We start from the raw sequence: 55,415 nt of genomic DNA, 5'->3' as shown, positions 1-55,415 counted from the left end.
CATCTCAGGAATGCTGGAGGTGTCAAAATCGCCCGAGGTAGATTGTGCATTTGCCGCACCCGGCAGGGCCACATCCACCATCCCCGCGTCACGCCCCATCTGGCTGGTGAATGCCCAGCCGCCCAGGCCCGCTACGGCAAAGCCGCCAAGGATCAGGTTTCTTCTTTGCATGTCTCGTTCCTTTGCTGCTGTTCAGCTTTTTGTCTTGTTCAATACATTTTCGCCCAACTGGGCAAGAGCGGCCCGCAGGCCATCATCTGCAACAGGTTCGGCCGCTGCGACCGCCTGCTGGCGTATTTCCGGGTCAGCGGCCTGCGCGGCGGCCTTGGATTTGTGACCAAACTGGGCTTGCCCTTCGGCAAACCCTCGGGCGGCTGTCTGGGTGACGCGCACACGGGCAATGGCGTTATAGCCGTAAACCGCATTTACCTTTGCCCGCAGCTGATCCTTTTGCATCTCCAGCATGGGCGCATTGGCCCCATTGGTCAGCAACGTCAGCGTGGCCCCCACGCTGCCCCGGCCATAGGTCACCTCAACTGGCTGGGAAATGGCCGCAATCTCTTCGCCGACCACTTCTGTCCATTGGGTCAACAGACGCGATTGCGCAAAGCCACGGCTTTCAGAGGCTCGGCGGATCTGGCCCGACAGCAAGCTGTCTGTCCGTTTGAACCCTTTTGTGCTGGTCCGCCGCTGCGGCATCGCTATCTTCCCCTCTGACCAGTCCTTAACATAGAGACTTGCCCCCATATCACCAGCCTGTGATCACTGATGGAGCCATAAATATTGCGTGAACAAACCATGACAGCGCCGATGCCCGACACCCTGCTGTCGTGGTATGACATTCATGCCCGCCAAATGCCCTGGCGTGTTGGCCCTGCGGCGCGCAAAGCAGGCCAGCGCCCCGATCCCTACCGGATCTGGATGAGCGAGATCATGTTGCAACAAACCACCGTGGCCACCGTGCGCGATTATTTTGAGCGCTTCGTCACCCGATGGCCAAGCGTGCATGATCTGGCCGCTGCGGCGGACGCAGATGTGATGGGCGAATGGGCGGGCCTTGGCTATTACGCGCGGGCCCGCAACCTACTGAAATGCGCCCGCGTCGTTGTCGCGGATCATGGCGGGCAGTTCCCGGATGATCATGCGGCGCTTCTGAAATTGCCCGGCATCGGCCCCTATACGGCAGCGGCTGTCGCCTCCATCGCGTTTGACCAGCAGCAGACGGTGCTGGATGGGAACGTCGAACGTGTGATGGCGCGGCTTTATGACATCCACACCCCCCTGCCCACCGCCAAGCCCGAGCTGATGCTCAAAGCCCAAGGGCTGACACCTGCCCAGCGGCCCGGCGACTATGCCCAGGCGGTGATGGACCTTGGGGCCACGATCTGCACGCCAAAATCCCCCGCCTGCGGCATCTGCCCGTGGCGCGATCCCTGTCAGGCCCGCCAGGTTGGCACGCAAAGCGAACTGCCCAAGAAGTTGCCGAAAAAAGCCAAACCCATCCGCCACGGCACGGTCTATCTGGCGCGCCGCAGCGATGGGGCCTGGCTGTTGGAAACGCGTCCTGAAAAGGGGCTGCTGGGCGGTATGCTGGGCTGGCCCGGTTCCGATTGGATCGACACCGCCCTGGACCGCCCGGAAGGTGCGCCACCAATCGCCGCCACTTGGCGCGCCCTGCCCGGTGACGTGCGCCACACGTTCACACATTTTCACCTGATCCTGACGGTTATGGTGGCAGACATCGCAGAAAACGGCACGCCAAGCCGGGGCGATTTCATGCCCAAATCAGCGTTCCGCCCCTCTGATCTGCCCACTGTCATGCGCAAGGCCTTTGATCTTTGGCAAGCGGGCTGAAGTTCACCCCTCCTTTCTCAATTTCACCAACCTATCAGGCCATGACCCGCGCGGGCCGCTACCGCGACACGGCCCTTTTTGCCGCAGGTATTTCAGTTCCGATTTACCAATTCCTGTTCTAGTCTGTCCCCATCTCAAGCCTCTGAGGTGCCGTTATGTCGATGCAATCCACCATCCCCCGAACCGAGCTTTCGCGGCTCAGCCGGGCGCTCCCCTTCTGGCTGTCGCTGGGTTTGATCCCGCTGGCCTGGTTTGTCGCACTCACCGGTGGGTGGAGCCTTATTATTCTGCCCTTTGCCACCTGGTTTCTGTTTACCATCCTAGATGCCGCGATTGGTCTGAACACTGAAAACGCGGATCTTGAGGCAACGGAGGATGATCTTTACTGGTACCGCCTTGTCACCCTTCTGTGGGTGCCTGCGCAGTTTTTCACCCTCTTTGGCCTGTTGTGGTACGTCCCGCAGGCCGCGCACCTAAGCAGCTGGGAAAGTATTATTCTGTTCTTTGGGGTCGGCGTCATCACGGGCACCATCGGCATCAACTACAGCCACGAATTGATGCACCAGAAAAACAAGCTGGAGCGTTGGTGCGCAGACATCCTGCTGGCGATGGTGCTTTATTCGCATTTCCGCTCCGAACATCTGCTGGTGCATCACCGCTATGTCGCCACCCCCGCCGATCCGGTGACGGCGCGCTATAATGAGGGGTTTCACCGCTACTACCCGCGCGTGCTGATCCAATGTCTGCGCTCTGCCTTTCGGGCGGAGGCAACGATGTTGGCCCGAAAAGATCTGTCTTGGACCCACATCAGCAATCCGTTTTTCCGCTATTGGGCGTTGCAGGGGGGCTTTTTGCTCTTGGCCTACCTCTTGGGCGGCTGGGCGGGCGTTGGGCTCTTTGTCATGCAGGCTGGCACGGCCATCTGGCAGTTGGAGCTGGTGAACTACATCGAACACTACGGGCTGACCCGCAAACATCTGGGGGGCGGCAAATACGAACATGTCAAACCGCACCATTCCTGGAATGCCGCGCACCGCGCGTCAAACTGGCTGCTGATCAATCTTCAGCGCCACTCAGACCATCATTTCAAGCCCGACCGCCGGTTCCCCGTCTTGCAAAACTACGGCCCCGATGAGGCCCCGCAGCTGCCTTATGGCTACCCTGTCATGACACTGCTGGCGATGATCCCCCCGCTTTGGCGGCGGTACATGAACCCCAAGGTGCGGGACTGGCGCGCGCGCTATTATCCCGAGATTACCGATTGGAGCGAATACAACGCCCGCGCCCTGCCGATGCCGCGTTAAGTCACCCATTGTTAAATCTTCTCTGGCATCTCCTTTTGCGACAAACAAAGGGGGCCAGATGCACGCGCAGAGCATGACAGAACACCGGGCACCGACTTGCCTGATTGTCGAAGACAGCACTTTTGATCAGCAAAAACTCACCCGCGTGATGCGCAAATCGCGCCATGTGATGCATCTTGAGGTTACCGCAACCCTCAAAGAAGCCCGCAAGGCGCTGGCCCGGGATAAGGCCGCACTGATCCTGCTGGACAACAATCTGCCCGATGGGTTGGGGGCCGATTTCGCGCTGGAATTGGCACGTGATCCCACCCTGGCCGACATCCCCGTTATCATGATCAGCGATTGGCCCTCTCCCTTCATGTGGGAAAAAGCGGCGTCCGCCGGGGTTGTTTACGTTCTGAACAAAACCGAATTCGACGGGCGCTATGTTCACGCCGCTTTGACCAGAAAACCGCGCCGCGCCTGATTTACAGCACGGGATCACCCGCTTACGCTGATCCCCATGCATCCCATCCGAACCCTTGCGGCGGCACTGCTTTTCTGCGCCCTCCCTTTGATGGGCGGTGCCGAAGAGCGTGAGGTAGATCTTGAGCTGGTCCTGATGGTCGATGTGTCCCGCTCCATGTCCCCGGCGGAGCTTGAACTGCAGCGCAAAGGCTATGCTGAGGCGCTGGTATCAGAGGAGGTCTATCAGGCGATCCGGCGTGGGCTGCTGCAGAACATTGCGCTTACGTATGTGGAATGGGCTGGCAGCCAAGAGGTGATTGTGGACTGGCAAGTGATTGAGAGCCGCGAGGATCTACAAACCTTTGCCCGCCAGCTGACCGTGCGATTTGATCCGGGCCTGCGGCGGACCTCAATCTCAAACGCGCTTGAATTCGGTGCCAGCCGGTTTGACGCCAACGCCTTGCGTGGCCTGCGCCGGGTCATCGACATCTCAGGCGACGGTCCCAACAACCTCGGCCCCCGCGTCACAGACGCCCGCGACAGGGTGCTGGCGCAGGGGATCACCATCAACGGCCTGCCTTTGATGACCGATGACGGGGCCTTTTCGCTGTTCTACCTGCCGGATCTTGATGTCTACTACACCACCTGCGTGATCGGCGGCGCGGGATCATTCGTGATCCCGGTGCATGACTGGCCAGTCTTTGCAGACGCCGTGCGCCGCAAACTGGTGCTGGAAATCGCGGACCTGGCCCCAAAACCCCAGCTGATCAAAGCCACCACGCGCGATCCCAAAGACTGCGAAGTTGGTGAGAAAATCTGGCGGGATTTTCAAAACAGCCCCTACGCGCTGCCCTGAACCCTCGGCATGAAACGCTCACAAGTCCCTGCGGGAAGGGCAACACTTTACCAAAGGCTACGTCATGTCCCCAATTGAGGCCGCAACAACATCATAGTCATAGGTGGTCAGTTCAAGCCGGTTCTGGTCTGGATCAACAAAGTAGAGCGACCAGGAAATCTCATGATCCTGCACTTGCTCCGGCGTTACCACCTTGCCAAACCTGTTTCGAAGGCCGCGCGTCTCTAGTCCTTCAAGAAAGGCCAAAAACGCAGCCCCGCCTACGCGAAACGCAACCGTCGCATCGCGCGACGTGGCAGCGCCGCTGCCCGCAAAAAGCGACAGCGTTGGTGCGCCATTTGCTGCGGCCAGAATCAGCGGCCCCTGCGGGTGTGTCGCCCAGCGCGCAAAGTCCGCATGGGGTTTCAGGCCCAGCACATCCGCGTACCAAACTGCAGCCTTTTGGCGGTCCGTGACCTCCACATGAACATGGTCCAATCCCTCAACCTGCATGGCACACCCTCCCTTTTCGGGCCCATCATAACAAAAAAGGCCCCGCCAAAAAGGCGGGGCAAAGGTAAGTGCCCTTATAGGCAACCTTCATCTGGAAGGCCGCAGGCACCGGCGGTGTTCGTAAATCTCAGTGTTCAGTTGCGCATCTCTGCGCGGATCTGTTGGCGCAGCACGTCAATCGGCACGCGCTGTCCTTCGCGGGCAAAGCACCAATAGGTCCAGCCATTGCAGCTTGGTGCCTTTTCATAGGCCGCACCCACCTGGTGGATAGACCCTTTGACGTCATTGCCAATCAGCGTGCCATCGGCACGGACCTTGGCCTTGTGACGTCCGTTCATGGAATACAGCTCTTCGCCAGGGCGCAGCATCCCGCGTTCAACCAGCTGGCCAAAGGGCACCCGTGGTTCTGCGCGTTTTGATGTCGTAGTCTGCAGCGCTTCGCTATCAAACTTGCGCACCTTGGCGATCCGCTTGGTCGCCACCTGGCGGTAAGCGGCCTCACGTTCAATCCCGATGAAATCACGGCCCAGCATCTTGGCCACGGCCCCTGTGGTGCCTGTGCCAAAGAACGGATCCAGGATCACATCACCGGGATTGGTGGAGCCCACCAGCACGCGGTGCAACAGGCTTTCGGGTTTTTGCGTCGGATGCGCCTTGTCGCCGTTGGCGTCTTTCAGACGCTCATGGCCGGTGCAGATCGGCAGCACCCAATCGCTGCGCATCTGAATGCCTTCGTTCAAGGCCTTCAGCGCTTCGTAATTGAAGGTATATTTGCTGCCCTCAGATTTGCCCGCCCAGATCATCGTCTCATGGGCATTGGTAAAGCGTTTGCCACGGAAGTTCGGCATCGGGTTCGACTTGCGCCAGACCACGTCATTCAGGATCCAGAACCCAGCGTCCTGCAGCGCGGCCCCCACCCGAAAAATGTTGTGATAGCTGCCAATCACCCAAATCGCGCCATCCTTTTTCAACAGCCGTCGCGCCGCCTTAAGCCAGGCCTTGGTGAAATCGTCATAGGCACGAAAGCTGGAGAACTGGTCCCACTCGTCATCCACCGCATCCACGCGGGAATTGTCGGGCCGCATCAGATCGCCGCGCAGCTGCAGGTTATAGGGCGGATCGGCAAAAATCAGATCCACACTTTCCGCCGGCAGCGCATTCATCGCGTCGATGCAATCGCCATCAATAATCGTGTTCAAAGGAAGCGCCGCAACGCTCTTCGTTTTCGTTTTCATTTATCTGCCTCTGTCCCCGGTGCTTGTGCACTCGTTGGTTGAGATCAGGATGAGTCAAAGGCGATTCGCGGTCAATTTCTTTTTTGAATCAATCTGTTAAGAAAAAACCTTGTCACAACATATTGTGGACGGGCTTGAACGAACGTCTATGGTGTGGGGTCGGACCAAGATTTCGGAGCGCTTCGATGTGGCTTTTTGATCCATATCCCATGTTGGTCTCCCAGCCGTATCCGGGGTGCTGTTGCGCCAAGGACAACATGACATAATCTCGACAGATTTTGGCCATAATTGAGGCCGCCGCAATGCTCTGCGACCGCCCATCGCCCTTCACAATTGTCTGCGCGGGCAGCACCAAATCGCGCGGCACCATATTGCCATCGATCAAGGCGTAATCAGCAGGCTGTTCCAGCCCCTCCAGCGCCCGCACCATCGCAATATGGCTGGCGCGCAGGATGTTGTGGTGGTCAATCTCTTCGACGCTGGCATGGGCGATGCTCACATCCGCCACCTCCAGGATTTCAGCGTAAAGCGCCTCGCGCTTGCGCTTGGTCAGCTTCTTGGAATCGTTCAACCCCTCAGGGATGCGCGCCGGATCCAACACCACCGCCGCCGCGGTCACCGGCCCCGCAAGCGGACCGCGCCCTACCTCATCCACACCTGCGATGCGCTGATACCCCTGGGCCTTCGCGGCCTGCTCAAAACTAAAATCCGGTCCCATGCCCCCACCTGCCCCCAATCCCCCAAAGGCGCAAACAAAAAAGGGAGAGGATGCCCGAACATCCTCTCCAGTTCTCCAGGCGGGACGGCCTGGATCCGGCGCGGGCGTTACCCCCGCGCCAAACGGTACCCCCAGTCGCGCAAACAGCGCGCCTCATACCCCCGCCGGGTGCCTTTGTGCGTGTGGAAGGTGTAGTTGCAGACCTGCGGCAGGCGGTGCGCAAATTCAAAGTTCCGGTTCAAACAGCGCTGCCCGAAATAGCGCACCCGCCCATCGCGACTTTGCATGCTGCGCAAACACTGCTGCGGCAGCAGCTTGCGGTTCACCCGATTGGGCATCGGGCGCGGCGCAGGATGATAAACGGGCGGGTTATACCCCTGCCCCACATGCTTGTGCCCCTGGTGGCCGTGCCCCTTTTGTTTAGGCACCCCATGCACCTGCGCGGGTTTGTGTTTTTTGTCTTTGCGGTTCTCATGCACAATGGCCCCCACAACAGCCAATCCCAAAATGGCTGCCAAAGCACGCTCAGCTTTGAAATTCTCGGCAGCGGCGGGCACGGCACCAATCGCAGTCAAGGCGATGGAGGCTGCGGCAACAGTGGCAATAAACTTGCGGTACATAGGTGATCCTTTCCATAAGCGGCGCAGGGGCCGCGGTGTGATGGGATCAACCTGGGGCTTGCCGCGTCAGACAGGCAATAACGGCCCCCTGCTATCGGATAACAGGTGCGCCACGCACCGCTGGATATTGAATAACGCCGCCCCAAAGCGCATCACTATGGCTATGAAACACACATCCCCCCTTATCGCCGCGGCGCTCACGCTGGCCCTGGCCGCACCGGGCCAGGCCGCAGGCTGTTATGCTGATTACAAAGCCAAACAGGATGATCCCTTGCGGCTGCATTACGGCGTGGCCCAGATCAACGGCGCCTGTGACCGGGCCACTGCGGCCGCTGAGCTGGCCCCCGCCTGGCGGCGGAAGGCTGGACCCTTCTCAACATCGTCTCCGTCTTCTCCGAAGAGGGCCTCAATGCAAGGAAAGACAGTGCCGGACAAAACTACCTCCGCTTCTGAGATGCGCCGCTTTGTGGGCTTTGGCATCGCCGCCATCCTGGCGCTGTTGATCACCGGCGCCATTGTCCTCTTTTGGGTCTTGCCAGATGCAAACCTCTTTAACGCGCAAGTCGAACGCATCTTTATCGAAAACGATGATCTGACCTCGGGGGCAGAAATCAAACTGCTGGAAATCCTCGCGCAATCCGGCACCGCCTTTTCGGACACGCTGACCAGCTACCGCATGGTGATCTTTGTCCTTCTGGTCTTCGCCGCCGCCATGCTGATCGCCGCCCTGGTCTTTTTGGTCATGCTCATCACCTTCAACCGGCGCATGGCCCAAATCGAACGCGCCGGCATTCAGGTGAATTCCCTGCTGATCAGCCGCGAAGAAAATACCGTCTACCTCAACAACCTCGGTTTCAAACTCACCGATGCGGCGATGGAAACCATGTCCGTGCTGGCAGAGGCCCGCATGGATGACGACGTGCTCTCCGGCTCTGAAATCGAAGGCGTCATTTCAGGGCGTACCGCTGCCGATTGTGATGAGGCCGCCGGGGCCACCCGCATCAAACGTCTGCGCGACACCCTGGGCAATCAGATCGTCTCGGAACTTCTGGTCAAAAACATCGCCCGCCGCGGCTACATGCTGGCCATCGACAAAGACGTCATCAAAGTGATCTGACCGGGGCGCGCGCCCACCGATGCGCTTCATCTTTCCCACTACACCTCCGGGGGGTCGACCTCTGGTCGACGGGGCAGAGCCCCCCTATAAAAGACTCCTCCCTCATTGCCCCAGAAAACAATCCCTGCCGCAAAAAGACGCCCCCGCCCCCACTTTCCCCGTTAACAGAGCGCCCTCAGCCCCTACATTTGCTTCATGAACAGACGCAGCTTCACCGCCCTCCTGGCCTCCCTGCCCCTTACTTATTCGTTAACAGGCAGGCTAAGTGCCGCCGTGGCTTCACAATCGGCCTCTGTCCCCGCGGGGACATATGCTTGGGCACAGCTCATCGCCCGCGCGCAAAACCGCTGCAGCCCAGCCATGCTCGCCCGGCAGTTGCACCTCTCCCCCGATGCCGCAACAGCGCTCTTTAACGAAATGCTGCGCGACGGCGTGCTGCGCGCACCGGGTGCGGCAGGCATCGCCCAGGCCGCCCGCCCTTTGCAGACCACCGGGGCAGAGGTCTCTGGCCTGCGCCCGCATCTCTCCCGCCTGCGCCAGCTGTTGCACAAAGACCCCTCCACCCCTCTGGTCAAAACGCCCGAGCCCCGTCTAGGGTGCGACGACGTGCAGCCCGAGGAGAATGCAGATGCCCGCGAAACCGAATCCCTTCAAGAAAGCCCTCAAGAACGGTGAAACCGTCTTTGGCTGCTGGCTCGGCATGGCCGATACGTTCTCAGCTGAGCTGATGGGCACGGCCGGTTTTGACTGGCTCCTGATTGACGGCGAACACGCGCCAAATGATCTGCGCTCCACCCGCGCGCACCTCCAGGTACTTGAAGCCTCCGACAGCCACGCCGCCGTGCGCGTCCCCATCGGAGAGACCTATATCCTCAAACAAATCCTGGACGCTGGTGCCCAAACCGTCCTGGTGCCGATGGTAGAGACCGCAGATCACGCCCGCCAGCTGGTCCGCGATGTCACCTTCCCACCCCACGGGGACCGCGGCGTGGGCTATTCTCTCACCCGATCCTCCCGTTTCTCAGAAATCACAGATTACGGCACCACCGCCGACGCAGAGATCTGCCTGCTGATCCAAGTTGAGAACCGCGCAGGCATCGCCAATCTCGATGAAATCCTCGCCGTGGAAGGCGTCGACGGCGTCTTTGTCGGCCCCGCGGATCTCGCCGCAGATTTAGGCCACATGGGAAATTCACTGCATCCCGAGGTGCAAGAGGTCATCATGGACGCCCTCACCCGCATCCGCGCCGCTGGCAAAGCGCCCGGCATTCTTTCAACAAACGACGATATGACCAACGCCGCGCTTGCTGCGGGGGCACAGTTTGTGGCTGTCGGCACAGACGTCATGCTCTTGGCCAATGGCGCGCGGGCTTTGGCAGCAAAATGGCGCGGCAACACCTAAGGTCAGGACGCATTCCCCTTTTAGGGTCTGCCAGCGGTCAGGCCCTAAACGGTCCGCCCTTTCATGCGCGACGCAGCCAACGTGTAACCACCCGCCGCCCCGTCGACAAAATGCACATGATCGTCGGACTGAATTGAAGGTACGATGCAGGTCATCATCGCCGCGTCCTGGGCGGCGGTGCCATAGCGGATCAGGCCTGCTTGCGCGGCCTCGGCCAAGGCCTCTTCGATCTGCGCTTGGGTCGCCGCGTCACAATCCAGCGTCATCTTCAAACCGTCATCCAGCTTGCGGAAATCAGCGTTCTCACCCACCACCCTCGCGTAGCGCCGGGCGTTGAACCCGCCCAAGGTTATGCCCCACCAGATCAAGATCTTGGCCACCAACGCCTCAAAGAGCACCTTGCGCCGCGCCCGGCCCAACGGCCCACCGCCGCGTTGCGCATGCGCCTCCAGGGTGGCCCCAGCAGGCGGCCAATCCGTACCCGGCCCCTGCGGCGGCACAGGGTGCCCGCCCCGCTCCAGCTTTTGCGCCAAGCTCACAACACGGTCATAGACCGCCCAGACATCCCGCTCCGGCACGCCCGGCTCAGGTGCCATCAACACGGATAAAATCACCCCATTGCGCGCAGGCAAGGCCGACCAACGACACGACAACCCGGTCAGATCCGGCACTGCCCCCTCAGGCGCGGGCGCAATACCGTAAGCCCCCGCCTTCATCTGCGCCTCTGCCCAATTCAGCGCACCACCATCAAACATGGCGTAATCCGCATGCTCTGATGCCTGATAGCGCGCGATGCGCAATTCGGTCCCGGCGCTGCGGGCTTCCTCTACCGGCACCAGGGCCACGCGCAGGGTGATGCTAAATTCCGCCTGCGCCCAACGCGCAACCCGCGCCAGTGCCTCTCGTACCACCTGCGCCTGCTGGGGCGGAATGGCAAATCCTGCCCCGTCGCCGCCAAAGACAAAGGGAAACGCCGCCCCGCTGAGTGCATTCATCACCGCTGATATCACCGCCGCCCCGGTCATGTTCACGGTCTTGTACTGTCCCGCCGCCACCAACTCGGTTGAGTTTACGATGTCTGAAACCCCGATCAGCCAACCTGCGGGGACGGGCGTGAACTGCTCTGCCCGGGTCAGCGCCTCAAAGGCCCGCACCCGTGGCAAGGCCTCATAAAATGGGTCGGTTTCAGCCATGCCCCCTCCTGACGTTACGGGTGATCCTGACACAGGCCCCATCTGCATACCAGCGATCTGCACCGCAGGCCTTTCCTCGGACAGGTAAGCGGTGTAAGGGGCGCGCACACCCCCATATATACGGAGTAAATGAGATGGGTTATCGCGTCGCCGTCGTGGGCGCCACTGGCAATGTGGGCCGCGAAATGCTGAACATCCTGGCCGAGCGCCAGTTCCCCACGGATGAGGTTGTGGCCCTGGCCAGCCGTCGTTCCCTGGGCACGGAGGTCAGCTTTGGGGAAACGACGCTCAAATGCAAAGACCTTGATACGTTTGATTTTACCGGATGGGACATGGCACTCTTTGCCGTGGGTTCCGAGGCGACAGAGAAATACGCACCCGCCGCGGCCAAGGCCGGCTGCGTGGTGATCGATAACTCATCGCTCTACCGCTATGACCCTGAGATCCCGCTCATTGTGCCAGAGGTGAACCCAGAGGCCATTCACGGCTATAAAAACAAGAACATCATCGCCAACCCCAACTGCTCCACCGCGCAGATGGTGGTGGCGCTCAAGCCGTTGCACGACCGCGCCAAAATCAGGCGCGTGGTGGTCTCAACCTACCAGTCGGTGTCGGGTGCGGGCAAAGACGGCATTGATGAGCTGTGGGATCAGACCAAGTCGATCTACAACCCCACCGATGACAAGCCTGCCAAGAAATTCACCAAGCAGATCGCCTTCAACGTGATCCCGCATATCGACAAGTTCATGGAAGACGGTTCCACCAAGGAAGAGTGGAAGATGGTCGCGGAGACGAAAAAGATCGTCGACACCGCCATCAAAGTCACGGCCACTTGCGTGCGCGTGCCGGTCTTTGTGGGCCACTCAGAAGCTATAAACATCGAATTTGAGGATTTCCTGGATGAGGACGAGGCCCGCGACATCCTGCGCGAAGCCCCAGGCGTCATGGTGATCGACAAACGCGAAGACGGCGGCTACGTCACGCCAGTGGAATGTGTCGGCGATTTCGCCACATTCATCAGCCGCATCCGCCAGGACAGCACAATCGACAATGGCCTGAACCTGTGGTGCGTCTCTGACAACCTGCGCAAAGGTGCTGCCCTGAACGCCGTCCAGATTGCTGAGCTTTTGGGCCGCGAAGTCCTGCAAAAAGGCTGAGCCTCCCCCGAACCGATCCCAAAGGCCACGCCAATTGCGCGTGGCCTTTTGCCGTCCAGATCCTTTGGTTTCGGAGCCGCCCTTGCTTGAACTTGCACCGGGCTGAGGGGCACGCGGTTGCCAGGTGGAATCGCGGAGGCTCCCAGCTTGCTGGGAAACCGCAATTGCACTTGGGAAGCGCGCGCGCCTCTGCCAGGAAAAGGTCATGCAAGGGCGGGTTTGAAACCTTTTGGTTTTGGTGAGCCCGCAGCGCGGCACCGTTACCTCATCCCTCCCGGTCGATGACGTCCACATCAATGCCCATATCCTCGGCACCCTTCGGGGCCTTGCACCGGTCTGCCCCATGGGGGTGGCCGGGCATCGGGCCGCCAAACCGCTTGACCAAAGCGCGGTAGCGAAAGCCAACGGTCGCCGTGTTGCACAGGTGGCGTCCCTGCGGGACCGTGTAGACCCCGGTGCCCCGCCCCATGGGGCGCAACGTGTATCCAGCCGCATCCAACTGGGACAACAGCGCATCCCAACTCTCAGCTTTGGCAAAGATCGGCGTTAATGCCCGCTGCAAGCGTCCTTTGCGCGTGCTGTCCAATGGTGCGCTGTCGGCAGTGGGGCGCAATCCTAACGCGCCATGGGGGTGGCCGGGCATAGCACATTCGAACCGCTCCACAAGCGTGCGGTAGGCAAAGCCCAGCTCTGACCCTTTGCAAATCCGTGTCCCACAAGCGCGTTTGTGCAAAGCAACCCCGCCGCCCGCGGGGCGCAGATCGTATCCGTGACGCTTTAACCGCAGGGCCAGGTCATCCCAGCCATCCGCGTCGGCCATGTCTGACGCGAGGAGCGCTTGCAAAGCGGCGAGGAGCGTTGCGTCAACGCGCTCAGGGGCTTTGGGGTTCAAACGGCGGCTCACTTCACGCGCCAACAGCACACGCACCAGATGCCCAACGGTCACATCCTCGTGGTGCGCCACACGGGCGGCATCACGCAACAGGGTCTGGGGCAAGCGCAGGGTCACGGTTTCCATGACCCTAACGCTCAACTCGAATCAGTTAATGCCGGGTTAAAACCGCTCAGCGCGCAGCACTTCACAATCCACCACGCTGACCACGCCAATGTGGCGTTCCACCACGGCAAAGGCACCGTCCAGCAGATCATCTAATTTGTCTGGCTGGATAATACACACCACCTGCACCATGCCGGACGCGCGGCTGACCTGACCCGACCGAGTCCAGGGGCCTGACCGCCCGGAGCCACCAAAAACCGGCAGAATGGTATAGCCGGTCACGCCAGCATCGGTCAGCGCATCGGTCAACCGGGACTGCATCACAGCCTCAATGGTGATCTCAACACGTTTTGCTTTATGGGTTTGCATAGGGTTAGCCTCCGCTCACCAATTGCGCCAGCGCCACGTAAAGCGGGATGCCCAGCGTCAGGTTGAAAGGGAATGTCACGCCCAGCGAAAGCGTGAGGTACAAGGATGGGTTTGCCTCAGGCAGGGCCACCCGCATCGCAGCGGGCACAGCGATATAGGATGCAGACGCCGACAGGACCATCATCAAGGCCACACCGCCTGCCGACAGCCCCAACAGCGCGCCGAAGGTCAGGCCAAGGACTGACCCGATCAGGGGCATCAGGACCCCAAAGGCCAAAACGCCGGGCCGCAAGATCTTGCCCCCTTCGCGCAGGCCGCGCCCTGCGACCAGTCCCATGTCTAACAGGAACAGGCACAGCACCCCTTGAAACGGAGCCACGATAAAGCTGGAGATTTGCGCCAGCCCTTCTTCGCCCGTGGCCCAGCCAATAAAGAACGATCCCACCAGCAGGACAATGGAGCCATTGAGCATAATCTCACGCATTAGCGCACTGTCCATCTGACGCTCGCCCCCGCTGCCGCGTGCGACAAGCCAGAGTGCCGACAGGATCGCCGGGGCCTCCATCGCGGCGGCCACCGCGACCATATACCCCTCAGAAGCAATGCCCTGACTTTCCAAAACCGATGTCGCCGCCACAAAGGTCACGATCGAAATCGAGCCATAGTGCGCGGCAACCGCCGCGGCATCCAACGTGTCCAGGCGGGTCATCACCTTCAGCAGTGCAAATGCGATCAGCGGCAGCGCAAAGGACAACAAGATGCCCGCCAGCAGGGCCAGACCCAAGGTGCCATCAATGCCATGCGCCGCCACGCTGACGCCGCCCTTAAAGCCAATGGCAAAAAGCAGATAGATCGACATGCCCTTGGCGACGGCTTCGGGAATGCTCAGATCTGAGCGCGCAAAGGCGGCTGCGACCCCCAAAACAAAGGAAAGGATAATCGGCGAGATGAGGTTTTGCGCAGCAAGCGCAAGCAGTTGATCCATGTCGTATCCTGGTTGGCGTTTGCAGACTCCGTTGGGGCCTTGTAGTGGCCTGCCCGCCAAGTGCCAATGGGGGTCAGCGTTTCAGATGCAACCTTGGCCGCATGAAAGCCGGTGTTTCAGCGCGTTTTGCCACCGCATTCCCCATCCTATCACGTCTTTTGGTTTGGTGCGGGCGGGGGCCGGTAGATCAGTTTTACCTCTCTTTCGACGGAAAACGCACTTTGCCTTCAACTTTTTCATCATGCCTCCGGCGCATGTTCGCGTACAGCCGTGGGGGCAGTGAGAAGGGTGCGTGCAGATGCAAGTGAGGCATATTGAACCGATGGAAAGCGTGCGGGTGGATCATACCCGCCTGTCTGCGCTTTATGCGCAGTTGGGTCAGACCGGAGCCGAAGATGTGGTCTGCCGCGCGCTTGAGGAATTGGCGCTGCGTTTTGCCCAATGTGAGGCGCTGTACCGCTCTGGCGATATGGTTGGGCTGCGCAAAAGCACCAGATCTTTGGTGGCGATTGCAGATCAGGTTGGCATGTCCGCACTCAGCAAGGTGGCGCAGGATGTCACGGACGTGGTTGACCAAGGCGACCGGGTTGCTGTCGCGGCCACGTTGTCGCGGCTTTTGCGGGTCGGAGAACGCTCTTTGACCGTGGTGTGGGACATTCAAGACTTCGCTGAATAAGCGCTGCCCATTGCAGGTGGCGTTCAAAGGCGTAGGCTGGGCCAAACACTCCCAACGTTAAAGGCCACCCATGTCCCCCTGCTTTGCGTCTCAGACTGACGATACGATCCCCCTTCACGTCATTGCAGAGGATGCTTTGAGCGATTGGCTGGCAGATCAGCCAGCCGCCACGGTTGCCTGGGTCAAAGCGCAGGGGTTCACCGGGGGCTTGGGGCAGGCCATTGCCCTGCCGGACGCAGGTGGTGGCCTGGCCGCTGTGGCCATGGGCTATGGATCGGTCAAAAGCCGGGCGCGGGGGCGGTTCCATTTGGCCGCAGGGATCGGAAAACTGCCCAAGGGCACCTATCGCCTGGCGGGCGGACTGCCGGTGGCAGAGGTTGAGACGGAGTGTCTGGGCTGGCTCTTGTCCAGCTACCGTTTCACGCGGTATCGCAACCAATCCGAACCGCTTGCGCGTCTGATCGCCCCTGAGGGGATCGACGCAACCCGAGTTGAAGCGCTTGCGACCGGAGAGGCGTTGACCCGCGATCTGATCAACACGCCTGCTTCAGACATGGGCCCCCCTGATCTTGAAGCGGCAGCGCGGGAACTGGCAGAGGCGCAGGGCGCATCCATTGAGGTCATCACGGGCGAAGACCTGTTGGCCCAGAACTTACCCATGATCCACACGGTTGGCCGCGCCGCTGACCGGGCACCGCGCCTGATCGACATGCGCTGGGGCACCAGCGGGCCTGCGCTGACGTTGGTGGGTAAGGGCGTGTGTTTTGATACCGGTGGGCTGAACCTGAAACCCGGTGCGTCGATGGCTTTGATGAAAAAGGACATGGGCGGTGCGGCGGCTGTTCTGGGCCTGGCGCATATGATCATGGCCACGGCACAGCCTTTGCGCCTGCGGGTGCTGATCCCGGCGGTGGAAAACAGCGTGTCGTCCAACGCGTTCCGGCCCGGCGACATCCTGACCTCCCGCAAGGGGCTAACGGTTGAGATCAACAACACCGATGCCGAGGGGCGGTTGGTGCTGGCAGATGCGCTGGCCCTGGCGGATGAGGAAAAGCCCGATCAGATCATCTCAATGGCCACGCTGACGGGTGCTGCGCGTGTGGCGGTTGGGCCGGACCTGGCCCCCTATTACAGTGATGACCCCGCTTTTGTCTCAGCGCTTGAGCACGCTGCAGCGCATCACGCGGACCCGGTGTGGCGGATGCCCTTTCATGCGGCCTATGAACAGATGATTGAGCCAGGGATTGCCGATCTGGACAATGCGCCGAAGGGCGGGTTTGCGGGCAGCATCACCGCAGCACTGTTCCTGCGGCGATTTGTGACCGAAAGCGCCTATGCCCATTTTGACATCTACGGCTGGCAACCTGCAGATGCGCCTGCCCGCCCCAAAGGTGGCGTGGGCCAAGGCACGCGGGCGCTTTATGCAGCACTTGGACCTTTGTTACAGCTGTGAGCGATCCACGCCTAACCATCGACCCGGCGCACAACACCCGGTCAGACCCCGCGCAAGTGGTGGTGCCTGTGGTGGATTTATGCCGCAGCCCAGGCGGGCCACGGGACCGACAGCTGATTTTTGGGGAAGAGGTCACGGTGCATGGGGATGACGGGCCCTGGCGCTATGTGCAGGCCGCAAAGGATGGCTATTGCGGGTTTGTCCGCGCCGATGCGCTGGGGATGATTTCAACAGCGACGCATGTTGTCACGGCACCGGCAACACACGCTTATACAGACGCAAACTTTAAGTCTGCCGATCTGATGAGCCTGAGCTTTGGCAGCATGGTGACCAGCACCGGCGAGGAGGAAGCGTTTGCCCAAACGGGTCACGGATTTGTCCCGCTGACGCATCTGCGGCCCAAAGGACACCGGTTTGATGATCCCGCGGCGGTGGCCACGCTGTTTTTGGGCACCCCTTATCTGTGGGGCGGCAACAGTCGCTGGGGCATTGATTGTTCCGGCTTGGTACAAGCGGCGATGGTGGCCTGTGGCCTGCCCTGCCCCGGTGACAGCGACATGCAAGAAAGCTTAGGGCGGGCCGCGACAGGCTCCTACCAGCGCAATGATCTGCTGTTCTGGAAAGGGCATGTGGCGCTGGTGCTGGATGCACAGACGCTCATCCACGCCAATGCCCACGCGATGGCCACAGTGACAGAGCCGATCACGGGCGCGATTGAAAGAGATCGCCGCGCAAGGGGATGGGCCGGTCACGGCGCACCGGCGGATGGTGTGAACGTGCTGGGATAGATCCGCGTTAGAAAACCGCAGGGGCTGGCCACATCTTTGATCAGGCGCTGCTGGGTTACTCCACCGCGCGGATCAGTTTGCGTTCAAGCACGCGCAACACGGATTTGAGATCTTGGCCCCGGCGCAAAATCTGACCGTCCGCTCCAACCACAGCATACATGCCCTGTTTGTTGCGCAGCTTGGGGCGCTTTTCGATGCGATAAAGCGGAAATTCTGCCGTGCGTCGGAACACGGAGAATATTGCCACATCCTTCAGACATGAGATGCCGTAATCGCGCCACTCGCCCGCGGCGACCATCCGGCCATAAAGCGATAAGATCACCGACAATTCAGTGCGGTGAAAGGCCACCTGTTCTGGCGGACGCTCAAACGGAGTGACTTGGGGGGGGATGTGCACGGTCATGACCTACAGTTGCGCCCTTCTGAGACCAAATCAAGGGCCTTGGTGATCGACGGTTGAAAGCGTTACAAAATAATGCCACGGTCCGTATTTATGAAACACAAAGACCGGTTCACATGACACCCCAGGCCCGCGCAGAAAAATGTGCTCAGATCATGTTTGCGGCGGATGTCGCAACGCCCGGGCTGGGCATGTCGCTTGCCAGCATTGCCCCTGGGCAGTCGGTGATGACGATGCCCGTGCGCGCGGACATGCTGAACGGGCACGGGATCTGTCATGGCGGTTTTATCTTTACGCTGGCCGATAGCGCCTTTGCTTTTGCCTGCAACAGTTACAACCAAAACACCGTCGCCCAACAGAACCAGATCACTTACGTCAGCCCCGGAAAGCCCTACGAGCTGCTTACCGCAACCGCAACAGAGGTGTCGCGCACCGGGCGGTCGGGCGTTTACGACGTCACCGTCACAGGAGAGGATGGCCGGGTGGTGGCCCTCTTTCGGGGGTTGTCGCGGACCATTCAGGGCCGGCATTTTGAGGAGGAGACCCCAGCATCATGAAAGACCTGACACCGAACCGGGCGGATTTGGATGCCATTGAAATAGCCAGCCGGGATGAGATTTCAGCGCTGCAATTGGAGCGGATGAAATGGTCCTTGCGCCATGCCTATGACAATGTGCCGTTCTACAAGCAAAGCTTTGATGCGGCGGGGGTCCATCCCGACGATTTGCACGACCTGAGCGATCTGGCGAAATTCCCCTTCACGGTCAAAACCGACCTGCGCGACAATTATCCCTTCAAGATGTTTGCCGTCCCCCAGTCGAAAGTGGCCCGCATCCACGCCTCATCCGGGACCACGGGCAAACCGACGGTTGTTGGCTATACCCAAAAGGATTTGGAGCATTGGGGCACCGTGATGGCCCGCTCCTTGCGCGCGGCGGGACTGCGCCCCGGTGACATGCTGCACAACGCCTATGGCTACGGGCTGTTTACCGGCGGACTGGGGGTGCATCTGGGGGCCGATGCGCTGGGGCTTGCAACCTATCCGATCTCAGGCGGGATGACACCGCGCCAGGTGCAACTGATTGAGGACTTCAAACCCAAAGGCATTACGGTCACCCCGTCTTATGCCCTGTCCGTTTTGGATGAATTTGCGGCGCAAGGTCTGGACCCGCGCGCCTCCTCGCTTGAGGTAGGCATCTTCGGTGCCGAACCCTGGACCAACGCAATGCGCCAGGAAATTGAACAGGCCTTTGATATGCATGCCGTCGATATCTATGGCCTGAGTGAGGTGATGGGCCCCGGTGTGTCGATGGAATGTGTTGAGACCAAAGACGGGCTGCACATCTGGGAGGATCATTTCTATCCCGAAATCATCAACCCCGAAACCGGCGAACCTGTGGCCGAGGGCGAACAGGGTGAGCTGGTCTTTACCTCACTGACCAAAGAAGCTTTCCCGATCATCCGCTACCGCACCCGCGATCTGACGCGCCTGTTGCCAGGCACTGCGCGCAGCATGCGGCGGATGCAAAAGGTCACAGGACGCAGCGATGATATGATCATTCTGCGCGGTGTGAACGTCTTCCCCACACAGATCGAAGAGGCTTTGATGGCCACCGATGGGTTGGCACCACATTTTCAGATTGAGCTGTCGCGTCCTGACAGAATGGATCAGATGCGGGTGCTTTGTGAAGCGGCTGATGCCAGCTTAACCACAGAGGCCCGCGCGGCGGCAGCTGCGGCCTTGGCCGGGCAAATCAAACAGACCATCGGGATCAGTGTCGCGGTGGATGTGGCAGATGTGGGCGGCGTGGCCCGCTCCGAAGGCAAAGCCGTGCGGATCCTGGACAAACGGCCAAAGGGTTAACACCCCCTTGAGCCTTGGCGCCCTTTGCGACGTTGCTTTTGAGTTTTATTGGAAAGATGAAGCACGGGCCGTCCCGCTTCATCTTTCTTCTATAACTCAAAAGCGACAGATCCCCCAACGCCCCCGCTGCGTTCTATCCGCAGGTAATCGCGCCGATGGTACCGCTGTCGTCAATTTGCACGTTCACCCGCTCTTCGCGGTGGTCCATCGTGACGGCATCGGTGATGTGAAACACGCGCTTGGGCTGCGGGACAACATCTGCTGCTGATGGCGGTTGCCCCAAGAGATGGCTGTACGCACTGGCATTGCAGGTGTCTGGCCCTGGGGTAAGAACCGGGGGCAGTGGGGCCGCGCATCCAGCCGCGAAGACAGGCAGCGCGCAGATCAGAAACCGGCGTGTCATTCAGCGGGAACCGGCGAAGGCACGCCGTAGCGGGCCATGAAAGTGTCAACAGCACCTTCGACCACGCGGTCGATTTCAGCCTCTGAGACAGATTTGCTGACACCAAAGATCAAGCGCGCCCAGATGTCAGCTTTGCAAAGCTCACCAAATTGATCCGCTGCAAGAATGTAATCTTTGATGCGCAATTCGCCCCGGCCTGCGGCCTCTTGGAAATATTGGGCCATCTCTGCGCGCATCACCGCGGGGCCAGAGTTGTAAAACTGTTGGCCGATTTCGGGGAAACGGTCAGATTCTGCCACACACATGCGAAAGATCTGCATCCCGAAAGTGGAGGTGATGAAGCGCAAGAACCTGTGGCCAACATCGTTCAGAACAACCTCTGGCGGGGCGGACATATCAATGCTTTCTATGGCTTCCTGAGATTGCCTGCTGCATTCGCCATTGGCCACCTCTAAAAACAGCAGCCGTTTATCCGGGAAATAGCTATAGAGCGTCGCCTTGGAGACCCCAGCCGCGCGGGCGATGTCATCCACGCTGGCCCCTTCAAAGCCGTCCGCCATAAAAACCTCACGTGCGCCTTGCAGCACCTGGTCAAATTTGCGGCCACGGCGGACCTGAGAGGCGATGTGAGACATGCGGGCTCCGAACTGAGACCCCCTAAATATAAACCGTTTCGTTTAGTTCCAAGCTAAAATGAGCGATGACCTTGCGCAAAGGGTGCTGGGCTTGCCCCCATGGCTGTTGCTGGATAGGTCTGGGGTATGCTGCCGATCTTTCTGAAAACACTGCCCTTCTTTGCCCTGATTGGCCTGGGCTATTGGGCTGGGCGCAGCCGGTTCTTCAGCGCCGAGGCCACGGCCTATCTGACAAAGTTCGTCTTTTATTTCGCCCTTTCCGCGATGCTGTTTCGTTTTTCAGCCAACTTGTCCTTGGCCGAGGTTTGGGACACGCGGCTGGTGGTGGCCTATCTTTGGGGCACGGCATTTGTTTACGGGATCGCCACGCTGGTGGGGTTTCTGCGCGGGCTTGATGTGCCCACCACTGCGATTGAGGCGCAATGCGCCGTTATTGGCAATGCAGGTTTTCTGGGGGTGCCGATGCTGGCCCTGCTGCTGGGCGAGGCCGCGATTGCCCCGGTGCTGATGGCGCTTGCGGTGGATCTGATCATTTTCTCCAGCCTCATCGTGATCTTGATCACCGTGGCACGGGATGGGCAGGCCAGTTGGGGGGTGTTCCGCTCCATCGGTTTGGGGCTGGTTAAAAACCCCATGATCGTCGCCATTACCGGCGGCTTTATTTGGTCAGGCCTGGGCATTCCAATTCCTGGACCGATGAATGAATTCCTCGCTATCCTGGGGGGTGCCGCAACGCCCGGTGCGCTTTTTGCCATTGGCGCGTCCCTGGCGCTGACCCAGCCTGAGCGGCTGGAGGTGGCAGGCTGGCTGACCTTTTGCAAACTTGTGCTGCATCCGCTTTTTGTCGCTTTTGCTGCGCTTTATCTCTTCAGCGTTGAGCCGTTCAGCGCCGGTGTGATCATCGCGGTTGCGGCCCTGCCGGTGGCGGGCAATGTCTATATGCTGGCCCAGCACTACAACGTCGCCGCCGCCCGGGCATCGACGGCGATCCTGATCTCCACCGCGATCAGCATTGTCACAGTCAGCCTTGTGGTCGGCTGGGTTTCAGCGTTCTAATCCGCGCTAAGCGCACGCGCAGAATCGAAAGGACTTCTTCATGCAGACAGTATCTGAAAACGCCTGTTTCGGCGGCACACAAGGGGTCTACACCCACAGCTCTGCCGTCTGCCAATGCGAGATGACTTTTGCCGTCTTCCTGCCAGAGGAGGCCAAGGATGGGCCGGTGCCGGTGCTGTGGTATCTGTCCGGCCTGACCTGCACCCATGAAAACGCCATGACCAAAGCCGGGGCGCAGGCCTGGGCCGCTGAACAGGGCATCGCCGTGGTTTTCCCTGACACCTCGCCGCGCGGCGAAGATGTCGCGGATGATGAGGCCTATGACCTGGGCAAGGGTGCCGGGTTTTACGTGAATGCCACCCAAGATCCCTGGGCCCCGCATTTCCAGATGTGGGATTACATCGCCGATGAACTGCCTGCCCTTCTGGCACAGGAATTCCCCCTCGACACGGAACGGCAAGGCATCACCGGGCATTCCATGGGTGGGCACGGCGCGCTCACGCTTGCGATGAACCTGCCGGGGCGCTTTCGCTCGGTCTCAGCCTTTGCGCCCATTACCAACCCCACGGGCAGTGATTGGGGCCGCAAACAGCTGACCGCCTATCTGGGCGAGGATACCAGCGCCTGGGCCAAACATGACGCAAGCCTGTTGATGGCAGAGACCGGTTTTGACGGCCCGGTGTTGATCGACCAGGGGGATCAGATCAGTTCCTTGATCTGCTGAAACCCGAGGCGTTGGCCGCCGCCATTGCCACCAAACGGCAAAACGCGACCTTCCGCATGCAGCCCGGTTATGACCACAGCTATTTCTTCGTCTCCACCTTCATGGAAGACCACATCGCCTTCCATGCAGAAGCGCTCTACGCTTGACCGCGCTTTATATTGATGCGGATGCTTGCCCGGTAAAGGCTGAGGCGGAACGCGTGGCCACGCGCCACCGGGTGCAGATGTATGTCGTTTCCAACGGCGGGCTGCGCCCGTCGCAAAATCCGCTGGTCGAGACTGTGATCGTACCTGATGGACCGGACGTGGCTGACATGTGGATCGCAGAACGCGCAGGCGCGGGCGATGTTGTGGTGACCGGTGACATCCCCCTGGCCGCAAAATGCGTCGAGGCAGGCGCGCGGGTTCTCAAACACAACGGTGAGGCGCTGACCGGGGCCAACATCGGCAACGTGCTGGCCACCCGCGATCTGATGGCCGATTTGCGCGCCGCTGACCCGTTTCGCCAAGGCGGCGGCAAAGCCTTTGGCAAAGCCGACAGATCCCGCTTTCTGGATGCGTTGGAACGCGAACTCAGAGCCGCAAGGAGAGGATAGATGCAAGGCGTTCAAATCATCCCGTTTGAAAAGGGTGAGGCCCTCCTGGACTGGATCGGCCTGACCGATGCGCTGGCCGCAGGACATGCCCTGCCCAAGGCCGAGATCGGCGATACTTTTCTCTACCGCGGCGATGATACGCTGCTCAGCCGGGCCGCCTGGATCGACGGGCTGGGGATTGCGGTTAAATCGGCCACCGTGTTTCCGGGCAATCCGGCAGGGGGCCACCCCATGATCAACGGCGGGCTGAACCTTTATGATGACGCGCAGGGCACGCTGAGCGCGATTGTGGATTTCCACCTGGTGACGAAATGGAAAACGGCCGGGGACAGCCTGCTTGCCGCACGCCGCTTGGCCCGCCCGGACAGCCAGGACATCCTGATCGTGGGCGCAGGCAATCAGGGCCGTGCGCTTTATGCCGCCTATCGCGCGGCCTTCCCTGAGGCGCGCTTTACCGTCTGGAACCGCACCCACGCAAATGCAGAGCGGATGGCATCGGAGGTACCCGGACTTCACATCGCCGAGGATTTGGCCAGCGCCGTCACAGCCGCTGACATCATCACCAGTGCCACCATGTCCACAGATCCGCTGATCATGGGCGACTGGCTGCGCCCTGGCCAACATGTGGACCTGATCGGTGCCTACCGTCCTGACATGCGCGAGGTGGACGATACCGCCCTGACCCGCGCGCGCGTCTTTGTCGACAGCTTCGACACCACAATTGGCCACATCGGAGAGCTCAAGATCCCGCTAGAGGCCCACACGATAGGGCGCGATCACATCGTGGCGGATTACTACGATTTAGAGAAGTTCACACGCACCTCAGACGATGACATCACGCTTTTCAAAAACGGCGGCGGTGCGCATCTTGATCTGATGACCGCGCGCTACATCCTGGACCGCTGGACCGCCTGAAACCCGCCCTCTGGGCTGGAGCCGCCTTCGCTTGAGCTTTGACAGGTCAGGTTTCACGCCACGGTGCAAGATAAATCGCGGAGGGACCCAGCTTGCTGGGAGACCGTTATTTGTCTTGCAGCGGGGGGTGACACCTGACAGGGCAGAGATCAATCGAAGGCGGATGCAGCCCCTCTGGGATGGTGAGCCTGAAGCCCTCCCCCTCTCAGCCCAAAACAGCGCTTGCGATATCAGGCTGTTCGCAACCCCTCCAGGCGGCGTTCCCTGATCGGCAGATGGACAATGGCGCTAAAGGCGCCAACTGCCACCCCGATCCACCAAACGGCATCATAGCTGCCATAAAGATCATAAAGCGCACCGCCCAGCCAAACGCCGACAAAGCTGCCCAGCTGGTGGCTGAAAAACACGATGCCATAAAGCGTGCCCATATAGCGCAGCCCGTAGATATGCGCGACCAGACCCGTGGTCAGCGGCACCGTTGCCAGCCAAAGCGACCCCATCGCGAGGGAGAATAAGATCACCGTTGTCGGGGTCATCGGGAAAAAGATGAAGAGCCCCGCCACCAAGGCGCGGGCGGTATAGATACCCGCCAGCACGTATTTCTTGGCATAGCGCTTGCCCGCCCACCCCGCGGCAAGCGTGCCTGCGATATTGGCCAAACCAATAAGAGAGATCGCGATGGCCCCCAAAGCCGATGTCGTCGTGATGCCCAGCCCGTGCAGCATGCCACCGGGTTCAATCGGGCCACAAACCTCGGTCACGAAGGCGGGGAAATGCGCCGTGATAAACCCCAGTTGATACCCGCAAGAGAAAAAGCCCAGAAAGATCAACGTATAGGATGGGTCTTTGAAGGCTTTGACCAGGATCTCGCCCAGGCTTTCGTCCAGCTCTGCCTTACTGGCCATCACCGGGGCCCGCATCAGCGGAAGTGTCAGGATCAGCGCCAGGATGGCGCCGGCAAAAACCAAGAAGGTGCTTTGCCAGGTTAAAAACCCCAACATCCATTCCGCAACCGGTGCGCCAAATACCTGACCTGCGCTGCCTGCGGCGGTGGCAATCGCCAGCGACATGGAGCGGTTTTCATCAGACGCGGCACGGCCCACCACCGCCAGAATGACGCCAAAGCCCGTGCCCGCAATGCCAAAACCCACCAGCCAGGCATAGGCCTGATGCTCCAACGGGGTGACGGAATTTGCCGTCAACACCAACCCCACAGCATAGATGATCGCGCCCATGACGATGGCGCGCCGGTCCCCGATCTTTTCGGCGATGGCCCCAAAGATCGGCTGGCCGATGCCCCAAGCCAGGTTCTGAATGGCGATGGCCAGGGAAAACTCCGTGCGCAGCCAGCCAAATTCCTCTGCCACCGGGATCTGGAACACCCCAAAAGAGGCGCGCACAGCAAAGCTGACCATGATGATAAAACAGCCCACAAGCAGAACGGGCGTAAAAAGCGGTGCGCGGGTTTGCATTGTGGGGCCTTCCATGACGTTGGCGGCAGATTAGGGCCTGATTTCTCAGCGTCAAATCATGCTTTGTGACCGCACGCTTAGGAATATTGATGCCCCCACCGCGCCAAGTTTTGGACGGGGTGCAACGCGCCGTTCCCATCGGCCAATTTCTGCGGTACTCACGCCTTATGCAAAGCCTGCGCGCGACATATGATGCCCTGATTTCTGACGGTTCTTTGCAACCCGATCCCGCACAAGAGGCGGTGCTGCCAGAGTTCGACCGCATCCGCGACGCGCTGCTGGTGCCGGTCAAAAAAGGGTTCTTTCGCAAAGCGCCTGAGCCGCCCAGGGGCCTCTATCTTTGGGGCGGCGTGGGGCGGGGCAAGTCCATGTTGATGGATATGTTTGTTGAAAGCCTTGGCGATATCCCCGCCCGGCGCGTGCATTTTCATGCCTTCATGCAAGAAATCCACACCGCCATGCACGAGGTGCGTAAAACCGGTGTGGACGATGCCATTGCCCCCGTGGCGGCTGAGGTTGCGGCATCCGTCCGCCTGCTTGCGTTTGATGAGATGCAGATCACCGATATCACCGATGCGATGATCGTGGGGCGGCTGTTTGAGGGGCTTTTTGCGGCAGGTGTTGTGGTGGTGACAACCTCCAACCGCATCCCGGATGACCTTTATAAAGACGGGCTGAACCGCAACCTCTTTGTGCCATTCATCGAATTGATCAAGGCCAAGATGGTGGTTCATGAATTGACCAGCCCTACCGACTACCGGCAGGATCGCCTGGCAGGCTCGCCGGTGTATTTCACCCCGGTGAACGGCGACAGTCGCGCCGCGATGGATGCGATTTGGCAAGACCTGGCAGGCGGGCCCGGCACGCCCTTGGTGTTGCGGGTCAAAGGACGCGATGTTGAGATCCCGCAGTTTCACAACGGCATGGGGCGCGCGAAATTTCACGCACTATGCGGGCAACCGTTGGGGGCGGCGGATTACCTGGCGCTGGCTGAGGCGGTGCGTGTGCTGTTGCTGGATGACATCCCGCAATTGGGGCGCAGCAATTTCAACGAAGCCAAACGGTTCGTGACATTGATCGACGCGCTTTATGAGGCGCGGGTGCGGCTGATTTGCTCTGCCGCCGCCGCGCCAGAGATGCTGTATGTTGAGGGTGAGGGCACCTTCGAGTTTGAGCGCACCGCGTCGCGCCTCAGAGAGATGCAGGCCGACGGCTGGGGCGATTGACCCGCGCGCGGTAGCGCGTCCCGGATCGGTCGCAGGTCCGCGATGGACGCAAAACGGACAGACCTGTTAAAGCTGATCTACAAAGAGTCGTTTGAAATCAGAGGCTTTGGACAATTCGCTGCGCTTCAGGCCTGTGCATTTCTACCCTAATCCGCAGCCAGCTGGATGCCTGTACCGTCGCGCGTCACCTCGGGGTGATAGGGTGCGTCCGCCATATAGAGCGACCACAAACCGCCCAGGATAATCACCATCCCGATGCCTACAAAAAGCACCGTGGTTAGGGCAGTGTTATCTGCCCGTTTGGAGGGTTGTGCAGTGTCTTTGGCCCGCTGTGTCATCATGCTCATCCTCGCCAGGTTTTCAGTTTTTTCGCGGTCAGACCGCACCTGAATTGGAGCCAGAATACACTAACAGTTGATTAAAATGCAGAGGGTTCGCGGTAAAATTTATCCGTTCTCTCGCAGGATGGCCCCCGCAAGGTAGAGTGACCCGCAAATCAACACTCTAGCTTGTGGCGCGTCTGCCACAATCGCGGCCAGAGCAGCCTCAACAGAGGCTGCCTCATGCGCCAAAAAACCGACGCTGCGCGCCGCTTCAGCCGTTTCCTGGGCTGAAAGCGTGGCCGCCTCACCGGGGATGGAGACGGCGTGCAAACTGTCCGCGTGCTTTGCCAAATGGCCCAGATAGCCCGTCACATCCTTGGTCTTGAGCATCCCGCATATCAAATGCGTGGGCCGCGCGCCTTGGCTGGCCAGGACAGACGCAAGGGCCGCCCCTGCTGCTTCATTGTGCCCGCCATCAAGCCACAGCTCAGCCTGAGGGGCCGAGGCGACCAAGGGACCGCTGCGCAGCTGTTGCATCCGCGCGGGCCATTCAGCCGCTGTGACCGCCGCTTCGCAAGCAGCGTCCCCAAATCCAAGCGCGCGCAAACCGGCGATGGCGGCACCCGCGTTCATCACCTGATGCGCACCCAGCAAATTCGGGCGGGGCAAATCCAAAAGGCCGGTTTCATCTTGATAGATCAGCCGCCCGCCTTCTTGGCTGACGTGCCACTGCTGACCGTAGACCGAGAGGGGCGCATGTTCACGCGCTGCTTTGGCCTCAATCACCTCAAGTGCGACGTCCTCTTGCGGGCCGACGATGCAGGGCACGCGCCGTTTGATGATGCCCGCCTTTTCGCCCGCAATCTCTGGCAACGTGTCGCCCAGGAATTGCTGATGATCAATAGAGACCGGCGTGATGATGCTGAGCACGGGGTTATCCATGACATTTGTGGCATCAAGCCTGCCGCCCAATCCGACCTCTAGCAGCGTGTAATCGGCCGGTGTTCGGGCAAAGGCCAAGAGCGCGGCAGCGGTCGTAATCTCAAAATACGTGATGTTTTCGCCTTTGTTGGCGGCATAGCATTCATCCAGAACCGCGGTCAGCGCATCTTCTGTGATGAGCGTGCCAGCAAGGCGGATGCGTTCATGAAAGCGCGCCAGGTGCGGCGACGTGTAGGCATGCACGGATTTGCCTGCGCCTTCCAGGCCTGCGCGGATCATGGCCTGAGTTGAACCTTTGCCGTTGGTGCCAGCGATGTGGATTACCGGGGGCAAATCGTTCTGTGGATTGCCCAAAGCATTCAGCAAGCGGAACATGCGGTCCAAGGTCAGGTCAATGATCTTGGGGTGCAGCGCCATCATCCGTTCAAGGATGAGGTCAGAGGTCTGATCGGTCATTTCTCAGGGCCGACGTTGGCCTCAGCCTCTGAGGCGGGGGGCGTTTCAGCCTCAGCCGCATCATCCGACGGAGGGGGCAGATCGCCGCGAACAGCCGGAGGCAGACCCAAAAGCATGCGGGTGATGTCAATCAGCTCATCCCGCATCTTGGTGCGCGGGGTCACACGGTCCAACATGCCGTGATCCAGCAGATACTCTGCCCGCTGGAATCCTTCGGGCAGTTTTTCGCGGATGGTCTGTTCAATCACGCGCGGACCGGCAAAACAGATCAGCGCATTTGGCTCAGCGATCTGGACGTCGCCCAACATTGCGTAGCTTGCCGTGACACCCCCTGTGGTGGGGTGGGTCAGCACGACGATGTAGGGCAGACCTGCCTCTTTCAGCATCTGCACCGCAACCGTGGTGCGCGGCATTTGCATGAGGCTGAGAATGCCCTCTTGCATGCGGGCCCCGCCTGCGGCTGAGAACAGGATCAGCGGGCGTTTGAGCTTCACCGCTTCTTCGGCAGCGGCAATGATGGCGTTGCCGACGTACATGCCCATGGACCCTGCCATGAACGAAAAATCCTGGCAGGCGGCGATGATCGGCGTACGCCCCATCTCACCGGCGGCGACAAGCATGGCTTCGGCTTCGCCTGTCTGCTTTTGGGCTGCTTTCAAACGATCGGGGTATTTCTTTTGGTCCCGAAACTGCAGCGGGTCGGCGGTGGGTTTTGGCACCTCAACTTCGGTATAGATCCCGCCGTCGAAAAGGTTGGCAAACCGCGCACGGGCGCTGATTTGCATGTGGTGGCCGCAGTTGGTGCAGACGTTCAGGTTATCTGTCACCTCACGGTGAAACAGCATGGTCCCGCAATTGTCGCACTTCGTCCACAGGTTGTCGGGGGTTTCGCGGCGCGAAAAGATCGAGTTGATCCGGGGCCGGACGTAGTTTGTGATCCAGTTCATGCAGGGTCCCTGACGCTGTGATTGCCCTCAGATAAGACGCACGCCAAGAAAATGCAATCAACGCCTGATGGCCAGGCGTGCGGCGAGCCACAGAACAAACATCATCGCAAACTCCACCGGCAGCCATGCGCGCATGGCATCTGCGTCGCTCAGCTCAAACGGTGTGGTGTAAAGTGAGATGCCTGAGAATTGATCCGGGGCCGACAGGATCACCATGGCGCTGACGTTGTTCCAGAAATGGACCGCAATCGCCGGTCCGAGCGAGCCTGAGCGCGCAGTCAGATCCGCCATCAGCATCCCAAACACCCCAGACCAAAGTGCGATGAAAATCGCATTTTCCCCTGCACTTTCGGGCAGATAGTGCCCCAGTGCGAAAAGGGCATTGGGCAGCACCATCCAAATCCACGGGGTGGCAAAGCGGGCGGCCAGCTGTTGTTGCAGATAGCCGCGAAAGACGATCTCTTCGGCGGAGACCTGTATCAGGATAAAAACCAAGGAGGGGCCCAGCAAAAGGGCCCATTGCCCCAAAGGCACATTGGGCACGTAAGGCGCGCCCATGTCCCAGGGCGGCAACAAAACCACGGCCAGGATCACGGCGAGCACCGCCCAAGACACCGCCCGGAAATCGCGGATCAGCACCGGGAGAGGGCCAAGAAGGGTGGCCAGACCGCGCTGGTGTAGTGCCTTCGCGGCAACCCAGGTGCCCACGGCCATAAAGCCAAAGGACAACAACAGCACATACATTGCAGCGGGCGTGGTACCGTCCGTTAGCGCTTGGGCAAAGGCGGGCCTGTCGCTTGCCAGCATCCCAACGGTCACGAAATAGATCTGGCCCAGGAAAATATAGACCATCACCGCAACAAAGGCCCCCACAAAAAGCCGCCAGATCTGCGGTTTGGCACGGGCGGCCGCGATAAAGGCTGCATGTGCGGCGTAGGGGTTTTGGCGGCTCATTCCTCTTCCGCCTCTTCTGGGCTGCGCGGCGGCTGGTGTGGCCCCATCTCACGCGGGACCTCCAGACCGGCCGCAATCATCAGCTCCGCCGCGTCGCTGAGATAACCGGACACCGTGCGCAGCAGATTAAGAAGGACAACAGGATCGTTTTCGATCACGGAGCGGAACTGCTCAGCCCCAATTCTGAGAAACTGGGTCTGCTCCACTGCGTTCAAATCCAACTGACGCGGTTCATCCAGGATGATCGCAAGATCGCCAATCAAGCGCCCCGGCTCCACATCTGAGACATGGCGGAACACGCCCCCTTCGTCCTCAAGCCCTAGTTCGGCCCGCCCGGACAGGCACAGATAGACCGCATCAGGCCGTTCACCGACGGCAAAGATGCGCTGGCCTTTTTCTGCCGTGTACCATTGTGCTGCAAAGGCCAGCAGACGTCTGTTGCGCGGATTAAGCGAAGCAAAGAGCGGGTTGCGCCCAATGATCCGCAGCTTTCGGCGCAGATCATCTGACGCGGCACTGCCGCCCTCTTGCGCATCGAACGCGCGGGGCTGACCATCAATGCGACCATGTTTTATCTCAACATGCACATCAAAGGCGTCGGCGTCGGGAAAGCTGTCGTTGATGTAGATCTGCGTGGTATCGGGCAACAGGGTGCTGAGCCGCTTGCGCATCAACGCCTGTTGTTCGGGGTTGTCCGGTGCAAAGGCCTGGTTCAGCACCAGCACATCGGGGCGCTTGATGGCCGCACGGCCAAAGGCGGCGCGCTGTTGGAACAGAACCGGCAGGTTCGTCCCCCCGATGGCGGTTTGCACATCAAAGAGGTTCACTGAGATCACTTTTTTCAGATCATGCGCTTCCAGAATGCGGCTGACTTCATCCTGCACCAGATCCGCCTGCAACCCGGCCATCGCCGAGATGCGGCCATACAGCAGGTTTTCCATCAAAGTCAGGCGCGGCAGATAGTTTTCGGGCGCGATGGGCACAAACATTTCACTGGTCTGCGCCCGCATTTTCGCCCCGTTGGTTCGGCGCAGCTGCAGGATTTCCTGTTTGAAGCTATCGGGGAAAGCGGGGCCGATTTGTTCAGCTGTAAAGGCAAAGGGGACGGTCAGCAGCAGGGCGAAATCATCCTCAGACAGCGCTTTGTCCCCCTGTTCGCGTCTGCGGGCAGCGACATCTACCAGCCGTTCATAAAGCGCTTCTTCGATACCCAGTGCGGCGAAAAGCGGATGGTCGGTGCCGTCATGGCCAAAGGTTTCATGCAGCGTCTCAACCAAGGTCTGTGAAATAGCGATGCCGGGTGCGGCAAGACCGTGATCCATGACCATGGCCAGAAAGCCGCGTTCTGCCACCAGCGCTTCTGGTGTGATGTCTTGTTTTGGGGCCGCAAACAGCAAGTTACCACCCAGCGGCACGGACGGGTTGAAGAGATCAGGATCAAAGCGATTGACGGCCTTATCAAGCCCCTGCGCCACCAGACGTTCATGCACTTCGGCGCGCAAACTGACGATCTTGTCGGCCAGATCGGGGTGTACTGTTGGGTCCATACGCGCGTGCAACATGCGTTCAAACACCATATCGCCGGTACCCATGGCGTTGGTGATGTCAAACCAGAAAGAGGTCACATCCTCTTTGGTCTCCAGCCCGGCAAGTGTGGGATCGACCCAATCTGCGTCGAACTTGTCAGGGCTGTTGCCCGAGCGTCGCGCCTCAATCTCGGCCCGGGTGATCCTTTTGGGAGCAGCGGGATCGCGTTTGGGGTGGGTTTTCAGCGGCATCAGAAGGTTGTCACCAATTTGCCCCTGAAAGAGATAAGGCTGCGCGCTGGCATGACCGATGCGCGCGGCAACAACGGCCTGATGCAGCGTTGCCAGATCATGCCCCGCCATCCGAATGCTGCCCCGCGATGGCAGCACCTCACGCGTCAACAAATCTGCCAGCGCGCCCCGCTCAGACTGGGTTGAAGCGGCCAAAGCCACATGGCTGCCTGCGGGGATGGTAAGGTTGATGTCGTCCAGCACCAGATCGCCATTTGCCCCCCGCACTGAGACGTTGGCAAAAGAGATATCCCCCCGAAGGTGCGGAATGTCGTCCGGCTCACCCTCAAACAGCGCCTCATCAATCATCTGATCGGGGGCGAACCGCTCCGTTACAATGTCCCAACGCAGGGACATATCCTGGGTCTGGTTGTAATAGGCCAAAAGCTCTTTCCAGGGGCTCGACAGGTCTTTGTAGGCAGCAAGGGCCGCCACCAGGGCGCCCACGGTAATCTCACCTTTGATCGCCAGAAAACCGCCCACTGCATAGAAAAAGAACGGTGTCAGCTGGGTGATGAAGTTGTTGAGAAACTTCATGAAGAACTTTTTCTGATAGATCCGGAAACGAACATCAAAAAGCCGCCCCAAACGATCCGTGAACAAGGCCAGCCGATACCGCCAGCCGCCGTTGCTGCGCAGATCGGTGATGCCAGCAGATGTTTCGCCGATTTCAGCGGCGAATTGACGGACTTCTTTGATCCGTTCCTTGTTCAGCAGGTTGATCTGACGTTGCAGCATGGGGATCAGCCAGGCTTGCAGCGGGATCAAGGCCACACCGGCAAGACCAAACCAGATGGATTGGGCAAAAAGGAAAAAGACAATGACCAGCATCTGGCCCGCCTGAAACACAGGCTGCGCCACCGCATCGCCCATCAGCCCGCCCATTGGCTCAGCTTCTGAGGTGACCATGCTGACCAGCTCACCCTGGCTGGTGTTTTGGAAATAACGCCGGGGGAACCGCATCATCCGGCTGACGAGTTGATAGCGAAAGCGCCGCAACATTCGTTCGGCCAGAACACCTTTCATCGTGTTCAGCCGCATTTTGAGCAGCCCATGCACCAGCACCGCGCCCAGATAACCAAAACACAGCGCCATCAGGAACTGAACCTGGGTCAGCTCAACGCCCTGAACCTCAATGATCGGGTTTTCGGCACCAATGGCATCGTTGATGATGCGTTTGGGCAGTTCCAGCGTGGCATAGAGAAACGGGAAGGTGAACAAGGTGAACGCCAACAGGACAAGCTGCTCTCGCTTGGAGTATTTCCAAATGAAGGCGAAAATGCTGCGTTCCATGTCGGGACTTTCGAAGCTCTGGGGCTGTAACAGTCCCTTATCGTCATGCGTCTGTTACCTAGGACGCCGCCGCCAGCATTACAACATGACGTCAAAGCCTTGCAGCACCCCGCCTGCACGACTATTGCGGTTGGGACAGTTTTCCAGGGAGCCATCTGATGTCCAGCAACCAGCGCTTTGACAAGACCAAACTGCCCAGCCGCCATGTGACCGAAGGGCCCGCACGGGCCCCGCACCGGTCCTATTACTACGCCATGGGCATGACCGAAGAAGAGATCCACCAGCCGCTCGTTGGGGTGGCGACCTGCTGGAACGAAGCGGCGCCCTGTAACATTGCCCTGAACTGGCAAGCGCAGGCGGTGAAAGATGGCGTGAAATCTGAGCAAGGCACGCCGCGCGAATTCACCACCATCACCGTGACGGACGGTATTGCGATGGGCCATGAGGGCATGCGTTCCTCGCTGGCGTCGCGCGAGGCGATTGCCGACACGGTTGAGCTGACAATGCGCGGGCATTGCTATGATGCGATTGTGGGGCTTGCGGGCTGTGATAAATCCCTGCCGGGGATGATGATGGCCATGCTGCGGCTGAACGTGCCTTCTGTGTTCCTCTATGGCGGCTCGATCCTGCCGGGCAAAGCGCCCAAGGATGCGGATGTCCCCCAGAGCTTTGCTGAGCGTGATCTGACCGTTCAGGACATGTTTGAGGCCGTGGGCAACTATCAAAGCGGCACCATGACAGAGGCTGAGCTTGAGATCCTCGAGCGCGTCGCCTGCCCCTCTGCCGGGGCCTGCGGCGGCCAGTTCACCGCCAACACCATGGCCTGTGTGTCTGAGGCGATTGGCCTGGCGCTGCCCAATTCATCCGGCATGCCCGCGCCCTACAAAGACCGTGAGGAATATGGCCGCGCCTCTGGTGCTGCGGTGATGAACCTGATTGAGAAAAACATCCGCGCGCGTGACATCTGCACCCGCGAAGCCTTTGAGAACGCCGCGCGCATCGTGGCCTGCACGGGCGGGTCCACCAACGCAGGGCTGCACCTGCCTGCCATGGCGTCTGAGGCGGGGATTGAATTCTATCTCGAAGACGTCTGCGACATCTTCCGCGACACGCCATACTTCGTCGATATGAAGCCCGGTGGCCAATATGTGGCCAAAGACCTTTATGAGGCGGGCGGCGTGCCGGTTGTGATGAATGAACTGCGCAAAGCGGGTCTGATCCACCTCGATTGCATGACCGCCACCGGCGAAAGCATGGGCGAAGTGCTGGACAAGGTGCAGCGCGAAGCGGATGGCAAGGTGATCCATTCGGTTGAGACACCGCTTTCCACCACGGGCGGCGTTGTGGGCCTTAAGGGCAACCTGGCCCCCGAAGGCGCCATCGTGAAAATCGCGGGCATGGATGAAGAAAGCCAGGTCTTTACCGGCCCTGCGCTGATCTTTGAATGCGAACAGGACGCTTTTGAGGCGGTGCAAAACCGCGACTATTCCGAAGGTGATGTCTTTGTGATCCGTAACGAAGGCCCCCGTGGCGGCCCCGGTATGCGCGAAATGCTGGCCACCACAGCGGCGCTGTCGGGTCAGGGTATGGGCAAGAAGGTCGCCTTGATCACCGATGGTCGCTTCTCCGGTGCCACACGCGGCTTTTGCATCGGTCACGTTGGCCCAGAGGCCGCGATGGGCGGGCCGATTGGCCTGCTGAAAAACGGAGACATGATCACCATCAATGCGATCAAGGGCAGCATCGACGTGGATCTCTCAGATGAGGAACTGGCCGCGCGCAAAGCAGCCTGGACCGGTCCACGGCCGACCAATTATGCCTCTGGTGCGCTGTGGAAATACGCCCAGCTTGTTGGCCCAACCTATCTTGGTGCCGTTACCCATGCAGGGGCCAAAGTGGAAACTCATGAGTACATGGATCTCTAAGGTCAGCGCCGCCGCACTGGCGGCGGCCTGCCTGAGCGCCTGTGACGCAAGCCTGCCCACAGCGGCGGACGCGCCCATTGTTACAGAGGCCCGCATGGCATTTGGGGCGGTGACGCTGAAGGCGCCGCGCGGGTACTGTATTGATCAGACCACGCTGAACCAGCGGTTTGCCCTGATGGCCCGGTGTGACACGCTGGGATCACCCAGCGCCGCAGCTGGCGCGCCGCTTGGGGTGATGACAGTCAGCTTCGCCCCCGCCCCATCAGACGGCACTTTGCCGGACGTGGAAACGACGGCGGGCGCGCTGTCGCTCAGCAATGTGGCCAAGACACGCAGCATGGCAAACGCCGTGATGTTTCAGGCCAAAGGCGACGTGCCTTTGGTCGACATGAGCGCCGTGCAATGGCGCGGCACCGCGCGGTTGGGATCACAGCTGATGGGCCTGGCGCTTTATGGCCCCGAAGACGGGCGCGCCATTGGCCTGGAGGGGCGCGAATTGATGACGCAAGTGATCAGCAACAGCACCTCTGCCCTCTGACGGCTGGGGCTTTTGCGGTCTGGCTAGCGTTTCTTTGAGCTCTCTACGGCGTCGATGAAATGGCGGCAGGTCGCGTTCATTCAAATTTGCACCTTATTTTGCGCCAAATCATTTGAACGAACCCCGCCCTGACGGTACACTCGCCGCAAAACAACAGGCACCGGCAGTCATGTCCAAAATTTCCCTCGGCTTTCTGGAAGGAAAGGTCTTTTCGCGCAGCCTGCAGCGCTGGGGCCGCGCCGCGCGTCTTGCCAAGGACACGGAACTGCCGACGCTGCGCCGCCAACGCAATGAGGCGCGTGCACTCAAGGCGCATTTGGACCAGCTTATTCACACTGCGGATGAACGTTTGGCGCTGCCAATTATCGGGTCCAACAGCTTTCCCAAACCTCATAACGCGGATTGGGCCTGGCGGCCTGAGCTGTGGCGCGGCCAACTGCCCACGCCAGGGATGTCTTCGGTCAAGACCAAGTCGATGCTGGGCGAAGAGGTCACGCTGTTTCATGACTGCAGCATTTCTGAGTTGAGTTTGCGCCAACTGCGCAACTTGCGCGAAGAAGATCTGGCCCCCTACGGATTGCGGATGGACGTGTTCCAGTTTGATGGATCGTTCCTGTCGCTGGTGCTTGATGTGCCTCAAGAGGGTGTGCAGGGCCTTAAACGCACACATCTGATCCGCATGGACGCCATTGTTGAGTTGGAAACACCGCTTGAGATCTTTGCCCGGCTCAACATCAAGCACGGGCCGAACACCGAACAACTGGTGCGTGAACTGCCGTTGAATGAAGAAAACCACCGGGTGGAATTTGACCTGGCCTATACAAACCTGAATGAAAAGCGGGTGGAACGGGCCTGGATCGATCTGATCTTTGAAGGGCCGCAGATGAACCAGGTTGTACTGCGGGATCTGACCTTTTCTCGCAGACCACGGGCACAGCTATAGGGGGTGTCATGAACGGCGTGCAACTGACCAAGACCAAGATGGCCCAAGGGGTCTGGCAGGGGATCATCACCGGCTTTGGCGAAGACCGCCCCAGCATTGAGGTGAGCCATGAGGAAACCCTGGTTGAGGATATCATCCTGACCCATAATCAAAGCGCGGACCACTGGACATTGTCGGTGCCCATTCCGGCCAAGGCCATCGCGGACGGCGTTCAAACCCTGCTGATCCGGGACAGGGAAAGCCAGGATGTGCTGGGTAATATCACCATCCTTGCGGGCGATGCGCTGGGGGATGATATTCACGCCGAGGTGGGGCTTTTACGAGCAGAGCTTGATATGCTCAAACGTGCTTTCCGCCGCCATTGTTCGGAAACCGCCTAGGGCACAGGCGTTTGCCCCAGCTCTTTCTTCGGCGCGGCAACAGGCAGTTTTCAATGCCCTAGAAATCGGTCCAATTGTCATCCTCTGCCAGCATCGCTTCGCTGCCGTTTACAACAGCCGGGATCGTCTCAGCTGTGTTGCGGGGCGTTGGCGCGCTTGGGGGTTTCCGTGCCATGTTGACCACATTTGAGCTGGTGACGAATTGACTGCTGGCCTGTTTCAGCACGTCTGCCTCGTTAAACAACAGATCGCTGGCCGCCTTTACCTCTGCAAAGGCTGATGATTGCTTTTGCGTATTGCGGTCAATCTGGACGACAGCCGCGTTGATGTCGCCAACACCACTGACCTGTTCAGAGATGGCTTGTGCCACTTCCTGAATGCTGCCCGACACACCAACCACGCTGTCTGAGATTTTCTGGAGAGAGCTTTCGGCGCTGGCTACCTTTGCAACACCGTCAGACACCGCAGCATCGCTTTTTGCAATGACGGCAGCAATTTCGCCCGAGGCTTCGCTGGCCCGTTGGGCAAGGCTGCGCACTTCGGACGCGACCACGGAAAACCCGCGGCCCGCCTCACCTGCTCTGGCCGCTTCCACGCCCGCGTTCAGGGCCAACAAGTTAATCTGGAAAGAGATGTCGTTGATCACGTCGACCACCTTGGAAATCTCGCCAGATGCTTCATTGATCCGGTTCATGGCTTCTGCCGCCTCTGCCGCAACTGTCCGACCTTCATTTGCCGTGTCGCTTGCCACTTTGGCGTTGTCATTGGCGCTCGAAATATTGGCATCAACCTGTTTGATGCTGGCAGAAAGCTGTTCCAGCGCGGCGGAGGTTTCTTCAAGCGAAGCGGCGTTTTGCGTGGCCTGCCGCGAAAGCTCATTAGAAGTGTCGCGCAATGCGGTTGATGAGGATGTCAGATTGTCCGTGCTTGTCGAAATGTTGCCTGTCAGGCCCTGCAAGTTTGTTGTCATCAGGCCCATGCTTTTTTGCAAGTTGGCAAAATCCCCCTGAAAGCTGCCCTGCATCTTTTGGCTCAGATCCCCGACAGCGACTTTTTCCAACACATCCACAACGGCCTTCAGCCCGCCATCGACACCGTCCAACAGACGGTTGATGCCTTGCTGCGTTTCGTGAGATTCCGGATTGTCATATTGCCCTTTTATGCGGCGCGAATAATCGCCGTTCTTGGCGTACGCCAGGACCGAATTCAGCTCCGTCAGGAACGCGGTTGCCTCTTCGGCTTTGCGCTCTGTCTGTGCGCGTGCCGCCTGTTCCTGTTCGGCCAGCCTTTGCGCCTCTTCCTGCTCAGAACGGATCGCCGCCTCACGTTCATCTTGCATCTTGCGCTCTGCAGCGGCGAACCGCGCGCGCTCTTCTTCCGCAAGGTTCAGTTTTTCCACCATTTTCAGCGCAGCGGTCTGCAGCTCACCCACTTCGCCGATACCGTCTTTGCCCGGTGTCACATCAAGGTTGCCTTCGGCCACATGTTCGATGGTGCGCGTCACTTCACCCAGTGGGCGCAATGCCCGATTGATGAAAACCAAGGCGACTATGCCAACGACAACAGACACCACCAGCGCGAGAGCCATCACGATCTGAAAGCTGGCAACCTGATTGCTAACATCTGCGCCGATGTTCTTGTTCAACAGTTCTTGGTGGTCGATGAATTCATTGATCACGCCCAGCCAGTCAATGAAGGCCGGTCGCGCCTCCAGCATGACAATTTGGGTGGCCTCATCGGTCTGTCCTGCCTGCGCGGCGGTAATGATCCGTTCGACCATCGGATTTGTCCGCGCTTCCACCTCTTTGATCCGGGTCAGGATGTCCCGTTCGATTTGGTTGACCAGGTCAGGATCCGCAAAGAACGCGTCAAGCGGTCCGGCGGAGCGTTCATAATCCGCCTCCAAGCTGCGCACATCTTCGATGGACTGGGCCATGTCCGCCGCATTCGGGGCAAGCACGATGTCGCGGATCAGGATGGATCTGTCATGTACACTGCCGCGGAAGTTGATGGCGTAACGCTGTTTGACGCTGTTGACCTCATTCACTTGGGTCAAATTGGTGCTGACACTTTGAATGCTGAGCAAGGCATAAAGCCCCAACACCGTGAGCGCGGCCAAAACAAAAAGAAGCGCTGCGTTCACGCGTCCTCTGACTGTTGAGAATTTCATACGTGCAAACATGTCCCCTCCGAGGATGAGCGTCCCTAGCTGATTGCACGTGGTCTACCGGGAAAGGGTTAAGCAGAGGTTCCAGCGCCCAAAGCGGCTTGAGGGACCTACAAGCCCTCTTGTCCGCCGCAGCATCGCCAAAGGGCGCGGGAACATCTGCAAGGAGAGGCACGGATGTGACAAAAGGACATCAAAGAGCGATGACAGCCGATTTCATGTGGCTGACCTGATCGAGCGCTCTGAGCGATCTGTCATATCCATAGCCAGATTGCTTGACGCCACCCATTGGGATCGTGTGATCCGTGCCGCCATAGGTGTTGACGTGGACCACACCCGCCTCGATCTCACGCACCATACGGTGGGCGCGGGACAGGTTCGATGTCCAGACACCAGCGGCCAACCCAAGGTCTGAGGCATTGGCCAACGCCAGCGCCTCTTCCTCCGTCTCAAAGCTGGTGACGGTGAGAACGGGGCCAAAGACCTCTTCTTGGAAAAGCGGGCTTTGGGGCGTGACCTCATCAAAGATGGTTGGCGCCATGTAATACCCTTCGTCGTGCAGCGCTGTGCCACCGGTCACCAAAGCAGCGCCAGCGGCTTTGGCCTTGTCCACATGGGCCAGGTTCATCGCCAGCTGGGCCTCTGAATGCACCGCGCCGATGTCGTTGGAAGGATCAAGCGGATCGCCCACCTTAAGCGCCTCAGCTGCTGAGACGATTTGATCCAGAACCGCATCTTTGACGGAGTTGGCCACCAACAGCCGCGAGCCTGCCACGCAGACCTGGCCGGAGTTGCGAAAGATTGCGCCCACAGCCGCTTTTGCCGCAGCCGCCAGATCGGGGGCGTCTTCAAATATGATGTTGGGGGATTTCCCGCCCAATTCCAGATAGACAGGTTTGGTGTTGGACTGTGCAGAGGCCGTCAAAAGATGCCGCCCGGTGCGCCCCGATCCGGTGAACAACAACGCGTTCACATCCATATGCCCGGCCAGTGCAGCACCCGCTTCGTGACCATAGCCCGTCACCACATTCAGCACGCCAGGGGCAGGCCCGCGTCCAACGCCAGCTCTGCCATACGGCGCAGGCTGAGAGAGGCGCTTTCAGAGGGTTTCAGCACAACCGAATTGCCCATCGCAATCGCAGGCGCGATCTTCCATGCGCCGATCATCATCGGGAAGTTCCAAGGCACCAAAACCGCAACCACGCCAAGGGGCTGGCGGTGCACCAGGCACATCTTGTCCTCAGCTGTGGGAACAATTTCCCCGCCGACCTTATCAATGGCCTCCCCATAATAGCGGATGGTTTGCGCCGCTGAGGCCGGTTCAGCCTTCAGCGCCATACCCAGTTCGGTGCCATTGTCGCGCACGCCAAGAACGGCCAGCTCTTGGGCCTCTGCCTCAATCAGTGCGGCCCATTTGGCCATGACATCCCGTCGTTTGCCAGGGGGCATTCGCCGCCACCGGCCATCCGCATAGGCGCGCCGGGCAGAAGCAACCGCGGCATCCACATCGCTGGGCTGGCTCGCGGCGATGTGGGTGAGGACTTTGCCGTCGATGGGGGATGAAACCTCAATCCGGCCGTCGGTCGGGCTGTCTTGGCCTTCAATAAGATTGTTTTGCGCAGGCACCGGTCGGGCACGCAGACGGTTGATGTCACTTATTTCCAAGGCCTGGCCCCCTTATGAGAGCCCTGATCGACCCTCGGCATCACTTCGTTACAAATGAAACTAAAATGGTTTCACTTGCAACAGTCATTTTGCAGCTGAGCCGAAAAAGCTGCGCGAGATCTGTGGGCCAAAGGTTTTGAGGGTGTGGAAGCGACCGCAGGCATCGCGCCGTCTGGGTCTAAAGGGGGGCAACTGAGGGCCCGCCAAAGAAAAACGCTGCCCCGTCAGGGACCGGGCAGCGCTGCGTTTGGTATGTTACTTGGCCTCTGGTGGGACAAGCTCCTCAGGCACATCAATGCCCGCTTCTTTGTAGTACTTATATGCACCGATATGCAGCGGCGCGTTCATCTGAGACAAGCCGTTTTCAGGCGTGATAACGCTCATCCACTGAGCCGCAGCAACCAGATCATCGTTGTTTTCAAAGATCGCCTTGGTGATGTTGTAGCCGTCTTCTTCGGACAACCACTTGTTGGTGCTCAGCCCGACAATGGTGTTGACCAGGCGCACAGGCTCTTCGTTGGTCAAACCGCTATAGGCACCTGGTTCAAGCATGGTGAATTCGCGACCCGGAATGTTGAACGCCTTTTGGATGGCTTCTGTTTCGACCTTGTCGTCCGGAATGCCCAGAACCCGGAACTTGCCCAGCGCTGACAGCTGCTGCAGCTCGGCGCTTGGGATTGGGGCGGCGGTGAAATAGACGTCAATCTGACGGTCCTGAAACGCCTGTTCGGCCGATGACCAATCAACGCTCACAGCTTCAAAATCAGTGTCCGCCTCATAGCCGGTCACACCGCTGATGATGGCCCCGATGGTCGCACGTGCCGCACCAGAAGGCGGGCCGATAAAGACCTTCTTACCCTTCATCTCTTCCAGGCTGGTGATGCCTGAATCTTCCCAGACAATCGCGTGATAGGCACCGAAAGGATAGTTCAGGATGCTGCGCAGGTTTCCAAAAAGCTCTGGCGCATTTGCCATGTCTTTGTACATGCGCGTGCCGTCCCGCAGAAAACCGTTGATGGACACCGCGGATACAAACAGATCAAGCTGCTGGTTCGCCGCTTCAACGGCCTGACGGGTGGCCGCAGAGCCGGTTGAAAGCTGTGTGGAATAGCCGTGCTCTTCTTTCAGGATCTGCGTCACCGCGATTGAAAACACCGTTGTTGGTGATGATTGTCCAAGCGACGCCATGCGCAGATCTTTGCTGTGCGCAGTTGCGGCCATGCCAAGTGACATGGTTACCGCAACGGCGGTCATCATGCCTTTTTGCAAGACTCGTTGAAACATGGGTTAGGTCTCCTCCAGGTTGGTCTTAAGTTTATTGGTAAGCATTGCCGCTTCGGCCAACTTGGGGCTGCGATGAACCACGAGAAGCGTGATGGCGAGGACAATGAAGATGTATTGGATCTCAGCGATCTGAATGATCAGCCCCGCTGCAATGGCCAGCCGCACCACACGGCCAAGTAGGCTGAGCCGGTCACCGGCATATCCTGCAGCCCCGGTGTTGAGCATCCAGATGGCCAACGACAATGCAACACAGACCCGGATAAAGCTGACCAGATCGAAATCCAGCACCAAGAGCAACGAAGGCTCGTAGATGAAGATGAACGGGATGATAAAGCCCACAATCGCGAGCCGGACTGACACAAAGGCCGTCCGCATCGGGTTAGACCCCGCAATGGGCGCTGCGGCAAAGGCCCCGATGGCCACGGGCGGTGTGATCGCGGACAGAACGCCGAAGTAGAGCACGAACATATGCACCGCCAGCAGGTCAGCGCCCAGTTTGGTCACGACCGGGCCAAGCACCAGCACGATGATGATATAGGCCGGCAGCGTTGGCATCCCCATGCCCAGCACCAGGCAGGCAAAGGCAGTGATGATCAGCGACCACAGCAGCGATTCTTCGCTAAGCGATGAGATCATGGAGGCAAAGCTAAGCCCCAGCCCCGTCAGGTTCATGACCCCCAGAATGATCCCGATACAGCCCACAGCAACCAAGATTGATGCGCAGGCGATACCGGCCTTCACGGCGATGTCCCAATAGATCTTGAGGCTTGAGCGGTTCTTTTCCCGGAACAGTCCCAGCGCAAGCGCAAGCGTCACCGCGACAAGGCCCGCCATGGTGGGCGAGCGGCCCAGCAACAGCACAGCGATGATCGATACAATCGGCAGCAAGAACTGCAATGAGGCGATGTAATCGGCCCGCGTCAGCTTGATCCGTTCGCTTTCGGGCACCGGCTGGATGCCAGCAGCAGTTGCATCCACCGACACAGCGGCAAAGAGTGAGCCGTAGAAAAACAGCGCCGGGATTAGGGCGGCCAGGGCGATTGTGGTGTAGGGCTCTCCCGTCAGGTCGGCCATCATAAAGGCCGCGGCCCCCATCACCGGCGGCATGATCTGTCCCCCGGTGGAAGCGGCGGCTTCGATCCCGCCTGCTGTGGCTGCAGGAAAGCCGCGCCGTTTGATCATCGGAATGGTGAATGAGCCAGAGCCAACCACATTCGCGGTCACACTGCCCGACATGGACCCCAAAAGCGCGCTTGCCACCACAGCCGAATGCCCGGGGCCGCCGCGGGTGCGCCCGGTTAGCGCCACTGAGACGCGGATCAACGTGTCGCTGGCTCCTGTGCCTTCCAGCACAATGCCAAAGACCACAAAGATCAACACCACGCGGATGACCACACCCGTGGGGGCACCAAAGACGCCCTGATAGCCGTACCATATGGTATCAACGGCCCGGTCAGGGCTGATGCCGGGATGGTTCAAGAAACCGGGCAGCGCATTGCCAAAAAAACAATAGATCAGCGTCAGAAAGGCGATGATCACAATCGGCAGGCCAAAAAGGCGGCGGGTGGCTTCAAGCAACACCGCTGTGCCCGCGAGGGCCAGCCAAACATCAAAGCTGCTGAAGAAATAGAGCGTTTGCTCCATCAGGTAGGCTACTTGCGTGAAGCGGATACAGGCCGCCACAAAGACAGCGATCAGCGCCCAGTCCAAGAGCATCCCAAGGGCTTTAAACCCGGATGAGGCCTCGCCTTGGGGGTTTACGGTGGGCTTTGTGATCAGAACGATAACAACAGCCGCGCCAAGCAGCATGTTCAGGCCATAGGCGATGTCCCAGGGGCCGAAGTAGGCCACATAGATAGACTGGATTGAGACGAAGGCCGCGACGATCGAGGCAAGAAAGACGGAGACGGTTCTCAGAGAGTGCATGGATCAACCCCTGGGCTTACGCATGATGCAAGCTTGGACGCGCAATGGGCCCATATATCCTCAACCAGCCGCGCACGACGGCGCGGTAGCTCCCCCTGATAAAATGGTACACGTCGCCCCTCCCATTAGGCTATTTATACTGATTTGTATCAACTGTTTTAATAATTACAACATTTTTATGGAATGTTGGAATTAACGTCCTCATTTGCTATCTGCCTGAAAATTTCGGTGTTTGTTTTGCAAGAAACGCGCTGATGCCGTTTTGGCCGTCCTCCGTGCGCATCATCGCAGCAATCGCGCGGGTTTCTTTATCAAGCTGGGTTTCAATGCTTTCGCTGAAGGCTGTCTCAAGCAATTGCTTTGCGCGGCCAAACGCTTGGGTCGGACCAGCGGCAAGATCTGCGGCCAGTGCGCGCGCTTCTGATACCAGATCATCGGCGGCCACCACGCGGGTCACCAGGCCCCAGTCACAGGCCTCTTGTGCGGTCAGGACCCGGTTGGTCAGCACCAGCTCTTTCGCCCGCAGCAGGCCAACATGTTTTGCCAGAAAATATGTCAGCGATCCGTCAGGCGACAGTCCAGATGCGGTGTAGGCCGACACGAACTTGGCCCTCTCAGAGGCCAGCACAATATCCCCCGACACCGCCATCGACAGCCCCGCACCGCCCGCAGAGCCGTTCACAGCGCAGATCACCGGCGCATCCATATGGGCAAAACGCGACACTGCCGCATGGATCATCGTGGCCATGCGGGTGACATGATCTGATTTGTTCTTTGCATCGGTGAACTCTTGCAGATCACCGCCCACGTTGAATGTTTTGCCCGTCCCAGTCAGGATCACCGCGCGCGCGCCTTCGGCGTCACAGCGACAGGCCGCATCAAACAGCTCATCACACATGCGGGCATTCAACGCAGTCGCGCCCGCCCCCCGGTCCATCGTGATTTCAGCCACAGTGTTTTCAAGCGTCCAGCGAATGGTTTGGTAGTCCATATTGGGTATCCTTGGAAAAATCGGCGGCGCAGATGGCACACCTTCTGGTCAGAACATGGGGTAAGGTCGCACAGGGCCTGTGGGCGGCCAAAGGCTACCGGTCAGGGTTTCTGAAACAGGCCCTTGGCCCTGAGCGCATCGGCAACATTGGCAAGGCGCGGTCCGATGCTTGTCTCAAACTTGTCTTCGACCACGCGGTAGGTCGGCATCCCACAAGCCATCGCGACCAGCAAACCATCCGCTGACCGGCCCAGCGGCGTTGCTGCGGCCACGATGTTTTCACGCCATTCCCCGTAGGACACGCAGAAACCCTCAGCCTGACAGCGGGCAATGCCCTCCTGCGTGGGGCCAAGGCCTCTGGCATGCTCATCGGGGTTTTGCTGGTGCAACTGCTGCAGCTTCTCTTGCAGCGCTTCTGCATCCAGCAGGGACAAAAGCGCCCGACCGGTGGAGGACAGCAACAGCGGCCCGTTCAAACCAATCTCAGGAATATGAGGATACTGGTCTTTGACCCCGACCGTCTTGATCTGCACGAACCGATCTTCTGACATGATCGACAGGGTCATCGAGCCACCGGTGAGGCTGGCCACCTCTTCCATCATATCCGTGGCTTCATGGCGCCATGGCATGGCCGCCAGCAGCGGATAGGTCAGCGACAAAAGATGAGGGGCCAGGCGGAACATGCCTTTTTCATCCCGGCGAAGATAGCCCACATGCATCAGTGTTTTGCACAGGCGCGATACCGCGGGACGGTTCATGTCCAACCGGCGGGCAAGTTCAGCGTTGCTGAGAGCAGCATCTTTGTCCGTAAAGCACTGCAACACCTCTAGGCCACGCATCAGCGTGGTCGAAAGAGTAGATGCCTGGGCCTGTTTCAACTGCCTTGTCCCCTGCGCATTTGGCTGCGCCAAGGTGCCAACATGTGAAGTCATATGACACCCTTCTGTTTCAAGGTCATCAGCGCGTCTTCGTCAAGTCCCAACAGATCGCCAAAGACCTTATCATTATGTGCGCCCATATCTTTTGCGGCCCACCTGATCTCTCCGGGGGCATTGCGGAAGCGCGGCACGAGGTTTTGCATCTTCACCGTGCCAAAGTGATCATCCGCGATTTCAGTGATCGCCTCACGGGCTTTGAAATGCGGGTCTTCGAACATTTGGTCGATGGAATAAATCGGGGCGATCGTGCCATTCGCTTCGCGGAAGGCTGCCACGACTTCTTCCTGGGTATGCGCCGCGATCCAGCCGCCAAAGATGCGGTCAAGCTCTGCGGAGTTCTTCACACGGGAAGGGTTATCAGCAAAGCGCGGCTCTTCAACCAGTTCGGGCCTGCCAATGGCATTGGCATTGTTTTGAAAGATCCGGTTCGTACTGCCCGCAAGGGACACATACCGCTTGTCGCTGGTCATATAGACACTGGCGGGGGCGGAATATTGATTGCGGTTCCCGCTGCGCGCATGCACCTCACCCAGCTGGTCATATTCAATCGCCAGGAACTCCAGAATGCGGAACGTCGCCTCTGTCAATGAGACGTCGATCTCCTCTCCCTCGCCGCCGTTCCGGTCACGGTTGAGCAGGGCCGCGACAGCGGCGAAGGCCCCGAACAGCCCGCCAATCGGGTCGCCCAAGGGATAGCCTGTATGCATCGGCGGGCGATCTTCGTCGCCTGTGATATGTGTCAGCCCGCCCATCGCCTCAAAAATACGGGCAAAGCCTGGCAGTGAGGAATAGGGGCCGTCCTGGCCAAAGCCGCTGATGCGCAGCACGACAAGATTGGGGTTCGCGCCCCAAAGCGTGTCGATATCCAGCCCCCAGCGATCAAGCGTGCCGGGGCGGAAGTTCTCAACCACAACATCCGCTTCGGCCACCATCTTCAGGAAAAGATCCTTGCCCTCAGGTTTGCGCAGATCCAGGGTGGCAAAGTATTTGCCCCGATTGGTAACCTTCCACCACAGCGGCTTGCCCTCTTTCAGCGGCGGGAAGCCGCGCAGCCCGTCACCAATGCCGGGCAATTCGAATTTGATCACCTCAGCGCCAAAATCCGCCATCATGGTGGCCGCCATAGGGCCCGCAATAACGGTGGAAATATCCAGGACGCGAATGCCCGAAAGCGGTCCCTTGCCAGAATTGTTCAGCATCTTTGAGGCTCCTTCAAGGTGGACAGCGCGCGCACCGTTTCATTATTTGTAACAAATCATTTAATCGTGTCAATATTTGTTGCATTAATTGACCGGCGTTGTATATGAGGCGTCAATTGATGGGGGTCTTATGGATTTTAGTTTCACACCAGAAGAAGAGAGCTTTCGCCAAGATGTGCGCGGTTTTCTTGCCGCAGAACTGCCCGAAGACATCTCAGCCACGCATTTCGGATTTCGTCGCCATTCGTGGGAACAGATGTTTCGCTGGCACAAGATTGTCGCCGCCAAAGGGTGGGTGGCCCCATACTGGCCGGTTGAATATGGCGGCACCGGATGGACACCTGTTCAGCAATACATCTTCGACGAAGAGGCGATGCTGGCCGGTGCGCCACGTTTGCGGCCGTTCGGCCTGAAGATGATCGGGCCTGTCCTGATCAAATATGGATCAGACGCACAGAAGGCGCATTTCCTGCCCCGCATTCTGTCGGGCGAGGATTACTGGTGCCAAGGGTTCTCAGAGCCCGGCGCAGGGTCAGACCTTGCCAGCCTTAAAACCCGCGCGGTCCGCGAGGGGGATGTGTATAAGGTCAACGGTCAAAAGACCTGGACCACCACGGGGCAGCACGCCAATTGGATGTTCACCCTGGTGCGCACGGACGCTGACGCAGAAAAGCAGCAGCAGGGCATATCGCTCTTGCTGGTTGATATGAACCTGCCCGGTGTTGAGGTCCGGCCGATCATCACAATCGATGGTGATCACCACGTGAACGAAGTGTTCCTGAACGATGTTGAGGTGCCCGCCGACATGTTGGTCGGAGAAGAGAACAAGGCCTGGACCTATGCCAAGTTCTTGTTGGGCAATGAACGCGTCGGCATTGCCAACGTCGGCCAGAACAAGGCGGAACTGCGCCTGTTGCGCAACCTTGCCCTGACCCAGCAGCGCAATGGGACAGCCTTGATCGACGATCCGGTCTTTGCCGCGAAGCTGGCAGATCTTGAGACGGACTTCATGGCGCTTGAGATCACCAACCTGCGCATGCTCTCCTCCATCCAGCCAGGAGGGAACGCGGCGGAACTGGCCCCGTTCCTGAAACTGCGCGGCAGTGAGATCCAGCAGCGCAGCAACGAACTGGCGATGGAGGCCGTAGGCCCCGCGCGGCCGTTTGGCAAAAAGACACCAGCGACGATGCCATCCTGGACCGCTATGGCATTCACGGATGGCTGCTGTCGCGGGCCTTCACGATCTTTGGCGGCTCAAGCGAAGTGATGAAGAACATCATTTCCAAACAGACACTCAGACTGTGAGGCACGGACCATGGATTTTGATCTGACAGACGAACAACGGATGATCGCGGACACGGTTGCCGATGTGATGCGCGACGGCGAAGGGGAGGCGGTGTGGCAGGCTCTTGTCGAATCTGGTTTGCTGGGCATGACCTACGCCGAAGATGATGGCGGTGCGGGTCTGGGCATGCTGACCTTGGCCCCAGCCCTGGCGGCCATGGGGCGTGGCAAAGCCAGCCCGCCGGTTGTGGGCGCGGCGGTTCTGCCGGGGTTGTTGTCAGCCAAGTGCGACTTGCCCGGTTTTGATGTCAGCGCAACGCTGGACAGCGGCAAGCCCGTCGCAGTCGCGCTGCCCGAAAATGCAGGCGGGTTGCGGGTGGAAAACGGCATGCTGTCTGGCACCGCGCAGACAGTGTTGGGGGTGCTGATGCGCAGGTTCTGTTGCTGTGCCTTGATGGGCCTACTGGCACCTCTTGCGGTGCGGTTGATCTGACAGCAGAGGGCGTGACGGTCACGCCCCTTCCGCTTTTGGACGGGCAGGTTGCGGCGGATATCACTTTTGACAAGGTCGATGTCTCTTTGGCGCAGGCCAATGATGCACTGGCCGATTGGATGGGCGATGTTGCGGCTGTGTGTCTCTGCGCCACAGCCTTGGGGGCCGCCCAGGCGATGCGAGATCTGACGCGGGATTACCTTTCGACACGCAAACAATTCGGCAAGCCGATTGGCAGCTTTCAGGCGCTGCAACACAACATGGTCGACGTCTTCCACGAAACAGAGCACTTCGAATCGCTGGTACTGGCGGCGGCAAGCGCTTGTGACGGAACAGACAGCACCGCGCGGCAAAAGGTGGTGTCGGCGCTCAAACGCTATTGCGGCACACGGATGCGCGAGGCCGCGGCGGAGTGCATTCAAATGCACGGCGGTATCGGCACGACCGAGGAATATGAGCTGAATGTCTTCGTCAAACGCATCTTGATGGCCGATATGCTTTTCGGCACAGCAGACGTCCATGCCGCGCGGCTGGGCCGTTTGGTTGCTGAAGCTGCGCGACAAGAAGCATCCATGATTAGACGGGAACAGGCATCGTGACAGACCAAAAAGCGCAACAAGACACGCAAGTCGTGGCCTCAACAGAAAACGGTGTTCTGGTGCTGACCTTGGATGGGGCCAGCAGCCGGAATTCCATCAACCCCGCAGTCTACCGCGCGGTCCGCGACCAGGTGGTTGATGCAGGCAAAAACCCTGCGGTCCGGGCCATCGTGATCACCGGTGCGGGTGGCTTTTTCAGCTCTGGCGGCAACATCAGCGCGTTGAAAAACAGTGCCGAAGGCCCGCTTTCTGCGGTCAACTCCAACACCGATTACCTCAACGCCATGATCCGGGCCGTGGCTGACTGCCCCACCCCCGTGGTCGCCGCTGTCGAAGGCGGTGCGGCGGGCGCAGGCGTGGCACTGGCGCTGGCCTGCGACATGATCGTCGCCAGCAGCGAGGCGAAGTTCACCGTGGCCTATGTGCGCGTCGGGCTCAGCCCCGATGGCGGGGTGACGCATTTCCTGCGCGCCGCCCTGCCCCGCCAGTTGGTCAACGAACTTTGTATTCTGGGCAGGCCAATTGACGCGGAACGCCTTGCCAGCCTGGGTGTTGTCAATGAGGTGACAGAACAGGGTCAGGCCCTCAGCGGTGCGATGAAACTTGCCGGTAAGATCGGCGACGGCCCGGCACAGGCCATTGGCTCGATCAAACATTTGGTGAACGCGGCCGCCACGTCAGAACTGGCCACCCATTTGTGGGCAGAAGCCGATCTAATCAACGCGGCCAGATTTGGCCCCGAAGCGGCCGAAGGCCTGTCGGGCTTTTTGGAAAAACGCAAACCCGACTTTCGCAAACTCTAAGGATTGAAAATGACGCTTCCGGCCCAACTGCAGTCTTTGCGCCTGCCTATGATTGGCGCGCCCATGTACATCGTCTCAAACCCTGAATTGGTGATCGCACAATGTCAGGCCGGGATCGTCGGCAGCGTGCCTGCGCTAAACGCACGCGACAAAGACGGCGACGGCATCATGCTTGAGGCCTGGCTAAAGCAGATCACGGAAACGTTGGACGCCTGGAACCAAGCCCACTCTGACACGCCCGCCGCGCCCTTTGCGGTCAACCAGATCGTGCATAAATCCAACGAGCGCCTTGAGCGTGACATTGAGATTTGCGCGCGCTGGAAAGTGCCGATCTGGATCACATCGCTGGGCGCACGCGAGGAAGTGAATGAGCTTGCACATGGAGCGGGCGCGCTTGTCCTGCATGATGTGATCAGCAACCGTTTTGCGCGCAAAGCCATTGAGAAAGGCGCCGATGGCCTGATCGCTGTCGCCGCTGGCGCGGGTGGGCATACCGGCGCGCAATCGCCCTTCGCTTTGGTGCAGGAAATCCGGCAGTGGTTTGATGGGCCCTTGGCTTTGTCCGGTGCCATCGCCTCTGGTGCCTCATTGCTGGGTGCGCAGGCGGCGGGGGCTGATTTCGGCTATGTTGGCACGCCCTTTATTGCCACAACCGAGGCCAATGCGCCGGAAGGGTATCAGGATATGCTGTGCCAGGCGCAGGCGCAGGACATCGTGACAACCGCGGCGGTCACCGGGGTGCATGGGAACTATCTGTCCGCCTCTCTTGAGCAGACGGGCGTTGATCCCAGCACAACCGGCCAGCTGTCCCTTTTGGGGGACAAGACCAAGTCCGGCCCCAAACCCTGGCGCGACATCTGGAGCGCGGGCCAAGGCGTGGGCGCAATCACGCAAGTCACGCCAGCAAAAGAGCTGATCGGGCGTATGGATGCAGAGTATCGCGCAGCGTTGAAGCGGCTTCACCACATCACGAACGCCTGATACCAAACGACCAAGGGTCTGACGCCTCCGGGTAGGAGGCGATTGAAAGGAAAATCATGAAAGACGTTGTTATTGTCTCCGCCGCCCGCACGGCAATCGGAGGTTTCGGTGGGTCATTGAAAGGCTTCTCCCCAACCGAGTTGGGTGCGATCACAGCGAAGGCGGCGATTGAACGCAGCGGCGTTCAGCCTGATGATGTTGAGCAGTCCTTTTACGGCAACGTCATCCATACTGAAGCGCGCGACATGTATTTGGCGCGCACCATCTCTGTTGCCGCAGGCGTGCCCAACACCTCAGCAGCGCTGACCGTCAACAGGCTGTGCGGCAGCGGGTTGCAGGCGATTGTTTCGGGCATTCAGACCCTCACATTGGGCGATGCCAACATCGTCCTGACAGGCGGCGCTGAATGTATGAGCCGTGGCGGATATCACATTCAGGCCGCACGCTGGGGCCAGAAAATGGGGGACGCGGGCGCTGTGGACATGATGCTTGCCGTGCTGAATGACCCCTTTGGTCATGGGCACATGGGGATCACCGCAGAGAATGTGGCCGAAAGGCTGAACATCACCCGCGAGGCCCAGGATGCCTTTGCCGTGGAAAGCCACAGACGCGCCTCTGCCGCGATTGAGGCGGGGTATTTTGAGGATCAAATCGTGCCGGTCTCTGTCACGTCGCGGAAAGAGACGCTTGCGTTCAAAACAGACGAGCACGTGCGCAGGGATGTGTCTTTGGACGGGATGGCCGCGTTGCGGCCTGCGTTCAAAGGACGGCACAGTCACTGCGGGCAACGCGTCAGGCATCAATGACGGGGCCGCATCGCTGGTGCTGATGACCGCAGAGGAGGCCGAAAAACGCGGGTTAGAGCCGATGGCCCGGGTCGTGTCCTATGGCCATGCCGGTGTCGACCCTGAAGTGATGGGCCTGGGCCCTGTGCCTGCCATGCAGATCGCGTTGAAAAAAGCAGGCTGGACTGCGGCGGATTTGGACGTTGTGGAATCAAACGAAGCCTTCGCCGCACAGGCCTGCGCGGTTACCGCGCAGCTGGAGTTGGACCCAGCGATTGTGAACCCCAACGGCGGCGCGGTAGCCCTGGGTCACCCCGTCGGGGCAAGCGGCGCGATCATCGCGACGAAGTTGCTTTATGAGCTGAAACGCCGCTCAGCCAAGCGCGGTGCCGCCACGATGTGCATCGGCGGTGGGCAAGGCATTGCTTTGCTGGTTGAGGCGGTCTGAGCCAACTGCGACGTGCCAGGGGGCGGCCTGCCCCGGCGCATCATGCGAGAGACACCGCGCGCTACCTTACGTGTCCGTTGCAAACTGCACGGCGCGCAACTGGTTCAGGTCGCGCTCTGGTAAGCCTCTCTTCTGGGCAAGGGCGATGGTCTCAGCCGCCAGTTCCTGCGCGGCCATCGCCAGCGCGTCGTCCCCCGCCTGTGACAACGCAGCAAGGCTTTCAACAAGCGCCAAGCTCACCTCAATACGGTCCGCCCCGTCCCGCGCGATGGGTGCGAAACTGGCATGCAAAAAATCTGGTGCCGCTGGGAACCGCGCAAAGATGGTCGGGAAATCTGGCGTCGTGCTTTTAGGATCTGCCCGCAGAAAACCCCAGAGCAAGGATTTCAGGATCATCAGCACTTCGATCGCTGTGCCTGAATCGTTAATGCCGGGGGACAGCGCCTTGGACGCAATTTCGGACAGTGTGATCAGCCCAAAGGCTGCATCCTGCTCATGCGTGCGCACCGGCCCAAAGGTAAAGGCGCGCGTCAGTTGGTCCAGCACGTCATCGGTGTGGACGCCGGCCACCTGGCCAATGGTCTGACCGATCAGCACATGCGACCCAGGCGAGACGTCCAAATAAACTTGGGCGTTATGCGGCAGACACTGGTGCAACATGGCCATGTCGATCAGCTGTAAGTACCCCGTCTCAGGCGCGCAAAGCGGTGTGGTTGAAATGGGCAACACCGTGTCTTCGGTCAGCGGTGACGCGCCGAACCAAGGATGACGGGCTTGTGCGACCAACGTCTCTTTTGCACGCTGGCGGGCGGTTTGCAGGCTGTCCTCCAGGCTGCCAAGCGTGGTCAGGTGGTTGATCCACCGCAGCAGCGACACAATCACCGCCACCACAACAAGCGTTGTGATTACCATCACTACGAATGCGGCGTCTTGCGGATAGAACCCCAACCGGAACAATACCAGTGACCCCAGCGAATAGACAAACGCACCGATGAACACGGCCAGCACGGACTGTGTTGTCGTATCCTCGAGCAGCACGCGATGTATGCGCGGCGTCGCGGTTTCCGCTGCTGCCCGGTGCGCGCTGACCATGATGTTGAGCGAAAACGTTGAGACCGCCAGCATGGTCGTTGCCAGAATGGTCAACACCGGTGTGACCGAGGCAAAGTCAAACTCAGTGCTGAACCGCTGCCCAATATAGGGGTTCACAAAGGGGCTGATCAGCGTCGCGGCAATGGACAAAAGCGCATAGAGCAAAACGCGCAGGCCCATGCTGCGGTAGTAGCGCAGGAATACAAGCGTTAGCCACTTAAGGCGGGTCATGGGTGTCCTATCAATTGTGAAGCGGCAACAACGTCTGGGGCATAGGCGTTAGTATCTATTTCCAAACAGCCCTTTGTCTATGGTGACCCCACTTGCCCCCGTCCCGCACCCATCGCCTGTGCGGGTCACAAAAAAGGGCCGCGCCAATGGCACGGCCCGTTCTTTGAAACGTCAGATCGGCTTATTCGGCGACGGACAGCGCCGACAGGCCTTTGAGAATATCAATGGCATAGGCCAGCTGATAATCATCCTCGCGCAGCTCCGCTGCCTTTTCGGCCTTTTCGCGGTCTTGCATGATCTGGTTGATCTCATCTTCTGTGAGGCTGTCGTTGTTCAGGCTGCCCCGCAGATCCGCCTCAGAGCGGCTTGGGCGGCGGTCATTCTCAGCCTCTTCGCTTTCGGGGGTGACAGGCGGCTGTTGCACCACGATGTCGGGGGAGACGCCAAGTGACTGGATCGACCGGCCTGAGGGGTGTAGTAGCGCGCCGTTGTCAGGCGCATCGCCCCATTGCCACGCAGCGGCATCACCGTTTGGACAGAGCCCTTACCAAAGCTCTTGGTGCCAATGACAATCGCGCGGCGGTGATCTTGCAACGCGCCAGCCACAATCTCAGATGCTGAGGCTGAACCGCCATTGATCAGCACCACAATCGGCTTGCCCTGCGCCAGGTCGCCTGGTGTGGCGTTCACCCGGTCCCCATCGGCCAGTTCGCGGCCACGGGTGCTGACAATCTCACCCTCTTCCAGGAAGGCGTCAGAGACAGCAATCGCTTGGTTCAACAGGCCACCGGGGTTGTTGCGCATGTCGAGCACCAACCCGTTGATGTTGTCCATACCGCCTGCGGCTTCGACCTGTTCTTCAAGGTATTCCTTCATCTTGGGATAGGTCTGTTCGTTGAACGTGGTCAGACGCAACACAACGGTATCGCCTTCGGTGCGGGCGCGCACAGCGGTCAGCTGGATGGTGTCGCGGATGATCGAGACGTCAAAGGGTTCTTGTTCGCCTTCGCGCACCACGGTGATCACGATCTCTGAACCGACGGGGCCGCGCATCAGTT

General features: G+C 59.5%; 52 protein-coding genes and 5 pseudogenes (2 of these 57 cut by a window edge). 29 read left to right on the top strand and 28 right to left on the bottom strand.

What is annotated here, in order from left to right:
• Positions 1-171, bottom strand: the start of a protein-coding gene (locus ACZ1HM_RS02520; RefSeq protein ID WP_472741053.1) for a DsbA family protein. It extends 510 nt beyond the left edge of the window; the window shows 171 of its 681 coding nt (coding positions 1-171); it begins with the start codon at positions 169-171; its stop codon lies off the left edge, out of view.
• A 21-nt stretch (positions 172-192) separates the two neighbouring features.
• Entirely contained in the window at positions 193-699 is a 507-nt protein-coding gene (locus ACZ1HM_RS02515; RefSeq protein ID WP_472741052.1) for a DUF721 domain-containing protein, read from the bottom strand.
• Between the two features lie 111 nt (positions 700-810).
• Here ACZ1HM_RS02515 and mutY point away from each other — a divergent pair, with 111 nt between their 5' ends.
• From mutY to ACZ1HM_RS02495, 4 genes are all read left to right on the top strand, one after another.
• A complete protein-coding gene (gene mutY / locus ACZ1HM_RS02510; RefSeq protein ID WP_472744551.1) occupies positions 811-1,854 on the top strand; it encodes an A/G-specific adenine glycosylase in 1,044 nt (347 codons plus the stop codon).
• Between the two features lie 161 nt (positions 1,855-2,015).
• The gene (locus ACZ1HM_RS02505) at positions 2,016-3,158 is read left to right on the top strand and encodes an alkane 1-monooxygenase (RefSeq protein ID WP_472744550.1); all 1,143 of its coding nucleotides are present in this window, start codon (positions 2,016-2,018) and stop codon (positions 3,156-3,158) included.
• 58 nt (positions 3,159-3,216) lie between these two features.
• Complete coding sequence (locus tag ACZ1HM_RS02500) at positions 3,217-3,624, top strand: response regulator (RefSeq protein WP_472741051.1); 408 nt, start codon at positions 3,217-3,219, stop codon at positions 3,622-3,624.
• A 36-nt stretch (positions 3,625-3,660) separates the two neighbouring features.
• On the top strand, positions 3,661-4,461 hold the full coding sequence (locus tag ACZ1HM_RS02495) for a DUF1194 domain-containing protein (RefSeq protein ID WP_472741050.1): 801 nt from the start codon (positions 3,661-3,663) through the stop codon (positions 4,459-4,461).
• 57 nt (positions 4,462-4,518) lie between these two features.
• Here the strand turns inward: ACZ1HM_RS02495 and ACZ1HM_RS02490 are convergent, their stop codons facing one another.
• The 4 genes from ACZ1HM_RS02490 to ACZ1HM_RS02475 form a co-directional block, all read right to left on the bottom strand.
• Positions 4,519-4,953 carry a VOC family protein gene (locus tag ACZ1HM_RS02490; RefSeq protein ID WP_472741049.1) on the bottom strand — a complete coding sequence of 145 codons (435 nt, stop codon included), beginning with the start codon at positions 4,951-4,953 and terminating at the stop codon, positions 4,519-4,521.
• Positions 4,954-5,087: 134 nt separating this feature from the next.
• Positions 5,088-6,188, bottom strand: coding sequence for a DNA methyltransferase (locus tag ACZ1HM_RS02485; RefSeq protein WP_472741048.1), 1,101 nt, complete (start codon positions 6,186-6,188; stop codon positions 5,088-5,090).
• Between the two features lie 112 nt (positions 6,189-6,300).
• Positions 6,301-6,906 carry a ribonuclease HII gene (locus ACZ1HM_RS02480; protein ID WP_472741047.1) on the bottom strand — a complete coding sequence of 202 codons (606 nt, stop codon included), beginning with the start codon at positions 6,904-6,906 and terminating at the stop codon, positions 6,301-6,303.
• A gap of 107 nt (positions 6,907-7,013) precedes the next feature.
• Entirely contained in the window at positions 7,014-7,526 is a 513-nt protein-coding gene (locus ACZ1HM_RS02475; RefSeq protein WP_472741046.1) for a hypothetical protein, read from the bottom strand.
• A gap of 163 nt (positions 7,527-7,689) precedes the next feature.
• Here ACZ1HM_RS02475 and ACZ1HM_RS02470 point away from each other — a divergent pair.
• The 4 genes and pseudogenes from ACZ1HM_RS02470 (at position 7,690) to ACZ1HM_RS02455 (ending at position 10,045) form a co-directional block, all read left to right on the top strand.
• Positions 7,690-7,979 (top strand): annotated as a pseudogene (locus ACZ1HM_RS02470) (hypothetical protein).
• 1 nt (position 7,980) lies between these two features.
• Positions 7,981-8,643 (top strand): winged helix-turn-helix domain-containing protein, encoded by a 663-nt coding sequence (locus ACZ1HM_RS02465; protein WP_472744549.1) that lies wholly within the window; start codon positions 7,981-7,983, stop codon positions 8,641-8,643.
• A gap of 195 nt (positions 8,644-8,838) precedes the next feature.
• Entirely contained in the window at positions 8,839-9,318 is a 480-nt protein-coding gene (locus tag ACZ1HM_RS02460; protein WP_472741045.1) for a hypothetical protein, read from the top strand.
• On the top strand, positions 9,272-10,045 hold the full coding sequence (locus ACZ1HM_RS02455; RefSeq protein ID WP_472741044.1) for an aldolase/citrate lyase family protein: 774 nt from the start codon (positions 9,272-9,274) through the stop codon (positions 10,043-10,045). The genes ACZ1HM_RS02460 and ACZ1HM_RS02455 overlap by 47 nt, the downstream gene beginning before the upstream one ends.
• A 44-nt stretch (positions 10,046-10,089) precedes the next feature.
• Here ACZ1HM_RS02455 and ACZ1HM_RS02450 read toward each other — a convergent pair whose 3' ends face one another.
• Complete coding sequence (locus tag ACZ1HM_RS02450; RefSeq protein ID WP_472741043.1) at positions 10,090-11,238, bottom strand: DUF3095 domain-containing protein; 1,149 nt, start codon at positions 11,236-11,238, stop codon at positions 10,090-10,092.
• 134 nt (positions 11,239-11,372) lie between these two features.
• Here ACZ1HM_RS02450 and ACZ1HM_RS02445 point away from each other — a divergent pair, with 134 nt between their 5' ends.
• The gene (locus tag ACZ1HM_RS02445; protein WP_472741042.1) at positions 11,373-12,395 is read left to right on the top strand and encodes an aspartate-semialdehyde dehydrogenase; all 1,023 of its coding nucleotides are present in this window, start codon (positions 11,373-11,375) and stop codon (positions 12,393-12,395) included.
• 265 nt (positions 12,396-12,660) lie between these two features.
• On the opposite strand, the gene ACZ1HM_RS02440 is transcribed toward ACZ1HM_RS02445, so the two are convergent.
• From ACZ1HM_RS02440 to ACZ1HM_RS02430, 3 genes are read right to left on the bottom strand one after another with little or no spacing between them, the layout of a single operon-like run.
• Positions 12,661-13,413 carry a hypothetical protein gene (locus ACZ1HM_RS02440; RefSeq protein WP_472741041.1) on the bottom strand — a complete coding sequence of 251 codons (753 nt, stop codon included), beginning with the start codon at positions 13,411-13,413 and terminating at the stop codon, positions 12,661-12,663.
• 36 nt (positions 13,414-13,449) lie between these two features.
• Positions 13,450-13,761: a P-II family nitrogen regulator gene (locus ACZ1HM_RS02435; protein ID WP_472741040.1), complete on the bottom strand. Its 312-nt coding sequence runs from the start codon at positions 13,759-13,761 to the stop codon at positions 13,450-13,452.
• 4 nt (positions 13,762-13,765) lie between these two features.
• Positions 13,766-14,746, bottom strand: coding sequence for a sodium-dependent bicarbonate transport family permease (locus tag ACZ1HM_RS02430; RefSeq protein WP_472741039.1), 981 nt, complete (start codon positions 14,744-14,746; stop codon positions 13,766-13,768).
• A 298-nt stretch (positions 14,747-15,044) separates the two neighbouring features.
• On the opposite strand from ACZ1HM_RS02430, the gene ACZ1HM_RS02425 reads away from it, so the two are divergent.
• The 3 genes from ACZ1HM_RS02425 (at position 15,045) to ACZ1HM_RS02415 (ending at position 17,663) form a co-directional block, all read left to right on the top strand.
• Positions 15,045-15,422 (top strand): hypothetical protein, encoded by a 378-nt coding sequence (locus ACZ1HM_RS02425; protein WP_472741038.1) that lies wholly within the window; start codon positions 15,045-15,047, stop codon positions 15,420-15,422.
• Between the two features lie 70 nt (positions 15,423-15,492).
• A complete protein-coding gene (locus ACZ1HM_RS02420; RefSeq protein ID WP_472741037.1) occupies positions 15,493-16,875 on the top strand; it encodes a leucyl aminopeptidase family protein in 1,383 nt (460 codons plus the stop codon).
• Positions 16,872-17,663 (top strand): C40 family peptidase, encoded by a 792-nt coding sequence (locus ACZ1HM_RS02415; protein ID WP_472741036.1) that lies wholly within the window; start codon positions 16,872-16,874, stop codon positions 17,661-17,663. Before ACZ1HM_RS02420 ends, ACZ1HM_RS02415 begins: the two co-directional genes overlap by 4 nt.
• 55 nt (positions 17,664-17,718) lie before the next feature.
• Here the strand turns inward: ACZ1HM_RS02415 and ACZ1HM_RS02410 are convergent, their stop codons facing one another.
• Positions 17,719-18,066, bottom strand: coding sequence for a DUF2794 domain-containing protein (locus tag ACZ1HM_RS02410; RefSeq protein WP_472741035.1), 348 nt, complete (start codon positions 18,064-18,066; stop codon positions 17,719-17,721).
• 113 nt (positions 18,067-18,179) lie between these two features.
• On the opposite strand from ACZ1HM_RS02410, the gene paaI reads away from it, so the two are divergent.
• Together paaI and paaK are read left to right on the top strand one after the other, a co-directional pair.
• Positions 18,180-18,620 carry a hydroxyphenylacetyl-CoA thioesterase PaaI gene (paaI, locus tag ACZ1HM_RS02405; protein WP_472741034.1) on the top strand — a complete coding sequence of 147 codons (441 nt, stop codon included), beginning with the start codon at positions 18,180-18,182 and terminating at the stop codon, positions 18,618-18,620.
• The gene (gene paaK / locus ACZ1HM_RS02400) at positions 18,617-19,927 is read left to right on the top strand and encodes a phenylacetate--CoA ligase PaaK (protein ID WP_472741033.1); all 1,311 of its coding nucleotides are present in this window, start codon (positions 18,617-18,619) and stop codon (positions 19,925-19,927) included. Before paaI ends, paaK begins: the two co-directional genes overlap by 4 nt.
• Positions 19,928-20,060: 133 nt before the next feature.
• On the opposite strand, the gene ACZ1HM_RS02395 is transcribed toward paaK, so the two are convergent.
• Positions 20,061-20,330, bottom strand: coding sequence for an I78 family peptidase inhibitor (locus ACZ1HM_RS02395; protein ID WP_472741032.1), 270 nt, complete (start codon positions 20,328-20,330; stop codon positions 20,061-20,063).
• Positions 20,327-20,965 (bottom strand): TetR/AcrR family transcriptional regulator, encoded by a 639-nt coding sequence (locus tag ACZ1HM_RS02390; RefSeq protein WP_472741031.1) that lies wholly within the window; start codon positions 20,963-20,965, stop codon positions 20,327-20,329. Before ACZ1HM_RS02390 ends, ACZ1HM_RS02395 begins: the two co-directional genes overlap by 4 nt.
• A gap of 126 nt (positions 20,966-21,091) precedes the next feature.
• Here ACZ1HM_RS02390 and ACZ1HM_RS02385 point away from each other — a divergent pair, with 126 nt between their 5' ends.
• The 4 genes and pseudogenes from ACZ1HM_RS02385 to ACZ1HM_RS02370 all read left to right on the top strand — a co-directional run bounded on the left by ACZ1HM_RS02385 (position 21,092) and on the right by ACZ1HM_RS02370 (position 24,255).
• Positions 21,092-22,021, top strand: a complete 930-nt coding sequence (locus tag ACZ1HM_RS02385; RefSeq protein WP_472741030.1) for an AEC family transporter — start codon at positions 21,092-21,094, stop codon at positions 22,019-22,021.
• A gap of 40 nt (positions 22,022-22,061) precedes the next feature.
• Positions 22,062-22,891: pseudogene (gene fghA, locus ACZ1HM_RS02380) on the top strand (S-formylglutathione hydrolase).
• Positions 22,888-23,340 (top strand): YaiI/YqxD family protein, encoded by a 453-nt coding sequence (locus ACZ1HM_RS02375; protein WP_472741029.1) that lies wholly within the window; start codon positions 22,888-22,890, stop codon positions 23,338-23,340. The pseudogene fghA and the gene ACZ1HM_RS02375 overlap by 4 nt, the downstream one beginning before the upstream one ends.
• The gene (locus ACZ1HM_RS02370; protein ID WP_472741028.1) at positions 23,341-24,255 is read left to right on the top strand and encodes an ornithine cyclodeaminase family protein; all 915 of its coding nucleotides are present in this window, start codon (positions 23,341-23,343) and stop codon (positions 24,253-24,255) included.
• A gap of 230 nt (positions 24,256-24,485) precedes the next feature.
• Here ACZ1HM_RS02370 and ACZ1HM_RS02365 read toward each other — a convergent pair whose 3' ends face one another.
• On the bottom strand, positions 24,486-25,727 hold the full coding sequence (locus tag ACZ1HM_RS02365; protein ID WP_472741027.1) for an MFS transporter: 1,242 nt from the start codon (positions 25,725-25,727) through the stop codon (positions 24,486-24,488).
• A 167-nt stretch (positions 25,728-25,894) separates the two neighbouring features.
• Between ACZ1HM_RS02365 and zapE the strand changes: the two genes are divergently transcribed.
• Positions 25,895-26,953: a cell division protein ZapE gene (zapE, locus tag ACZ1HM_RS02360; protein ID WP_472744548.1), complete on the top strand. Its 1,059-nt coding sequence runs from the start codon at positions 25,895-25,897 to the stop codon at positions 26,951-26,953.
• A 146-nt stretch (positions 26,954-27,099) separates the two neighbouring features.
• Here the strand turns inward: zapE and ACZ1HM_RS02355 are convergent, their stop codons facing one another.
• From ACZ1HM_RS02355 to ACZ1HM_RS02335, 5 genes are all read right to left on the bottom strand, one after another.
• Positions 27,100-27,291, bottom strand: a complete 192-nt coding sequence (locus ACZ1HM_RS02355) for a hypothetical protein (RefSeq protein WP_472741026.1) — start codon at positions 27,289-27,291, stop codon at positions 27,100-27,102.
• Between the two features lie 108 nt (positions 27,292-27,399).
• Complete coding sequence (locus ACZ1HM_RS02350; RefSeq protein WP_472741025.1) at positions 27,400-28,674, bottom strand: bifunctional folylpolyglutamate synthase/dihydrofolate synthase; 1,275 nt, start codon at positions 28,672-28,674, stop codon at positions 27,400-27,402.
• On the bottom strand, positions 28,671-29,621 hold the full coding sequence (gene accD, locus ACZ1HM_RS02345) for an acetyl-CoA carboxylase, carboxyltransferase subunit beta (protein ID WP_472741024.1): 951 nt from the start codon (positions 29,619-29,621) through the stop codon (positions 28,671-28,673). Before accD ends, ACZ1HM_RS02350 begins: the two co-directional genes overlap by 4 nt.
• 57 nt (positions 29,622-29,678) lie before the next feature.
• Positions 29,679-30,575 (bottom strand): lysostaphin resistance A-like protein, encoded by an 897-nt coding sequence (locus ACZ1HM_RS02340; RefSeq protein ID WP_472741023.1) that lies wholly within the window; start codon positions 30,573-30,575, stop codon positions 29,679-29,681.
• The gene (locus ACZ1HM_RS02335) at positions 30,572-33,685 is read right to left on the bottom strand and encodes an ABC transporter transmembrane domain-containing protein (protein ID WP_472741022.1); all 3,114 of its coding nucleotides are present in this window, start codon (positions 33,683-33,685) and stop codon (positions 30,572-30,574) included. The genes ACZ1HM_RS02340 and ACZ1HM_RS02335 overlap by 4 nt, the downstream gene beginning before the upstream one ends.
• 158 nt (positions 33,686-33,843) lie before the next feature.
• On the opposite strand from ACZ1HM_RS02335, the gene ilvD reads away from it, so the two are divergent.
• From ilvD to ACZ1HM_RS02315, 4 genes are all read left to right on the top strand, one after another.
• Positions 33,844-35,610: a dihydroxy-acid dehydratase gene (gene ilvD, locus ACZ1HM_RS02330; RefSeq protein ID WP_472741021.1), complete on the top strand. Its 1,767-nt coding sequence runs from the start codon at positions 33,844-33,846 to the stop codon at positions 35,608-35,610.
• Entirely contained in the window at positions 35,591-36,148 is a 558-nt protein-coding gene (locus tag ACZ1HM_RS02325; protein ID WP_472741020.1) for a hypothetical protein, read from the top strand. The genes ilvD and ACZ1HM_RS02325 overlap by 20 nt, the downstream gene beginning before the upstream one ends.
• A 169-nt stretch (positions 36,149-36,317) precedes the next feature.
• Positions 36,318-37,091 (top strand): DUF6478 family protein, encoded by a 774-nt coding sequence (locus ACZ1HM_RS02320; protein WP_472741019.1) that lies wholly within the window; start codon positions 36,318-36,320, stop codon positions 37,089-37,091.
• A gap of 8 nt (positions 37,092-37,099) precedes the next feature.
• Positions 37,100-37,471, top strand: coding sequence for a hypothetical protein (locus ACZ1HM_RS02315; protein WP_472741018.1), 372 nt, complete (start codon positions 37,100-37,102; stop codon positions 37,469-37,471).
• A 58-nt stretch (positions 37,472-37,529) separates the two neighbouring features.
• On the opposite strand, the gene ACZ1HM_RS02310 is transcribed toward ACZ1HM_RS02315, so the two are convergent.
• The 7 genes and pseudogenes from ACZ1HM_RS02310 to ACZ1HM_RS02280 all read right to left on the bottom strand — a co-directional run bounded on the left by ACZ1HM_RS02310 (position 37,530) and on the right by ACZ1HM_RS02280 (position 47,641).
• Positions 37,530-39,653 carry a methyl-accepting chemotaxis protein gene (locus tag ACZ1HM_RS02310; protein ID WP_472741017.1) on the bottom strand — a complete coding sequence of 708 codons (2,124 nt, stop codon included), beginning with the start codon at positions 39,651-39,653 and terminating at the stop codon, positions 37,530-37,532.
• 178 nt (positions 39,654-39,831) lie between these two features.
• Positions 39,832-41,303, bottom strand: a pseudogene (locus tag ACZ1HM_RS02305) (aldehyde dehydrogenase family protein).
• Between the two features lie 255 nt (positions 41,304-41,558).
• Positions 41,559-42,587 (bottom strand): TAXI family TRAP transporter solute-binding subunit, encoded by a 1,029-nt coding sequence (locus ACZ1HM_RS02300; RefSeq protein ID WP_472741016.1) that lies wholly within the window; start codon positions 42,585-42,587, stop codon positions 41,559-41,561.
• A gap of 3 nt (positions 42,588-42,590) precedes the next feature.
• Entirely contained in the window at positions 42,591-44,513 is a 1,923-nt protein-coding gene (locus ACZ1HM_RS02295; protein WP_472741015.1) for a TRAP transporter permease, read from the bottom strand.
• Between the two features lie 208 nt (positions 44,514-44,721).
• Positions 44,722-45,504, bottom strand: coding sequence for an enoyl-CoA hydratase/isomerase family protein (locus ACZ1HM_RS02290; RefSeq protein ID WP_472741014.1), 783 nt, complete (start codon positions 45,502-45,504; stop codon positions 44,722-44,724).
• Between the two features lie 101 nt (positions 45,505-45,605).
• Positions 45,606-46,436 carry an IclR family transcriptional regulator gene (locus ACZ1HM_RS02285; RefSeq protein WP_472741013.1) on the bottom strand — a complete coding sequence of 277 codons (831 nt, stop codon included), beginning with the start codon at positions 46,434-46,436 and terminating at the stop codon, positions 45,606-45,608.
• Positions 46,433-47,641: a CaiB/BaiF CoA transferase family protein gene (locus ACZ1HM_RS02280; RefSeq protein WP_472741012.1), complete on the bottom strand. Its 1,209-nt coding sequence runs from the start codon at positions 47,639-47,641 to the stop codon at positions 46,433-46,435. Before ACZ1HM_RS02280 ends, ACZ1HM_RS02285 begins: the two co-directional genes overlap by 4 nt.
• A gap of 130 nt (positions 47,642-47,771) precedes the next feature.
• Between ACZ1HM_RS02280 and ACZ1HM_RS02275 the strand changes: the two genes are divergently transcribed.
• From ACZ1HM_RS02275 to bktB, 6 genes and pseudogenes are all read left to right on the top strand, one after another.
• Entirely contained in the window at positions 47,772-48,908 is a 1,137-nt protein-coding gene (locus tag ACZ1HM_RS02275; protein WP_472741011.1) for an acyl-CoA dehydrogenase family protein, read from the top strand.
• Between the two features lie 48 nt (positions 48,909-48,956).
• Positions 48,957-49,418, top strand: a complete 462-nt coding sequence (locus tag ACZ1HM_RS02270; protein WP_472741010.1) for an acyl-CoA dehydrogenase family protein — start codon at positions 48,957-48,959, stop codon at positions 49,416-49,418.
• Positions 49,367-50,017, top strand: a complete 651-nt coding sequence (locus tag ACZ1HM_RS02265) for an acyl-CoA dehydrogenase family protein (protein WP_472741009.1) — start codon at positions 49,367-49,369, stop codon at positions 50,015-50,017. Before ACZ1HM_RS02270 ends, ACZ1HM_RS02265 begins: the two co-directional genes overlap by 52 nt.
• Entirely contained in the window at positions 50,014-50,820 is an 807-nt protein-coding gene (locus ACZ1HM_RS02260; RefSeq protein ID WP_472741008.1) for an oxepin-CoA hydrolase, alternative type, read from the top strand. Before ACZ1HM_RS02265 ends, ACZ1HM_RS02260 begins: the two co-directional genes overlap by 4 nt.
• A gap of 9 nt (positions 50,821-50,829) precedes the next feature.
• On the top strand, positions 50,830-51,801 hold the full coding sequence (locus tag ACZ1HM_RS02255; protein WP_472741007.1) for an NAD(P)H-dependent flavin oxidoreductase: 972 nt from the start codon (positions 50,830-50,832) through the stop codon (positions 51,799-51,801).
• Between the two features lie 56 nt (positions 51,802-51,857).
• A pseudogene (gene bktB, locus ACZ1HM_RS02250) lies at positions 51,858-53,034 on the top strand (beta-ketothiolase BktB).
• Between the two features lie 66 nt (positions 53,035-53,100).
• On the opposite strand, the gene ACZ1HM_RS02245 reads toward bktB, so the two are convergent.
• A complete protein-coding gene (locus ACZ1HM_RS02245; protein WP_472741006.1) occupies positions 53,101-54,357 on the bottom strand; it encodes a DUF2254 domain-containing protein in 1,257 nt (418 codons plus the stop codon).
• 181 nt (positions 54,358-54,538) lie between these two features.
• Positions 54,539-55,415, bottom strand: a pseudogene (locus ACZ1HM_RS02240) (S41 family peptidase) (it continues 457 nt past the right edge of the window).

The organism is Sulfitobacter sp. GN1-4, from assembly GCF_055693825.1.
The sequence above is the reverse complement of the archived record's forward strand: the minus strand, read 5'-3'. Positions and strand labels throughout refer to the sequence as shown.

What these genes read in the sequence shown, in the direction of transcription:
- paaK (WP_472741033.1), top strand. Translation starts at nt 18,617, where the DNA reads ATGAAAGACCTGACACCGAACCGGGCGGATTTGGATGCCATTGAAATA.
- paaI (WP_472741034.1), top strand. Translation starts at nt 18,180, where the DNA reads ATGACACCCCAGGCCCGCGCAGAAAAATGTGCTCAGATCATGTTTGCG.
- zapE (WP_472744548.1), top strand. Translation starts at nt 25,895, where the DNA reads ATGCAAAGCCTGCGCGCGACATATGATGCCCTGATTTCTGACGGTTCT.
- ACZ1HM_RS02480 (WP_472741047.1), bottom strand. Translation starts at nt 6,906, where the DNA reads ATGGGACCGGATTTTAGTTTTGAGCAGGCCGCGAAGGCCCAGGGGTAT.
- ACZ1HM_RS02295 (WP_472741015.1), bottom strand. Translation starts at nt 44,513, where the DNA reads ATGCACTCTCTGAGAACCGTCTCCGTCTTTCTTGCCTCGATCGTCGCG.
- ACZ1HM_RS02315 (WP_472741018.1), top strand. Translation starts at nt 37,100, where the DNA reads ATGAACGGCGTGCAACTGACCAAGACCAAGATGGCCCAAGGGGTCTGG.
- mutY (WP_472744551.1), top strand. Translation starts at nt 811, where the DNA reads ATGCCCGACACCCTGCTGTCGTGGTATGACATTCATGCCCGCCAAATG.
- ACZ1HM_RS02285 (WP_472741013.1), bottom strand. Translation starts at nt 46,436, where the DNA reads ATGACTTCACATGTTGGCACCTTGGCGCAGCCAAATGCGCAGGGGACA.
- ACZ1HM_RS02280 (WP_472741012.1), bottom strand. Translation starts at nt 47,641, where the DNA reads ATGCTGAACAATTCTGGCAAGGGACCGCTTTCGGGCATTCGCGTCCTG.
- ACZ1HM_RS02290 (WP_472741014.1), bottom strand. Translation starts at nt 45,504, where the DNA reads ATGGACTACCAAACCATTCGCTGGACGCTTGAAAACACTGTGGCTGAA.
- ACZ1HM_RS02325 (WP_472741020.1), top strand. Translation starts at nt 35,591, where the DNA reads ATGAGTACATGGATCTCTAAGGTCAGCGCCGCCGCACTGGCGGCGGCC.
- ACZ1HM_RS02460 (WP_472741045.1), top strand. Translation starts at nt 8,839, where the DNA reads ATGAACAGACGCAGCTTCACCGCCCTCCTGGCCTCCCTGCCCCTTACT.
- ACZ1HM_RS02495 (WP_472741050.1), top strand. Translation starts at nt 3,661, where the DNA reads ATGCATCCCATCCGAACCCTTGCGGCGGCACTGCTTTTCTGCGCCCTC.
- ACZ1HM_RS02465 (WP_472744549.1), top strand. Translation starts at nt 7,981, where the DNA reads ATGCGCCGCTTTGTGGGCTTTGGCATCGCCGCCATCCTGGCGCTGTTG.
- ACZ1HM_RS02485 (WP_472741048.1), bottom strand. Translation starts at nt 6,188, where the DNA reads ATGAAAACGAAAACGAAGAGCGTTGCGGCGCTTCCTTTGAACACGATT.
- ACZ1HM_RS02430 (WP_472741039.1), bottom strand. Translation starts at nt 14,746, where the DNA reads ATGGATCAACTGCTTGCGCTTGCTGCGCAAAACCTCATCTCGCCGATT.
- ACZ1HM_RS02450 (WP_472741043.1), bottom strand. Translation starts at nt 11,238, where the DNA reads ATGGCTGAAACCGACCCATTTTATGAGGCCTTGCCACGGGTGCGGGCC.
- ACZ1HM_RS02410 (WP_472741035.1), bottom strand. Translation starts at nt 18,066, where the DNA reads ATGACCGTGCACATCCCCCCCCAAGTCACTCCGTTTGAGCGTCCGCCA.
- ACZ1HM_RS02390 (WP_472741031.1), bottom strand. Translation starts at nt 20,965, where the DNA reads ATGTCTCACATCGCCTCTCAGGTCCGCCGTGGCCGCAAATTTGACCAG.
- ACZ1HM_RS02310 (WP_472741017.1), bottom strand. Translation starts at nt 39,653, where the DNA reads ATGTTTGCACGTATGAAATTCTCAACAGTCAGAGGACGCGTGAACGCA.
- ACZ1HM_RS02335 (WP_472741022.1), bottom strand. Translation starts at nt 33,685, where the DNA reads ATGGAACGCAGCATTTTCGCCTTCATTTGGAAATACTCCAAGCGAGAG.
- ACZ1HM_RS02275 (WP_472741011.1), top strand. Translation starts at nt 47,772, where the DNA reads ATGGATTTTAGTTTCACACCAGAAGAAGAGAGCTTTCGCCAAGATGTG.
- accD (WP_472741024.1), bottom strand. Translation starts at nt 29,621, where the DNA reads ATGAACTGGATCACAAACTACGTCCGGCCCCGGATCAACTCGATCTTT.
- ACZ1HM_RS02455 (WP_472741044.1), top strand. Translation starts at nt 9,272, where the DNA reads ATGCCCGCGAAACCGAATCCCTTCAAGAAAGCCCTCAAGAACGGTGAA.
- ACZ1HM_RS02490 (WP_472741049.1), bottom strand. Translation starts at nt 4,953, where the DNA reads ATGCAGGTTGAGGGATTGGACCATGTTCATGTGGAGGTCACGGACCGC.
- ACZ1HM_RS02255 (WP_472741007.1), top strand. Translation starts at nt 50,830, where the DNA reads ATGACGCTTCCGGCCCAACTGCAGTCTTTGCGCCTGCCTATGATTGGC.
- ACZ1HM_RS02475 (WP_472741046.1), bottom strand. Translation starts at nt 7,526, where the DNA reads ATGTACCGCAAGTTTATTGCCACTGTTGCCGCAGCCTCCATCGCCTTG.
- ACZ1HM_RS02245 (WP_472741006.1), bottom strand. Translation starts at nt 54,357, where the DNA reads ATGACCCGCCTTAAGTGGCTAACGCTTGTATTCCTGCGCTACTACCGC.
- ACZ1HM_RS02500 (WP_472741051.1), top strand. Translation starts at nt 3,217, where the DNA reads ATGCACGCGCAGAGCATGACAGAACACCGGGCACCGACTTGCCTGATT.
- ACZ1HM_RS02300 (WP_472741016.1), bottom strand. Translation starts at nt 42,587, where the DNA reads ATGTTTCAACGAGTCTTGCAAAAAGGCATGATGACCGCCGTTGCGGTA.
- ACZ1HM_RS02385 (WP_472741030.1), top strand. Translation starts at nt 21,092, where the DNA reads ATGCTGCCGATCTTTCTGAAAACACTGCCCTTCTTTGCCCTGATTGGC.
- ACZ1HM_RS02370 (WP_472741028.1), top strand. Translation starts at nt 23,341, where the DNA reads ATGCAAGGCGTTCAAATCATCCCGTTTGAAAAGGGTGAGGCCCTCCTG.
- ACZ1HM_RS02355 (WP_472741026.1), bottom strand. Translation starts at nt 27,291, where the DNA reads ATGACACAGCGGGCCAAAGACACTGCACAACCCTCCAAACGGGCAGAT.
- ACZ1HM_RS02425 (WP_472741038.1), top strand. Translation starts at nt 15,045, where the DNA reads ATGCAAGTGAGGCATATTGAACCGATGGAAAGCGTGCGGGTGGATCAT.
- ACZ1HM_RS02505 (WP_472744550.1), top strand. Translation starts at nt 2,016, where the DNA reads ATGCAATCCACCATCCCCCGAACCGAGCTTTCGCGGCTCAGCCGGGCG.
- ACZ1HM_RS02395 (WP_472741032.1), bottom strand. Translation starts at nt 20,330, where the DNA reads ATGACACGCCGGTTTCTGATCTGCGCGCTGCCTGTCTTCGCGGCTGGA.
- ACZ1HM_RS02365 (WP_472741027.1), bottom strand. Translation starts at nt 25,727, where the DNA reads ATGCAAACCCGCGCACCGCTTTTTACGCCCGTTCTGCTTGTGGGCTGT.
- ACZ1HM_RS02420 (WP_472741037.1), top strand. Translation starts at nt 15,493, where the DNA reads ATGTCCCCCTGCTTTGCGTCTCAGACTGACGATACGATCCCCCTTCAC.
- ilvD (WP_472741021.1), top strand. Translation starts at nt 33,844, where the DNA reads ATGTCCAGCAACCAGCGCTTTGACAAGACCAAACTGCCCAGCCGCCAT.
- ACZ1HM_RS02440 (WP_472741041.1), bottom strand. Translation starts at nt 13,413, where the DNA reads ATGGAAACCGTGACCCTGCGCTTGCCCCAGACCCTGTTGCGTGATGCC.
- ACZ1HM_RS02435 (WP_472741040.1), bottom strand. Translation starts at nt 13,761, where the DNA reads ATGCAAACCCATAAAGCAAAACGTGTTGAGATCACCATTGAGGCTGTG.
- ACZ1HM_RS02515 (WP_472741052.1), bottom strand. Translation starts at nt 699, where the DNA reads ATGCCGCAGCGGCGGACCAGCACAAAAGGGTTCAAACGGACAGACAGC.
- ACZ1HM_RS02445 (WP_472741042.1), top strand. Translation starts at nt 11,373, where the DNA reads ATGGGTTATCGCGTCGCCGTCGTGGGCGCCACTGGCAATGTGGGCCGC.
- ACZ1HM_RS02320 (WP_472741019.1), top strand. Translation starts at nt 36,318, where the DNA reads ATGTCCAAAATTTCCCTCGGCTTTCTGGAAGGAAAGGTCTTTTCGCGC.
- ACZ1HM_RS02270 (WP_472741010.1), top strand. Translation starts at nt 48,957, where the DNA reads ATGGATTTTGATCTGACAGACGAACAACGGATGATCGCGGACACGGTT.
- ACZ1HM_RS02350 (WP_472741025.1), bottom strand. Translation starts at nt 28,674, where the DNA reads ATGACCGATCAGACCTCTGACCTCATCCTTGAACGGATGATGGCGCTG.
- ACZ1HM_RS02340 (WP_472741023.1), bottom strand. Translation starts at nt 30,575, where the DNA reads ATGAGCCGCCAAAACCCCTACGCCGCACATGCAGCCTTTATCGCGGCC.